This window comes from Streptomyces sp. E11-3, assembly GCF_046540415.1.
Taxonomy (GTDB): domain Bacteria; phylum Actinomycetota; class Actinomycetes; order Streptomycetales; family Streptomycetaceae; genus Streptomyces.
In genome coordinates this window covers 1,006,390-1,051,049 of sequence record NZ_JAZGRL010000001.1, presented here as the reverse complement: position 1 = coordinate 1,051,049, position 44,660 = coordinate 1,006,390, and the positions used below count along the sequence as shown (strand labels likewise).

At 70.8% G+C, this 44,660-nt stretch carries 34 protein-coding genes and 3 pseudogenes; 22 read left to right on the top strand and 15 right to left on the bottom strand.

Annotated features, from left to right (window positions below; all coding sequences use genetic code 11):
- Positions 1-32: 32 nt before the first annotated feature.
- Together urtA and U9R90_RS04660 are read right to left on the bottom strand one after the other, a co-directional pair.
- A complete protein-coding gene (gene urtA, locus U9R90_RS04665; protein WP_411057643.1) occupies positions 33-1,256 on the bottom strand; it encodes an urea ABC transporter substrate-binding protein in 1,224 nt (407 codons plus the stop codon).
- 289 nt (positions 1,257-1,545) lie between these two features.
- A complete protein-coding gene (locus tag U9R90_RS04660; protein WP_411055081.1) occupies positions 1,546-2,658 on the bottom strand; it encodes a substrate-binding domain-containing protein in 1,113 nt (370 codons plus the stop codon).
- A 124-nt stretch (positions 2,659-2,782) separates the two neighbouring features.
- Here U9R90_RS04660 and U9R90_RS04655 point away from each other — a divergent pair, with 124 nt between their 5' ends.
- The gene (locus tag U9R90_RS04655; protein WP_411055080.1) at positions 2,783-3,241 is read left to right on the top strand and encodes a MarR family winged helix-turn-helix transcriptional regulator; all 459 of its coding nucleotides are present in this window, start codon (positions 2,783-2,785) and stop codon (positions 3,239-3,241) included.
- 66 nt (positions 3,242-3,307) lie between these two features.
- Here the strand turns inward: U9R90_RS04655 and U9R90_RS04650 are convergent, their stop codons facing one another.
- The gene (locus tag U9R90_RS04650; RefSeq protein ID WP_411055079.1) at positions 3,308-4,060 is read right to left on the bottom strand and encodes a sirohydrochlorin chelatase; all 753 of its coding nucleotides are present in this window, start codon (positions 4,058-4,060) and stop codon (positions 3,308-3,310) included.
- A complete protein-coding gene (locus U9R90_RS04645) occupies positions 4,057-5,190 on the bottom strand; it encodes a uroporphyrinogen-III synthase (RefSeq protein WP_411055078.1) in 1,134 nt (377 codons plus the stop codon). The genes U9R90_RS04650 and U9R90_RS04645 overlap by 4 nt, the downstream gene beginning before the upstream one ends.
- 192 nt (positions 5,191-5,382) lie before the next feature.
- Between U9R90_RS04645 and U9R90_RS04640 the strand changes: the two genes are divergently transcribed.
- From U9R90_RS04640 to U9R90_RS04620, 5 genes are all read left to right on the top strand, one after another.
- Positions 5,383-7,497: a molybdopterin oxidoreductase family protein gene (locus U9R90_RS04640; RefSeq protein ID WP_411055077.1), complete on the top strand. Its 2,115-nt coding sequence runs from the start codon at positions 5,383-5,385 to the stop codon at positions 7,495-7,497.
- Entirely contained in the window at positions 7,494-8,726 is a 1,233-nt protein-coding gene (locus U9R90_RS04635) for an NAD(P)/FAD-dependent oxidoreductase (RefSeq protein ID WP_411055076.1), read from the top strand. Before U9R90_RS04640 ends, U9R90_RS04635 begins: the two co-directional genes overlap by 4 nt.
- The gene (gene nirB, locus U9R90_RS04630) at positions 8,723-11,281 is read left to right on the top strand and encodes a nitrite reductase large subunit NirB (RefSeq protein ID WP_411055075.1); all 2,559 of its coding nucleotides are present in this window, start codon (positions 8,723-8,725) and stop codon (positions 11,279-11,281) included. The genes U9R90_RS04635 and nirB overlap by 4 nt, the downstream gene beginning before the upstream one ends.
- Positions 11,278-11,733, top strand: coding sequence for a nitrite reductase small subunit NirD (nirD, locus tag U9R90_RS04625; protein WP_411055074.1), 456 nt, complete (start codon positions 11,278-11,280; stop codon positions 11,731-11,733). The genes nirB and nirD overlap by 4 nt, the downstream gene beginning before the upstream one ends.
- Positions 11,734-11,828: 95 nt before the next feature.
- Entirely contained in the window at positions 11,829-13,193 is a 1,365-nt protein-coding gene (locus U9R90_RS04620) for a nitrate/nitrite transporter (protein ID WP_411055073.1), read from the top strand.
- A 26-nt stretch (positions 13,194-13,219) separates the two neighbouring features.
- Here U9R90_RS04620 and U9R90_RS04615 read toward each other — a convergent pair whose 3' ends face one another.
- Both U9R90_RS04615 and U9R90_RS04610 read right to left on the bottom strand, forming a co-directional pair.
- Positions 13,220-13,999, bottom strand: coding sequence for an N-formylglutamate amidohydrolase (locus U9R90_RS04615; protein ID WP_411055072.1), 780 nt, complete (start codon positions 13,997-13,999; stop codon positions 13,220-13,222).
- A gap of 53 nt (positions 14,000-14,052) precedes the next feature.
- Complete coding sequence (locus tag U9R90_RS04610) at positions 14,053-15,834, bottom strand: FAD-dependent oxidoreductase (protein WP_411055071.1); 1,782 nt, start codon at positions 15,832-15,834, stop codon at positions 14,053-14,055.
- A 583-nt stretch (positions 15,835-16,417) separates the two neighbouring features.
- Here U9R90_RS04610 and U9R90_RS04605 point away from each other — a divergent pair.
- Positions 16,418-16,963, top strand: a complete 546-nt coding sequence (locus tag U9R90_RS04605; protein WP_411055070.1) for an NPCBM/NEW2 domain-containing protein — start codon at positions 16,418-16,420, stop codon at positions 16,961-16,963.
- Positions 16,964-17,037: 74 nt separating this feature from the next.
- Here U9R90_RS04605 and U9R90_RS04600 read toward each other — a convergent pair whose 3' ends face one another.
- Complete coding sequence (locus U9R90_RS04600) at positions 17,038-18,114, bottom strand: ATP-dependent DNA ligase (protein WP_411055069.1); 1,077 nt, start codon at positions 18,112-18,114, stop codon at positions 17,038-17,040.
- Between the two features lie 74 nt (positions 18,115-18,188).
- Here U9R90_RS04600 and ligD point away from each other — a divergent pair, with 74 nt between their 5' ends.
- Positions 18,189-19,205 (top strand): non-homologous end-joining DNA ligase, encoded by a 1,017-nt coding sequence (ligD, locus tag U9R90_RS04595; RefSeq protein WP_411055068.1) that lies wholly within the window; start codon positions 18,189-18,191, stop codon positions 19,203-19,205.
- 17 nt (positions 19,206-19,222) lie between these two features.
- Here the strand turns inward: ligD and U9R90_RS04590 are convergent.
- Positions 19,223-19,738, bottom strand: a pseudogene (locus tag U9R90_RS04590) (DUF1080 domain-containing protein); the annotation flags it as partial.
- A 714-nt stretch (positions 19,739-20,452) separates the two neighbouring features.
- On the opposite strand from U9R90_RS04590, the gene U9R90_RS04585 reads away from it, so the two are divergent.
- The 5 genes and pseudogenes from U9R90_RS04585 (at position 20,453) to U9R90_RS04565 (ending at position 23,483) form a co-directional block, all read left to right on the top strand.
- Entirely contained in the window at positions 20,453-21,148 is a 696-nt protein-coding gene (locus U9R90_RS04585) for a hypothetical protein (protein WP_411057790.1), read from the top strand.
- A gap of 70 nt (positions 21,149-21,218) precedes the next feature.
- Positions 21,219-21,872 (top strand): hypothetical protein, encoded by a 654-nt coding sequence (locus tag U9R90_RS04580; RefSeq protein WP_411055067.1) that lies wholly within the window; start codon positions 21,219-21,221, stop codon positions 21,870-21,872.
- 1 nt (position 21,873) lies between these two features.
- Positions 21,874-22,254, top strand: a pseudogene (locus U9R90_RS04575) (multicopper oxidase domain-containing protein); the annotation flags it as partial.
- A gap of 83 nt (positions 22,255-22,337) precedes the next feature.
- Positions 22,338-23,129 (top strand): VOC family protein, encoded by a 792-nt coding sequence (locus tag U9R90_RS04570; RefSeq protein WP_411055066.1) that lies wholly within the window; start codon positions 22,338-22,340, stop codon positions 23,127-23,129.
- 93 nt (positions 23,130-23,222) lie between these two features.
- Positions 23,223-23,483 (top strand): WhiB family transcriptional regulator, encoded by a 261-nt coding sequence (locus tag U9R90_RS04565; protein WP_411055065.1) that lies wholly within the window; start codon positions 23,223-23,225, stop codon positions 23,481-23,483.
- A gap of 68 nt (positions 23,484-23,551) precedes the next feature.
- Here the strand turns inward: U9R90_RS04565 and U9R90_RS04560 are convergent, their stop codons facing one another.
- From U9R90_RS04560 to U9R90_RS04545, 4 genes are all read right to left on the bottom strand, one after another.
- On the bottom strand, positions 23,552-24,529 hold the full coding sequence (locus U9R90_RS04560) for an acyl-ACP desaturase (RefSeq protein ID WP_411055064.1): 978 nt from the start codon (positions 24,527-24,529) through the stop codon (positions 23,552-23,554).
- 132 nt (positions 24,530-24,661) lie between these two features.
- Positions 24,662-25,444, bottom strand: coding sequence for a dimethylargininase (gene ddaH / locus U9R90_RS04555; RefSeq protein ID WP_411055063.1), 783 nt, complete (start codon positions 25,442-25,444; stop codon positions 24,662-24,664).
- 152 nt (positions 25,445-25,596) lie between these two features.
- The gene (locus U9R90_RS04550) at positions 25,597-27,879 is read right to left on the bottom strand and encodes an ATP-binding cassette domain-containing protein (RefSeq protein WP_411055062.1); all 2,283 of its coding nucleotides are present in this window, start codon (positions 27,877-27,879) and stop codon (positions 25,597-25,599) included.
- A 165-nt stretch (positions 27,880-28,044) separates the two neighbouring features.
- Entirely contained in the window at positions 28,045-29,685 is a 1,641-nt protein-coding gene (locus U9R90_RS04545; RefSeq protein WP_411055061.1) for an ABC-F family ATP-binding cassette domain-containing protein, read from the bottom strand.
- Between the two features lie 347 nt (positions 29,686-30,032).
- On the opposite strand from U9R90_RS04545, the gene U9R90_RS04540 reads away from it, so the two are divergent.
- Positions 30,033-30,869, top strand: a complete 837-nt coding sequence (locus tag U9R90_RS04540; RefSeq protein ID WP_411055060.1) for an isocitrate lyase/phosphoenolpyruvate mutase family protein — start codon at positions 30,033-30,035, stop codon at positions 30,867-30,869.
- A gap of 114 nt (positions 30,870-30,983) precedes the next feature.
- On the opposite strand, the gene U9R90_RS04535 is transcribed toward U9R90_RS04540, so the two are convergent.
- Positions 30,984-31,400, bottom strand: a complete 417-nt coding sequence (locus U9R90_RS04535) for an SsgA family sporulation/cell division regulator (protein ID WP_411055059.1) — start codon at positions 31,398-31,400, stop codon at positions 30,984-30,986.
- Between the two features lie 218 nt (positions 31,401-31,618).
- Here U9R90_RS04535 and U9R90_RS04530 point away from each other — a divergent pair, with 218 nt between their 5' ends.
- Positions 31,619-32,713 carry a WD40/YVTN/BNR-like repeat-containing protein gene (locus U9R90_RS04530; RefSeq protein WP_411057642.1) on the top strand — a complete coding sequence of 365 codons (1,095 nt, stop codon included), beginning with the start codon at positions 31,619-31,621 and terminating at the stop codon, positions 32,711-32,713.
- Between the two features lie 122 nt (positions 32,714-32,835).
- The gene (locus U9R90_RS04525) at positions 32,836-33,645 is read left to right on the top strand and encodes a hypothetical protein (protein ID WP_411055058.1); all 810 of its coding nucleotides are present in this window, start codon (positions 32,836-32,838) and stop codon (positions 33,643-33,645) included.
- Between the two features lie 65 nt (positions 33,646-33,710).
- On the opposite strand, the gene U9R90_RS04520 is transcribed toward U9R90_RS04525, so the two are convergent.
- A complete protein-coding gene (locus U9R90_RS04520; RefSeq protein ID WP_411055057.1) occupies positions 33,711-34,010 on the bottom strand; it encodes a YciI family protein in 300 nt (99 codons plus the stop codon).
- A 342-nt stretch (positions 34,011-34,352) separates the two neighbouring features.
- Between U9R90_RS04520 and U9R90_RS04515 the strand changes: the two genes are divergently transcribed.
- The gene (locus U9R90_RS04515) at positions 34,353-36,605 is read left to right on the top strand and encodes a hypothetical protein (protein ID WP_411055056.1); all 2,253 of its coding nucleotides are present in this window, start codon (positions 34,353-34,355) and stop codon (positions 36,603-36,605) included.
- A gap of 81 nt (positions 36,606-36,686) precedes the next feature.
- Here U9R90_RS04515 and U9R90_RS04510 read toward each other — a convergent pair whose 3' ends face one another.
- Positions 36,687-38,552, bottom strand: coding sequence for a hypothetical protein (locus tag U9R90_RS04510; RefSeq protein ID WP_411055055.1), 1,866 nt, complete (start codon positions 38,550-38,552; stop codon positions 36,687-36,689).
- A 198-nt stretch (positions 38,553-38,750) separates the two neighbouring features.
- Between U9R90_RS04510 and U9R90_RS04505 the strand changes: the two genes are divergently transcribed.
- From U9R90_RS04505 to U9R90_RS04485, 5 genes and pseudogenes are all read left to right on the top strand, one after another.
- Positions 38,751-39,458 carry an endonuclease V gene (locus U9R90_RS04505; protein ID WP_411055054.1) on the top strand — a complete coding sequence of 236 codons (708 nt, stop codon included), beginning with the start codon at positions 38,751-38,753 and terminating at the stop codon, positions 39,456-39,458.
- A gap of 176 nt (positions 39,459-39,634) precedes the next feature.
- Positions 39,635-39,874, top strand: a pseudogene (locus tag U9R90_RS04500) (CoA transferase); the annotation flags it as partial.
- Positions 39,871-41,046, top strand: a complete 1,176-nt coding sequence (locus U9R90_RS04495) for an acyl-CoA dehydrogenase family protein (RefSeq protein ID WP_411055053.1) — start codon at positions 39,871-39,873, stop codon at positions 41,044-41,046. The pseudogene U9R90_RS04500 and the gene U9R90_RS04495, both read left to right, overlap by 4 nt.
- A gap of 61 nt (positions 41,047-41,107) precedes the next feature.
- Positions 41,108-42,322, top strand: a complete 1,215-nt coding sequence (locus U9R90_RS04490) for an acetyl-CoA C-acetyltransferase (protein ID WP_411055052.1) — start codon at positions 41,108-41,110, stop codon at positions 42,320-42,322.
- A 44-nt stretch (positions 42,323-42,366) separates the two neighbouring features.
- The gene (locus U9R90_RS04485) at positions 42,367-44,538 is read left to right on the top strand and encodes a 3-hydroxyacyl-CoA dehydrogenase NAD-binding domain-containing protein (protein ID WP_411055051.1); all 2,172 of its coding nucleotides are present in this window, start codon (positions 42,367-42,369) and stop codon (positions 44,536-44,538) included.
- The last annotated feature ends 122 nt before the right edge of the window (positions 44,539-44,660 follow it).

The window sequence follows — 44,660 nt, the reverse complement described above, 5'->3', positions numbered from 1 at the left end:
GCCGGTCCCCGAGCGGGGACCGCCCCCACCGCTCAGGAGAGGCCGGAAGCCCAGTCGTAGCCCTTGAGGAACGGGTCCGGCTTGATCGGCTTCCCGGAGTCCCAGACCTGGGTGATCAGCCCGTCCGCCCCGATCTCGCCGATGCGGGCCGTCTTGTGGATGTGCTGTGTGGGACCGTCGACGGTCACCGTGCCCTCGGGCGCCTCGAACGTGACGCCGTCGGCGGCTGCCTTCACCTTCTCGACGTCGAACGACCCGGCCTTCTCGACCATCGCCTTCCAGAGATAGACGGAGGTGTACGCCGCCTCCATCGGGTCACTGGTCGGCTTGGACTTCCCGTACTTGGCCTTGTAGGCCTTCACGAACTTGGTGTTGGCCGCTCCCTCGGTGGTCTGGTAGTAATTCCAGGAGGTGAGCTGACCCTTCAGATACTGCGCCCCGATGCTCTTGACCTCTTCCTCGGCGATGGAGACCGAAAGCACCGGCATGCTTTTCGCCGTGAGGCCCGCCGACTTGTACTCCTTGAAGAACGCCACATTGCTGTCGCCGTTCAGCGTGTTGAAGACCGCGTCGGCCTTGGCCGCCTTCACTTTGTTGGAGATCGTGCTGAATTCGGTGGACCCGAGCGGTGCGTAGTCCTCGCCCTTAATCGTCATGCCGTTCGCCTTGGCGTACGCCTTGATGATCTTGTTGGCGGTACGCGGGAACACATAGTCACTGCCCACCAGGTAGAGGGACTTCTTGCCCTGGCTCTTCAGGTAGTCCAGCGCCGGGGTGATCTGCTGGTTGGTCGTCGCGCCCGTGTAGAAGATGTACGGCGACTGCTCCAGGCCCTCGTACTGCACGGGATAGAAGAGCGGCGACTTGTTCTTCTCGAAGACCGGCTTGACGGCCTTGCGGCTGGCCGAGGTCCAGCAGCCGAACGTGGCGGCGACCCGGTCCTCCTTGATGAGCTTCTGGGCCTTCTCGGCGAAGGTCGGCCAGTCGGACGCGCCGTCCTCGCTGATCGGCTTGATCTTCTTGCCGAGTACGCCCCCGGAGGCGTTGATCTCCTCAATGGCCAGCTTCACCGAATCGCGTACGGTCACTTCGCTGATCGCCATCGTGCCGGAGAGCGAGTTGAGCAGTCCGACCTTGACGGTGTCCCCCGACGTGTCCGCCTTGACGGCCTTGTCGGATGAGGTACCGGAATCGGTCTTGGCGCCGCATGCGGAGAGCGTGACGGCGGCGGCGAGAGCGGCAACGCAGGCCGCCATACGGCGCCTTGGGGTGCTGGACAACAGAGCCTCCTAGCGCCCGCCAGGGCGCCTGAAAAGGACGAGAGTGTGGCTGTGCAAGGCGCTCACAGCCTCAAATAGGCCTGTTTCCAAGGTGTTTCGCTGGACTTAAGCAGGCGTTGCGTTCTCCGCACCCAGGGCGACAAAAAATGCCGCTGCGCAGGGCAGTGAACATCCATTCACAACTCGCGCACGGCATTGTAGATACTTCCTGCAGGAAGTATCTGGGCGAGGTTGGGGCATGTCAAGGGGAGGCTTAGTCCGAGGTCTAGTCCGAGGCCTTGTCCAGGGTCAGTTCGGCCACCACGTCGAAGTCCATGCCGTCGGCCTCGGCCAGATAGATCCGCTGGCGGACATGGCCCCGGCGCAGCCGCAGCAGACCGCGCGGCCCCTCGTACGACACGGCGTCGGCGGCCGCGCCGATCGCCGACACATCGAGCGTGCCGGCCCGTTCGACGAGGGCGGCGAGCAACAGCACGCCCTCGTAACACGATTCGCCGAGACTCCCCGGCACCGGCGCCTCGATGCCGTACCGGTTCGCGTACTGCCCGTGGAAGTCCAGAGTGTCCTGGTTGGCGAGGGAGGCGAAGAAGCCCGCCGTGCTGAACAGCCCGCCGGTCGCCGCCGGGCCGCTGGCCAGCAGCATGTTCTCGTCCATGAGCGTGCTCAGCCGCAGACAGCGCTGGTCGAGTCCGGCCATGGCGAAGGCGCGGTTGAAGCGCACCGCGTCGCTGCCCACCAGGAGCATCAGCACGGCGTCCGCGTCGGACCGTTCGATCTGCCCGAGCACCGGCGCGAACTCATGGGTGTCCAGCGGCAGATAGGCCTGACCGCAGACCCGGCCCCCGCCCTCGGCCGCGTACCGCCGTGCGGCCAGGGCCGTGCGGCGCGGCCACACGTAGTCGTTTCCCACCACGAACCAGCGGCGCGCGCCTCGCTCGCCCGCGAGCAGCCGCATGGCGGGGCGGAGTTGGTCGTGCGGGGTCTCGCTCGTCAGGAAGACGCCCCGGGTGTTCTCACCGCCCTCGTACAGGGCCGTGTATACATACGGCACCCGGTGGGCGATGCGCGGCGCCAATGCCTGGCGCACCGAGGAGATATGCCATCCGGTGACGCCGTGTACGACCCCCGTCGACACCAGGGCGGACACCTCGTCCGCGACCCGGCGGGGGTCGCCACCGCCGTCGACCGGCAGCAGGCGCAGCTCCCTGCCGAGCACGCCGCCCGCGCGGTTGACCTCCTCGGCGGCGAGCTGTGCGCACAACTCGCAGGCGGGCCCGAAGATTCCGGCCGGTCCGCGCATCGGATAGACGAGCGCCACGCCGAGTGTGGAGTCGTCGACCGTGAACCAGTCGGGGGCGTACGGGCGGGCCGGGAGCATGGCGTCATGCTCCCCTGGAGGCGGTGTGATCTCCAAGAGGTCCGGCGTGATCTCCAAGTGCCCAGTGGGGCGGGCTTCGCTTTGTACGATGGAACCACCGCCCGCCCCAGGAGCGAGGAGTCGGATGTCGCCCCACCCCGTGCGTCAGTCCCATCCCGTGCGCCAGTCCCCAGACCTGCTGTCGCTGCTGACCCGAGCCGAACGGCTGTCCGCCCGCAGACTCCAGTCCGTGCTGGAGACGGCCGACTGCTCGCTGGAGGCCTGGCGCGTGATGAGCGTGCTGTCCGACGGCGAGGGCCATGCCATGGCGGCGGTCGCCGACGCGGCCTTTCTGCCGCCGCCGAGCCTGACCAAACTCGTCGATCAGCTGGTCGACCAGAATGTGGTCCACCGCCGCGTCGACCCGCTCGACCGGCGCCGGATCCTGGCCTATCTCACCCCGCGCGGCATGGCCCGCTGGCGTCGACTGAACGCGGAAATCAGTGCTGCCTGGGCGGAGTTGGCGAGCAGCGACGACGCGCTGCTGTCCGAGCTGCTGGCCCGGTTCATCGCGACCGTCGAGGAGGCCCGGCCGACGGCCTGACGTAACCGTTCCCGGTCGCGAACACCCTCGCCCGGTCTTCAAGGACAGGCTCTCAGAAACAGGCTCTCAGCCGGACCGCGTCCGGTTTCCGTCGCCCACGGCCTCGTCATAGCGGTCCAGGACGAGGCGGGCGAGCGCGTCGTGCTCGGCGAGCGGAGCCGAGGTGTGCCGGGCGCCCGCGCCCGCCGCGCGCCGGGTGAAGAACCCCGGAGCGATCAGGTACGTGGCGAGGGCGACCTGCTCGTGCCCCTGGGCGCGCAGCTCCGCGACGGCCTCGGTCGGGGTCGGCGCGGACGCGCACAGGTACGACGGCACGACGGGCGTGCCCAGGCGCGCGGCCAGTAGCTCGGCCATCCGTACAGTGTCGGCGTTGGCCTGCGGATCGGTGGACCCGGCTGCCGCGAGGACCACCGGGCCGTCCCCCGGCGCCCGCCCCGCCTCGGTGAGCAGGTCGCCGAGCGCGGTGGCGAGCAGCGGGTCGGGCCCCAGCGCGCGAGCGGTACGGGTACGCAGGTGCGGCGCCGTGGCGAGCGCCTCGGGTATGTCCACGCGGATGTGGTAGCCCGTCCCGAGCAGCAGCGGGACGAGTACCGCCTCGCCCGTGAGCCCGGCCAGCGTCTCGGTGAGCGGCGGGTCCACCAGGTCCAGCCAGCCCACCTCGACCCGCAGCCCGGGCCGCAGCTCCCGTATCCGCTCCAGCAGCTCCAGCGTCGCCGCGGCCCCCGCGGGCTCCCGCGTGCCGTGCCCGACGGCGACCAGCGTCGGCGCGGGGCGCGTGGCGGACGACACCACCGCCGTACGCGTACGTGTGCGGCTCATCGGTCGGCGACGTCCACGTTGAGCCGGTAGCCGCGCTTGGGAACCGTACGGATCAGACCCGCGTGCTTGCCCAGCGCCCCCCGCAGCCGGGCCACCGCGGCCTCCACGACATGTTCGTCGGCCCGCTGCCCGGCCCAGGCGCGCCGCAGCAGGTCGGCCCGGCTCAGCACCCACCCGGGGCGCTCGGCCAGCGCGCGCAGCACGGCCGCGGACACCGGGGACAGCCAGATGCTCTCGCCGTCGACCAGCAGGGCGCTGCCCTGCAGGGCCAGCGTCCGGTCACCGGCCGAGAGCTCCTGACGGGCCCGCTCGGGCAGCGTCTCGGCGAGGGTGCGCACCATCGCGCCAAGCCGCCCGCGCTCCGGCCACAGCGGATCCAAGCCGAGTTCCTGCAGCGGACGGGCACAGACCGGCCCGACACAGACCGACAGCACATCGCCGCGCAGCCGGGCCAGCAGCGTGTCGTACTGCCCGGCGGCCCGCGCCGTCTCCAGGAACGCCGTGATCGCCGGGGCGCTCGTGAAGGTCAGCGCGTGCACCTCGCCGCGCGCCGTCAGCTCGGCCAGCCGCCGCACCGCGTCGGGGTCATCGGGCGGCGCCCAGCGGTAGACCGGTACCTCGATCACCTCGGCGCCACGCTCCCGCAGCGCGTTGGTGAAGCCGGGCTGCGGCGCCCCGTGCTCCTGGATCGCGATGCGGCGGCCGCGGATATCGCGGGCGAGCATCCAGGTCAGCAGTTCGTCGATGGCCTCGGAGCCCGGCGAGTACGCCTCGTCGAGCCCGCTGGCGCGTACCGCACCAGTCGCCTTGGGCCCCCGCGAGAGCACCGACGCGCCCTGGCAGGCGCGCGAGAGCTCCGCGCCGTGCCCCCAGCCGTCGGCCGCGCTCATCCAGCCGCGCCAGCCGACCCCGGTGGTGGCCACCACATAGTCGAGCGGCCCGGTCAGGCACCGCTCGGTGGCGCGGCGCAGGGCCGCGTCGTCCTCCAGCGGAATGATCCGCAGCGACGGCGCCTCGATGACCCGGGCGCCCCGGCGAGACAGCAGATTGGAGAGTTCATCGCGTCGCCGCGCCGCCGTCACGCCAATGGTGAAGCCGGTCAGCGGCTGGTCGGGCTTGCGAGGTTCCATGCGTTGAAGGCTCAAGCAGCACCGTTGCCGTGCCATTGCCCGTATGTGACGTGCGGGTTAGCTAAACGCCATCCTTTGTTACAGGAGATGTCGCCGCTCCCACGGGCCCCGAGGTCGAGCGTGAGAACCGTATATCGCGCCCGCAACACAGCGGACCCGGCGACGTAACGGCCGCGCGTGACGATCGGCAGCATGACAACGATCCAAGCGAGCAGCGCGGCAGGTCCAGGCGGGACGGCGGACACCGTCGACACCCACTGCCCGTACTGCTCGCTGCAGTGCGGGATGCGGCTCGGCGGCACCCCGGTCCAGGTACGCGAGCGCCCCGATTTCCCGGTGAACCGTGGAGCACTCTGCGGCAAGGGACAGGCCGCGGCCGCCGTACTCTCACCCGCGACCCGCCTGACCACACCCCTCGTACGCGACGGTGGCGAGCTGCGCGAGGCCTCCTGGGAGGAGGCACTTGAGCGGACCGTCGCCGGGCTGAGCGCGGCCCAGCGCAGCTACGGCCGGGACGCCGCGGGGATCTTCGGCGGCGGCGGATTGACCAACGAAAAGGCGTACCTCCTCGGCAAGTTCGCCCGTGTCGCACTGCGTACGATCAACATCGACTACAACGGCCGATTCTGTATGTCATCCGCGGCTGCCGCGGGCCGCAAGGCCTTCGGTATCGACCGGGGCCTGCCCTTCCCGCTGGAGGACATCCCGCGCAGCGGCTGTGTGATCCTGGTCGGCTCCAACCCGGCCGAGACCATGCCGCCCGCGCTGCGCTACTTCCGCGAGCTGCGCGAGAACGGCGGCAAGCTGATCGTCGTCGATCCGCGCCGCACCCGTACCGCCGACCTCGCCGACCTGCACCTGCAGCCGGTACCCGGCACCGACCTCGCCCTCGCCCTCGGCATGCTCCACCTGGTGATCGCCGACGGACACCGCGACGAGGCGTTCATCGACGCCCGCACCACCGGCTTCGAGCAGGCCAGGGCCGCCGCGATGGCGCACTGGCCGGAGCGCGTCGAGCAGCTGACCGGCGTCCCCGTGGAGCAGCTGACCGCCGCCGTGGCCCTGTTCGCCGAGGCCGAGACCGGCATGGTGCTCACGGCGCGCGGCCCCGAGCAGCAGAGCAAGGGCACCGACACCGTGGGCGCCTGGATCAACCTCTGCCTGGCCACGGGCAAGGCCGGACGCCCCTACTCCGGATACGGCTGCCTGACCGGCCAGGGCAACGGCCAGGGCGGCCGCGAGCACGGCCAGAAGGCCGACCAGCTGCCCGGCTACCGCTCCATCGAGGACCCGGCGGCCCGCGCCCACGTCGCCTCCGTCTGGGGCGTCGACCCCGACGACCTGCCCCGCTCGGGCGTGTCGGCGTACGAGCTCCTGGACGGGCTCGGCCAGGACGGCGGCGTACGGGCCCTGCTCCTGATGGGCTCCAACCCGGTGATCTCCGCGCCGCGCGCCGGCCGTGTCACCGAGCGGCTGCGCGCCCTGGACTTCCTCGCCGTCAGCGATGTGGTGCTCTCCGAGTCCGCCGAGCTCGCCGACGTGGTGTTCCCCTCCACGCAGTGGGCCGAGGAGACCGGCACCACCACCAACCTGGAAGGGAGGGTGATCCTGCGCCGCAAGGCCGTCGACGCCCCCGAAGAGGTACGCAGCGACCTGTACGTGCTGCACGAGCTCGCCGCGCGGCTCGGGGTGGAGAAAGGTTTCCCGGACGACCCGGAAGAGGTCTTCGACGAGCTGCGCCGGGCCTCCGCCGGCGGCGAGGCCGACTACGCGGGGATCAGCTACGCGCGCGTGGCGGCCGAGGACGGGGTGTTCTGGCCCTGCCCCGACGAGCAGCACGCCGGTACGCCCCGGCTCTTCCTGGACCGCTTCGCCACCCCCGACGGACGGGCCAGGTTCGCACCTGTGACGCACCGCCCGTCGGCCGAGGAGCCGGACGCCGACTACCCGCTGTATCTGACCACCGGCCGGGTGGTGTCCCAGTACCAGAGCGGCGCCCAGACCCGCCGCGTCCCCGAACTCAACCGCGCCGCCCCCGGACCGTTCGTCGAACTGCACCCGCACCTGGCCGAGCAGCTCGGGGCGGCCGACGGCGAACTCCTCGCCGTCACCAGCCGCCGCGGCCGGGCCGAGGCACCGGCGCGGGTGACCGACACCATCAGGCCGGACACCGTGTTCATGCCGTTCCACTGGGGCGGCGCCGGACGCGCCAACACGCTCACCAACCCCGCGCTTGACCCGACGTCGAAGATGCCGGAGTTCAAGGTGTGCGCGGTCCGCGTCGAGCGGGCGGAGGCTTCCCGATGACCGCACAGACCGCACAGCCCACGTCGCCCCGCCGCATCGCCGTCGTCGGCGCCGGAATGGCCGCCGCACGCTTCGCCGAGCGGTACACCGCACTCGGCGGGCGCGGCCAGGTCACCCTGTACGGCGCCGAGCCCCGCGCCCCGTACAACCGGGTGCTGCTCGCCGACGTCCTCACCGGCCGCTACGACGCCGAGGCCATCACCCTCCAGTCCGCGACCGCCGAGATCCGCACCGGCAGCGAGGTGACCGACGTCGACCTCGCGGCGCACACCCTGACCACGGCAGGGGGAGACGAGGCGGCCTACGACGACCTGATTCTGGCCACCGGCGCCAACCCGGTCCTGCCCCCGATGCGCGGACTGCGCGCCGCCGACGGTGACCTGCTGCCCGGCGTCCACTCCTTCCGCACGGTCGAGGAGTGCGCCCGGCTCGCCGACGACGCCAAAGGCGCCGAGCGGGCCGTGGTCATCGGCGGCGGCGTGCTCGGCGTGAGCGCCGCCCGCGCGCTGGCCGCGCTCGGGGTCAAGGTGGAGATCGTCCACCAGGCCCCGCAGCTGATCGAGCGGCACCTCGACACCCAGGCGGGCGCCGCCCTGCGCACCGCACTGGCCGGACTCGGCGTCGAGACCTACCCCGACAACCGGGCCCGCGCGCTGCACGGCACCGACCGCGTCACCGGCGTCGAGCTGGCCAGCGGCTACGTCCTGGAGACCGACCTGGTGGTGCTGGCCTGCGGGGTACGGCCCCGCACCGGCCTGGCGCACACCGCGGGCCTGCCCGTACGCCGCGGCATCGAGGTCGACGACACCCTCGCCTGCGCCCCCGGCGTCTACGCGATCGGCGACTGCGCCGAACACCGCTCGACCGTGCACGGACTGGCCGGACCCGCCTGGGAACAGGCCGACGTGCTCGCCGCCCGGCTCTCCGGAGCCGACCCCGAGGCCCGGTACACCGGCTCCCGGCCGCTGTCCCGGCTGACCGCAGGCCCGGTGCAGTACGCCGCCTTCGGCGACGCCGGGGCGGATGGCCCGGGCCTGGACGTACTCCGGCTCGAGGACGCCACCCGCGGCGCCTACAAGAAGCTCGTGCTGCGCGGCGACCGGCTCGTCGGCGGCATCCTCCTGGGCGACCTGGCCACGGTCGGCGCCCTCACCCGGGCCTACCAGCGGGACGAACCGATGCCCGCTGATCCTCTGTATCTGCTCACCACGCAAGGAGTTGCCCCATGACGCCGAAGCCGGCACGCAAGGAGCTGGTCCTGGTCGGCCACGGCATGGTCGGCCAGCGTTTCCTGGAGGCGCTCTTCGAGCAGCCTTCGGCCGCTGCCACCTGGCGGGTCACCGTACTCGCCGAGGAGCCCAGGGCCGCCTACGACCGGGTCCAGCTCAGCTCCTGGTTCAACGGGACATCGGCCGACGAACTCAGCATGTGCACCCAGGAGTTCCTGGACGAGCACGGTATCGAGCTGCGCTGCTCCGAGCCCGCCGCGAAGGTGGACCGGGCGGCCCGCATCGTCACCACCGCGTCGGGCGAGCGGCTGCCGTACGACGCGCTGGTGCTCGCCACCGGCTCGTACCCCTTCGTACCGCCCGTGCCGGGACACGACGCCGACGGCTGCCATGTCTACCGCACCATCGAGGACCTGGAGGGCATCCGCGAGGACGCCAAGGGAGCCCGCGTCGGCGCGGTGGTCGGCGGCGGACTGCTCGGTCTGGAGGCCGCCGGAGCGCTCACCGCGCTGGGCCTGGAGACCCATGTGGTGGAGTTCGCCCCGCGTCTGATGGCCATTCAGGTCGACGACGGCGGCGGCGAGGTACTGCGCCGCAAGATCGAGGACCTGGGTGTGCTGGTGCACACCGGCGCGGGCACCCAGCGCATCGACACCGGCGACGACGGCCGGGTCCGCTCCATGGCGCTGTCCGACGGCAGCGAGGTCGAAACCGACCTCGTGATCTTCTCCGCCGGAGTGCGCCCCCGCGACCAGCTCGCCCGCGACTGCGACCTGCCCGTCGGCGAGCGCGGCGGCATCGTCGTCGACGAGCGCTGCCGCACCGAGGACCCGCATGTGTGGGCCATCGGCGAGTGCGCGCAGACCGTCGACGGACGGGTGTACGGACTGGTCGCACCCGGCTATGCGATGGCCGAGGTCGTGGCCCGCGAACTGGGCGACGGCGAGGGCTCGTTCACCGGCGCCGACACCTCCACCAAGCTCAAGCTGCTCGGCGTGGACGTCGCCAGCTTCGGCGACGCGCACGGCACCGCCGACGGCGCCCTGGACGTGGTCTACGCCAACAGCCGCGCGGGCGTCTACAAGAAGCTGGTCATCTCCGCCGACGGCGCCCTGCTCGGCGGCGTCCTGGTCGGCGACACCGAGTCGTACGCGACCCTCAGGCCGCTCGCCGCCAGCGGCACCCCGCTGCCCGCGCCCCCGGAACAGCTGGTGCTGCCCGCCGGGTCCGGCGCACCGGTCGGGCCGATCGCACTGCCCGACGAGGCCGTGGTCTGCTCCTGCCACAACGTCACCAAGGGCGCCATCAAGGGGGCCGTGCACGAGGACGGCTGCGCCAGCGTCCCCGAGGTCAAGAAGTGCACCAAGGCCGGTACCGGCTGCGGCAGTTGCGTCAAGCTGATGTCCACCATCGTCACCGAGGAGCTGGCCGCCAGCGGCGTCGAGGTCTCCACCGCCCTGTGCGAGCACTTCAACCACACCCGCGCCGAGCTCTACGAGATCATCCAGGTCAAGGGCATCACCGACTTCTCCCGGGTGCTCGCCGAACACGGCACCGGCGAAGGCTGCGACATCTGCAAGCCCACCGTCGCCTCGATCCTCGCCAGCCTCGGCGGCGGACACATCCTGGCGGGCGAGCAGGCGGCCCTCCAGGACACCAACGACCACTTCCTCGCCAACCTCCAGCGCAACGGCTCCTACTCCGTCGTCCCGCGCGTCCCCGGCGGTGAGATCACCCCCGAAGGGCTGATCGTCATCGGCGAGATCGCCCGCGACTTCGGCCTCTACACCAAGATCACCGGCGGCCAGCGCATCGACCTCTTCGGCGCCCGCGTCGACCAGCTCCCGCCGATCTGGAAGCGCCTGGTCGAGGCCGGCTTCGAGTCCGGCCACGCGTACGGCAAGGCACTGCGCACCGTGAAGTCCTGTGTCGGCGAGACCTGGTGCCGCTACGGCGTCCAGGACTCGGTGGGCCTGGCCATCGAACTGGAGTTGCGCTACCGGGGGTTGCGCGCCCCGCACAAGCTCAAGTCCGCGGTCTCCGGCTGCGCCCGCGAATGCGCGGAGGCCCAGAGCAAGGACTTCGGCATCATCGCCACCTCCACCGGCTGGAACCTCTACGTCGGCGGCAACGGCGGCATGACGCCCCGGCACGCGGACCTGCTCGCCGCCGACCTGGACCGCGAGACCCTGATCCGCACCATCGACCGCTTCCTGATGTTCTACATCCGCACCGCCGACCGCCTGGAGCGCACCGCCCCCTGGCTGGAGCGGCTGGAGGGCGGCCTGGACCATCTGCGCGAGGTCGTGATGGACGACTCGCTCGGCATCTGCGACGACCTCGACGAGCTGATGGGCCGTCACATCGAGACGTACGAGGACGAATGGGCCGCGACCCTGGCCGACCCGGACCGGGTACGCCGCTTCGTCTCGTTCGCCAACGCGCCCGGCACCCCCGACCCGACCGTGCGCTTCGCCCCCGAGCGCGACCAGATCCGCCCGGCCAAGCCCGGCGAACTGGTCGCGGGACCCGCACTGGAGGTTCGTACCCGATGAACGCGACGAACACGACGAACACGACTGACATTGCTGACGTGACTGACGTGGCTGAAACGACGACCGTGGAGATCCACGACGGAGCCGACTGGCAGCCCGTCTGCGCCGTGGCCGACCTGATCCCCGGCCGCGGTGTCGCGGTCCTGGTCGGCGGCGAACAGGTCGCGGTCTACCGCGACCGCGCGGGGCACCTTTACGCCATCGACAACCACGACCCGTTCAGCGGCGCCTACGTCCTGTCCCGGGGCATCATCGGCAGCCGCGGCGACGTCCCGATCGTGACCTCGCCCATGTACAAGCAGGCCTTTGACCTGCGCACCGGCACCTGTCTCGACGAGCAGATCCCGGCCCTGCGGGTGTGGCCCGTACGCGCCGCGGACTCCGCCGGCCAGGCCGGCGGGCCCGTGGCCGAAACCTCACAGCCCGCCGCGGCCGGTGTGCGCGAGATGTAGCACCACGGAGCCACCACGGTCGGCGGGGGGAAACCTCCCGCCACCAGGGTGAACACCAACAGAAACCGCTCCTCCGACACCCTGGCAGGTCCCCAATGACCACCGTGGTCGACCCAAAGCCGCAACCTCCCGTACGTACCCGCGACATCGAAGACTGGCGCCCGGAAGACAACGCCTTCTGGGAAGAGGCAGGCGCCAAGATCGCCCGCCGCAACCTCGTCTTCTCGGTGATCTCCGAGCACATCGGCTTCTCCGTCTGGAGCCTGTGGTCGGTGATGCTCCTCTTCCTCGGACCTGAGTACGGGATCGACCCGGCCGGGAAGTTCACCCTCGCCGCCCTGCCGGCGGCGGTCGGAGCGGGGCTGCGGCTCCCGTACACCTTCGCGGTCGCGAAGTTCGGCGGCCGCAACTGGACGGTCTTCAGCGCGGGGCTGCTCCTGGTTCCGACGATCCTCGCCGCGGTCGTGCTCGAACCGGGCGTCAGCTACAGCACGCTGCTCGTGGTGGCCTGTATCGCCGGTGTCGGCGGCGGCAACTTCGCCTCCTCGATGGCGAACATCAACGCCTTCTACCCGCAGCGCCTCAAGGGCTGGGCCCTCGGCATCAACGCGGGCGGCGGCAACCTCGGCGTCCCCGCCGTCCAGCTGCTCGGCCTGCTGGTCCTGGCCACGGCGGGCGCGGCGAACCCGCGTCTGCTGCCGCTGATCTACATCCCGCTGATCGTCCTGGCCGCACTCGGCGCCGCGCTGAAGATGGACAACCTCACCGCGATGCGCAACGACAAGCGCGCGATGCGGGACATCTGCAAGGAGCCGCACACCTGGATCATCTCGGGCCTTTACATCGGCACCTTCGGCTCGTTCATCGGCTTCAGCTTCGCCTTCGGCATGGTGCTCAAGATCCAGTTCAGCGAGCAGTTCGACACTCCGCTGAAGGTCGCCTACCTCACCTTCATCGGCCCGCTGCTCGGCTCGCTGATCCGCCCCGTGGGCGGATGGTTCGCGGACCGCTTCGGCGGCGCGAAGGTGACGCTGTGGAACTTCGCGGCGATGGCCGGTGGCGCCCTGGTGGTGCTGATCGCCGCACTGCAGGAGTCGCTGCCGCTGTACATCGCGGGCTTTGTGTCGCTCTTCGTGCTCACCGGCATCGGCAACGGCTCGGTCTACAAGATGATCCCGGCGATCTTCCGCGCCAAGGCCAAGCTCTCCGTCGGCGGCGGCATCGACGAGAACGAGGCCGAGGAGCGCTCGCGACGGGGTGCATCGGCGCTGATCGGGATCGCCGGATCGGTCGGAGCGTTCGGCGGCGTCCTGGTCAACGTCGCCTTCCGGCAGTCCTTCCTCAGCACCGGGAACGCCAACACCGCGTACCTGGTCTTCTGTCTCGCGTACGTACTGTGCTTCGTGGTGACCTGGGCGGTCTATCTGCGGCCCTCCCCGAAGCGCCTGGCCGGGGTCTAAGGGCAGACACCCCCGAGCACCCTCGCTCAGGACAGCGCACCAACGAGCCGGGCCAGGGCCGCCGCAAGCGGCCCGAGGCCCGGCCCCGCGCGTCCGCCGGGCTCGGCCCTATACAGATCGCGCCGGATCTCGATCATCAGCGCACCGACCCTCGGGTCACGGCCGTAGTGCCGCAGCGGGACATACGTCCCCGCGAACGGGCTGTTGACCGCCGTACCCCCGCACGGAGCGAACGCGCGCTCCGCGTGGCCGAGCAGCTCGGCCGAGGTGTGGAAGGCGTCAGTGCCCAGGCAGATGGGCGGCCGCACCCCGTCGCCGTGCAGCTCGTAGGGGAGCGCCCGGCTGGGATACGAGTGGACGTCGACGAGCACGGCCCGCCCGGTGGCGGCCAGCCGATCCTCGACCGCGTCGGTGACCGCCTGGGCGTACGGCTCGAAGTAGGCGTCGATCAGCGGCTTCGGATCGGTGTCCGCCGGGCGCAGCCGCGCCCGCCGCGAGGTGTGCGTGTAGACCGCGCCCATCCCGACGGCCCGCATCTCCTCCCGCTCGTCGGGAAACCGCTCCGGGTCCACCACCAGCCGCGACAGCCGGTTCACGAACCGCCACGGAGTGACGGCGGCCGCGGCGGCGGCCTGCTCCGCCAGGGTGTCGGTATGGGCGTCGGTGAGCTGGTCCAACTCGTCCTGAAGCGCCGCGTCATCCAGCGAGATTCCGTCGCGTACCGCCTGCGGAATGGCGCGCGCGGCGTGCGGCACATGCAGCAGCACGGGGGATTCCGGCGCGCCGGGCAGCAACTGGAAGTGCACGTAGGGCTCCCGCTCGGGTCGGTGGTCGAGGAGCCCACAGTACGGACAGGCTCTCACCCCAGATCGAACACGTTGCGCAGGCCGAGCCGGTAGCGCGTACGGTCGTGGCGCTTGAAGGCCTCCAGCTCAGGCGGCCGGAACAGCGGGACGACCTTACACCGGGGTGCGCTCGAACCCACCTGGTCCAGCAGGGCGTTGACGGCTTCGCGGGCCGAGGCGTTGGCGCCCTCCATCGTCGCCAGGTCGATGTCCACGGCCACGTAGTCACCGGACAGGAACAGGTTGGGGATCTTCGTCTTCGCGGTCGGCCGGTGGTGCAAGGTGCCGACCGGGTGGATCAGCAGCTCGTCCTCGTTGGTCGGGTTCGGGGTGCCGATGCCGTCGACGCCGGGGTCGAGGAACCACGAGTGCAGCACGCCGTCCCGCAGCACGTTCTTGCCGGTGTCGTTCAGCGCGGCCTTCAGCTGCGCCCACACCTCGCGCGCCACCTCGTCACGGGTGCACTGCTTGGCCGTCTTGCCGTACAGCATCCCGGGCTTGTCCCACTCCGAGATGTCGACCGACAGGCAGTCCCGTACCGTGCCGTCGCCGTAGTCGGCGGGGAAGTCGCGATCCGGCCAGTGCGTCGCCTGGGCGATCGCGGTCAGCGACCAGGGGGAGTCGACGCAGTTGAGGTGCCCGTGCAGGATCGGGGTGCGCTCGGTCAGGTAGTACTGGATGCCGGTCATCCAGTCCGTCTCCAGCTTGTCGCAGCGCGCCAACTGCGGGTCGGCCGCCTTCAGTTCCGCGCTCCAGGTCGGCCGGGCGTGCTCCACCGGCATGGCCTGGACATAGTGGTCGGCGGTGACGGACCGGCGTACGCCGCCCGGGTCCTCGACCCTCACCGATGTGATCCGCCCGTCGCCGAACTTCAGCTCGCGCACGCTCCAGCCGACCTTGAACTCCACACCTAGAGACGTCAGATGCTCCACCCAGGGGTCGATCCAGGCCTCGTTGGTGGGCGCGTTCAGGATCCGGTCCGGCGGGCCGTCCGCACCCCGGCCCAGCGCGTTGAAGACGAAGGCCTCGCCGAGCGTGCCGACCGTACGGGTGCTGGCCTCCTCGGCCTTGGTCGCCACGATGTTCCGCGTCACGCCGATGGCGAGCAGCCGCTGGTAGGTCTCGGACATCTGCCCGGCCCGTACGAAGTCCCACCAGGAGGTGGCCTCCCACTGCCGGTCGCGCCGCTCGTCGCAACTGGTGAGGAAGACCACCGCACGGTTCACGAAGTACGCGACCTCGTGCGCGGGCAGCCCCTTCGCCGCGTCCAGCAGGCCCCGCAGGGCGCGCCGGATCTCGTCGAGGGTGAGCTGGGCGGGCTTGTGGCCCGGCCACGGGATCGGGATACGGAGATCCTCGTACCCGGTGCGCGCCATCATCATTTCCTTGGGCGCGACGAGGTTGTCCCAGACGCCGTTGGCGTTGCCGGGGAAGGGCGTACGGCGCATCGTGTCGGGGAGGTTGTGGTAGATCCCCGGAATGAACCGGAACCCGTGCTCGGCGGGCAGCGGTCTGCGCTCGCCCTTGGCACTGTCCGGTACGTCCATCGAGCGGGCCTTGCCACCGAGTGCGCGGCGTTCGTAGACGGTCACGGCGAAGCCGCGTTCGGCCAGTTCGTGGGCGGCGGTGAGGCCGGCTACGCCGCCGCCGAGTACGGCGACGGTCTGCTGTTCGGCCCCGGCTTGTGCGGCATGCGGTGCCGCTGTCGCGGCGCTCGGCACGCCCAGCGCGGCCGCTCCGCTGGCCGCCGCTGCCCCCGCCACAAATGTGCGTCGCGTACTGCCCGTTCGCCCCATGCCCACCCCTTACCGACGGTAACTGTCGTGTCGGCGCAGGAGCATAGGGGTGCCACGGGCCACCCGGAAGGCACGTGTGCACCAATGGCGCGTTTACGTCGCTGGCTCTCCTCCCCACCCCGCCCCTTCCGCACCTGAGGGCAAGCCCCGGACTTCCTTGATCGCCTTCGGGCAGGTCCAGAGGAACATTGCCGCGCAGCCGAAAGGGACGTCGTCAACCCGGCATCAACGAGGCAACTGGAGAGTAACTCACATTCTGTGCAAGGTAGTTGACCTCTGAGGGTCTGTACTATGTGGCACCACGAGGTTTGTGATCTTTCATAGAAATCTTGAGGTACGCATGCCGCGAAGCGATCACGATGGCACTGGAGTGCGAGGGTCACGCCTTAAGGACGCAGCGATCGGCGCGGCCCTGATCTCGGCCGCCGGAGCAGTGGTTGCCGCATTCATTACCATCATCCCCGCCATGCAGGGCTCCGACGATCCCTCTGACGCCAATAACTCCGCGCCTCCTGCGGCGACCTACCCTCAGTCGACGACTCCTCGGCCACAAGAGAATGAGTCCACTCCAGCGCCCCCGACCGTGACCGCTTCTTCTCCGGACCGGCAGGCGGACGAGCGCCCGGCAGAAGAGGGCGATCCCCCCGCGGACGCTGAGACCGACGGATCGTCCCCCGAGGACCGCGAGGCCCCACGCGTCGCCCCGCAGCAGATGACCCACTACCTGTCAGGACTCGATCCAGTCGGCGGGCTGGGGAACTTCAAGAGCACCGGCGCGTCGAAGATGAACGGCACAACGTACGCGAACAGTGTCCGCTTCCACCCCAGCTACTTCCAGTCGAATCCCCTGAGCGTGACATACAACGTCCCAGCCGGAACGAAATCACTCAAAGCCGACGTGGGCCTCGATGACGAGACACTGGACGGCTATGAGGTGCACTTCGAGGTAAAGCGAAATGATGGTTCTGTCGTCTTCCAGGAAACCCTCCGCGCGGGAGCGGTACATGACGTTGACAAGAAAGTCTCGGGCGTGCGCCGTATCACGATCACGGTCAAAGTGATCGCACGCCCGTCAGATGCGATCAATAACAGGTTCCGCGCCGTCGTAGGTAACGGTAGGTTCGAGTAACCGCACGCTTGAGTAACCGCACATCAAAGGCTCGAGTAGGCACAGATCAAGGGAAGGCGAGATCCGGCGCGCGCTCAGGCACCAGGCGGGCTGGACAGGACCTGGCTCAGGTCGTAGTTGACCGGCTCGTCAAGCTGCGCGTAAGTGCAGCTGGCCGGAGCCCGGTCCGGCCGCCACCGGCGGAACTGCGTCGTGTGGCGGAACCGCGCACCGTTCTCCAGGTGGTCGTACGCCACCTCGGCCACCCGTGAGGGCCGCAACGGCACCCACGACAGATCCTTCTTGCCGGACCACCGGCTCGGCGCCCCCGGCAGCCGCGCCGACTCGTGGGCGGACTCCTCACCCCAGGCCGCCCACGGATGCCCCTCCATGGAGGACATCCGCAGCGGCTCCAGCTGCTCGACCAGCTCGGCGCGGCGCTTCATCGCGAACGCCGCGCAGACCCCGACATGCTGGAGCACGCCCTCGGCGTCGTACAGCCCGAGCAGTAGCGAGCCGACCACGGGCCCGCTCTTGTGGAAGCGGTAGCCCGCGACCACCACATCCGCCGTCCGCTCATGCTTGATCTTGAACATCAGGCGTTCGCCGGGCCGGTACCGCAGGCCGAGCGGCTTGGCGATCACCCCGTCCAGGCCCGCGCCCTCGAACGCCGTGAACCACTCCTGGGCGAGCTCCGGGTCGGTCGTGGCGGGGGCGACATGGACCGGCGCCGACGCCCCGGCCAGCGCCATCACCAGCAGGGCCCGACGGTCCGCGAGCGGGACGTCGAGCAGTGCGTCGTCACCGAGCGCGAGCAGGTCGAAGGCCACGAACGAGGCCGGGGTCCGCTCGGCCAGCAGCTTCACCCGCGATTCGGCGGGATGGATACGCTCGGTGAGCGCGTCGAAGTCGAGGCGCCCGTCGCGGGCGATCACCAGCTCGCCGTCCAGCACGCAGCGCTCCGGCAGCCGCTCCCGCAGCGCCTGGACCAGCTCCGGAAAGTAGCGGGTCAGCGGCTTGCCGGTGCGGCTGCCCAGCTCGATCTCGGGGCCGTCCCGGAACACGATCACCCGGAAGCCGTCCCACTTGGCCTCGTACTGCATACCCGGCGGGATCTTCGCCACGGACTTGGCGAGCATCGGCTTGACGGGCGGCATCACCGGAAGATCCATAAGTCGATTCTGCGACGGGAATCCGACAATCGCCCGATATGCACCCAGTAGGGGATGGGCCTACCGTGGCTCGCATGGGTGGCGCAGCGGTGGAGCTCGAAGCCGGAGGCCGTACCGTCCGGCTGTCGAGCCCGGACAAGGTCTTCTTCCCGGAGCGCGGGTTCACCAAGCTGGACCTGGCGCAGTACTACCTGGCCGTCGGCGACGGGATCCTGCGCGCCCTGCGCGACCGCCCCACGACCCTGGAGCGCTACCCGGACGGCGTCGAGGGCGAGTCCTTCTACCAGAAGCGCGCCCCCAAGAACCTCCCGGACTGGATTCCCACCGCCACGATCTCCTTCCCCAGCGGCCGCACCGCCGACGAGATCTGCCCCACCGAGCTCGCCGCCGTCATCTGGGCCGCCCAGTTCGGCACGCTGACCTTCCACCCCTGGCCGGTACGGAGCGGAGCCCCCGACCATCCGGACGAACTCCGTATCGACCTCGACCCACAGCCCGGCACCGACTTCGCCGACGCCGTCCGCGCCGCCCACGAACTCCGCGCGGTCCTGGACGAGTTCGGCGGCCTGCGCGGCTGGCCCAAGACCTCGGGCGGCCGCGGCCTGCACGTCTTCGTGCCGATCGAGCCCCGCTGGAACTTCGTCGCGGTACGCCGGGCCGTGATCGCCTGCGGCCGTGAGCTGGAGCGCCGGATGCCGGACGCGGTGACCACCGCCTGGTGGAAGGAGGAGCGCGGCGAGCGCATCCTGGTCGACTACAACCAGGCCGCCCGCGACCGCACCATCGCCTCCGCCTACTCCGTGCGCGCACACCCCCGCGCCCCCGTCTCCGCGCCGCTGCGCTGGGACGAGGTCGACACGGTCAAGCCCGAGGACTTCGACCTGGCGACCATGCCGACCCGGTACGCCGAAGTCGGCGACGTACACGCCGACATGGAGGACCACGCGTACAGCCTTGACCAACTGCTCGAACTGGCCGACCGGGACGAGCGGGACCGCGGGCTCGGGGACCTGCCGTACCCGCCCGAGTATCCGAAGATGCCGGGCGAGCCCAAGCGGGTCCAGCCGAGCCGCGCGAAGCACGAGTCCTAGGGTCGCCTCGGGGTGGTCTAGAGCTCCTGGATGCGGATGTCGCGGTACGAGATGACATCCGTGACCCCGTGCACCTGGAGCCCGATGTAGCCGGAGGCGAAGCGGCGCCCGTCCGTGCCCGGGTCGTCGGTCCGTGGCGGAGAGAAGTCCTGCCCTGAGGTGTTGTCGAACTCGTTGATCAGCTCGCCGTTGCGGAAGACCGAGTAGTGCTGGTCCTCCACCCGGATCTCGTAGTCGTTCCAGGTGCCCTTGGGTGTGACGCCCGCACCGCCCAGGCCGACCCGGTCGAAGCCGTACAGCGAGCCGGTCTTGTACATGTCGCCGTCCGGACGGTCCAGGATCTGCACCTCGTGCCCGTACTTGATGGCGACCCACTCCGGACGTGGCTCCTCGGGGTGGCCGTGGACCTGCGGGAAGCGCACGAAAACGCCGGAGTTGGCGTTGCCCGCACCCGGCGCGTCGTCACGCCACTGGAGCTTCAGTGAGAAGTCGTCGTACTTGCGCTCCGGGAACCACAGCATGCCCAGGCCGTCGTTGTTCGGGACTTGTTCTTCGGTGGTCGCAGCCGTATCAGCCGAGCGCCTGGTCCGGGTCGGGCATATTGCGGTCCCGGTAGGGCTGGTTGTTGGCCATGCGGTAGGGCCAGCCGCGGTTGCCGGGCCCGGTGATGGCGGCGAAGATGACGTGCCTGGCCGTCGGTGATCGGTGGGGTGACGGACGGAGCGACGTCCTACACGGTGTCGACTACGAGATTAGGAGCGACGGCACCCGGCACGACCGGAGCCATGCCGAGGCGGGCGGCACCTGGCGGGCGGGCAGCGCCAGGTTGCCAACAACTGGTTTGGTGTCGGCCGTGGTTGGCCAGGGTGTCCCTCGATGGGGTGAACGGGGCCGGTTCCCAAGATCTTGCACGTGCGGGGAACGCATGATGTGGCGGCGGAGTTCGATGCGACCAGGGAGGGGGTTGGCCGGTGGCACGCAGGCGGGGAAAGAAGCGTGAGCTGCGAGCGATCGCTGCCCCGTTCACCGTGGCTGCCCCGTCCGGGGCGAGGATCCGGGACCGGCTGAAGGGTCTGACGGCGGCGGATGTGGCGGTCCTTGCAAGGGTCGGCGAGCACCTGGGCCACCATCAGCGGGCTGATCTCGCCGCACGAGTCCGGATCGGGAGCGTTCCGGCGAAGCAGACCGGGCGCGCCGGGCGGAAGAAGGGACTGACTGCCGTTTCCTCCTCGCGGTGGGCGGGGGCGTTGACCCGCGCGTCAGAGGATCAGTACCAGCTGTCGATGCGCTGCCTGGTGGATGAGCGGGCCGGTCTGCGGCGCCGGATCCGGAAGATCGGGCGGCGGCTGGCGGTGCCGTGCGGCCAGAAGCGCGGCCGGATGCGTGGTTATGTGGACCAAGCCGAGCGCTGGCAGAAGCAGCGCCGTCTGGAGAGTCTTGGATCGCAGCTGGCGGCGGTACAGCGGCAGATCGAGGAGGGGTGTCCGTCGATCGTGGTCGGCGGACGCCGACTGGCCAGGGCCCGTCACCACCTCGCTGAGGCTGGTATCACCGAAGTCGGCTGGCGGGAACGGTGGGACGCTGCTCGTCTGTTCCTGACCGCCGACGGCGAGTCCGGTGCCCCGCACGGCAACTACACGATCACCGTCGACCCCGCCTCGGGAGAGGTGTCGCTCGTGCTCCCGGAACCTTTGCGGTCCCTGGCGAACAGTCCGCGTGGCCGCTACACGCTCTCGTGCACGGTCGCCTTCTCGCACCGGCGGGAGGAATGTCTGGACCGGGTGACCGAGCACCGGGCTGTGCGTTACGACATTGTCCGCGATCCGGCACGCGGCCGCTGGTACCTGGATGCCTCCTGGTCGACCGGCAAGACGGTCCTGCCAGGCCCCCCAGGAGATCCGGGCGTTCGGCGAGAACCTTCTCTCGGTCGACCTCAACGCTGATCATCTGGCCGCCTGTGTCCTCGACCCGCACGGCAACCCGGTCGGCGAACCGCACACGATCCCGCTGGAGGTGACCGGTCCGGCCTCCCAGCGGGACGGGCGCCTGCGCGGCGCGATCACCGAACTGATCGGCATCGCCCAGCAGCACCACTGCGCGGGCATCGCGATCGAGAACCTCGGCTTCGACGACGCCCGCACCACGGGGCGGGAGACCATGGGCCGCGGCAGGCGCGGCAAGCGATTCCGGCGCACCGTGGCCGGCATCCCTACCGCGAAGTTCCGGGAACGCCTGCGAGGTATGGCCTATCACCAGGGCCTGGTCGTGATCGCGGTGGACCCCGCCTACTCCTCGATCTGGGGCGGGAGGTATTGGAAAGCCCCGGTCCAGCAGCAGACCAAGATCACCGTCACCCGGCACCACGGTGCCGCCGTGGCGATCGGCAGGCGTGGCCTGGGACACAGGATCCGGCGTCGGCCAGGTGTGACCGCTCCCGACCAGAGGATCGGGCAGCGGAGAGCTACCGGCCAGACCGCATCCGTTCCCAGGCCACACGGGACCGCGAGCCCACCCAGGACCACAGGCACGCCAAACGGAGGCGACAAGACCTGCTGGAGCCGAGGTGACCAACTCGCGCTGTTCCCCGACCTCGAAGACCATTCGCGAGGTCATCGGATCACCGATCCGATCTATGGCGATCCGGCCAACGCTGGCCAACAACGCTAGGAACGGTACTGGAACTACCACGACCAAGGGCCTCTACGGGCCGCTGATCGTGCGCCGCGCGGGCGACGTACTGCCGGACAAGACCTTCACCATCGTCCTGCCGGACAAGACCTTCACCATCGTCTTCAACGACATGACGACCAACAACCTCGCCCAGGGACCCGACTTCCGGGCCACGATGGGCGACCGCGTCGAGATCGTCATGATCACGCACGGTGAGTACTACCACACGTTCCATCTGCACGGGCACCGCTGGGCGGACAACCGCACCGGCATCCTGACCGGGCCCGACGACCCCACACCGGTCGTCGACAACACCGGAATGCTCCTGGTCGCCAAGCCGGACGGCACGACCCCGGGGCACGAGCCGCACCACCGGTAGGACCCCGTGGAAAGGGCGGTTGTCAGTGCCGGGTGCCAGACTCGTGAGAGGCAGGACAACGGGACCCCGCAAAGGAGCGGACCATGCTCACCACCCGTTTCGTCACCGGCTCCGTCAACTGGACGGATCTCACGACCCCCGGCATCGAGGGGGCGAACACCTTCTACGGCGAGCTCTTCGGCTGGCGGTTCCAGCCGGGCAGCCCCGAATTCGGCGGCTATGGCACCTACGAGCTGGACGGCAAGGCCGTCGCGGGCGGAATGCCGCTGGCCGAGGAGATGGGCCCGCCCCGCTGGGGCATCTTCTTCCAGAGCCCGGACGCGGACGCCACGGCCAAGGCCGTGGCGCAGGCCGGCGGCACGGTCGTGGCCGAACCGATGGACGTCGCCGACCTCGGGCGGATGGCCGTGTTCACGGACCAGGCCGGCGCGGAGTTCGGTGTCTGGCAGCCGGGCACCATGCCGGGCCTGGAGGCGGTCAACACCGCGGGCAGCCTCTGCTGGGCCGAGCTGTACACCACGGATGTCGCCGCGGCCGTCGGTTTCTACGGCGCCGTGCTCGGCCTGCAGGCCTTCGAGGTCACCTTCCCCGGTGGCTCCTACACCACCGTGTACCCGGAGGGGACCACGGCGGACGACATGTTCGGTGGCATCGTCGCCAAGGAGTCCGACCCGGTCGAAGCGGCGGGCGAGGCGTACTGGCTGCCGTACTTCGCGGTCGACGACTGCGATGCGACGGTCGCCACCGCCGAGCGGCTCGGCGGCACGGTACGTATGGAGCCCACGGACATGGAGGACGTCGGCCGCCTCGCGAAGCTGGCCGACCCGCACGGCCTGCGGTTCGCGCTGCTCAAGCCCGTCCCGCCGCAAGGCTGAGCCACGGAAACCGGGCCGCCCCCGGCGCGGCGCGCCGGGGGCGACGTGGGCGTTCAGCGTTCGTTGATCGCTTGTTTCGCGCTGCCCGGCAGCATGACGGACATGCTCAGCGATACCAACGTCGTTCCTGTCCCCGCCTGGCAGTCGGAGGCGCTCTGTGCCCAGACCGGGCCCGAGTTCTTCTTCCCCGAGCCCGGTGGCTCCGTCAGCGAGGCCAAACGCCTCTGCATGGCCTGTGAGGGGCGCACCGCCTGTCTGGAGTACGCCCTCACCCACGACGAGCGCTTCGGCGTCTGGGGCGGCCTCTCGGAGAAGGAGCGCCAGCAGCTGCGGCGCGACCGGCGGCGGGACTGAGTCCTGTCCGACGGGCGGAGTCCTGTCCGGCGGGGCGGAGTCCGCCGGGGCGGACAGGACTCGGCAGGTCAGCTCGCGGCGGCCCGTGCCGCGATGCGGGCCTTGCGGGCCGCGAGCTTCTCGTCGAACTTCGAGGCTTCCGAGTCGAGCCCGCCCATGTACAGGCCGAGCTCCTCCTGCGCTTTGAGGCCCTCCGGGCCGAGCCCGGTGATCTCCAGGACCTTCAGGAAGCGCAGCACCGGCTGCAGCACGTCGTCGTGGTGGATGCGCATGTTGTAGATCTCGCCGATCGCCATCTGCGCGGCGGCCCGCTCGAATCCGGGCATACCGTGCCCCGGCATCCGGAAGTTCACGACGACATCGCGCACCGACTGCATGGTCAGGTCGGGGGCGATCTCGAAGGCCGCGCCGAGCAGGTTGCGGTAGAAGACCATGTGCAGGTTCTCGTCGGTGGCGATGCGCGACAGCATCCGGTCGCAGACGGGGTCGCCCGACTGGTGCCCGGTGTTCCGGTGCGAGATCCGGGTCGCCAGCTCCTGGAAGGCCACGTATGCCACCGAGTGCAGCATCGAGTGCCGGTTGTCGGACTCGAAGCCCTCGCTCATGTGCGCCATCCGGAACTGCTCCAGCTTGTCCGGGTCGACGGCCCGCGAGGCGAGCAGGTAGTCGCGCATCACGATGCCGTGCCGGCCCTCCTCGGCGGTCCAGCGGTGCACCCAGGTACCCCAGGCGCCGTCGCGGCCGAACAGCGAGGCGATCTCGTGGTGGTAACTGGGGAGGTTGTCCTCGGTCAGCAGGTTGACCACCAGGGCGGTCTTGCCGATGTCGGTGACCTTGGACTGTTGCGGGTCCCAGGCCTCGCCGTCCTCGAAGAAGCCCGGGAAGTTCCGGGCGTCCGAGAACGGCACGTACTCGTGCGGCATCCAGTCCTTGGCAACCTTCAAGTGGCGGTTGAGCTCCTTCTCCACCACTTCCTCCAGCGCGTAGAGCAGCCGGGCATCAGTCCAGTTGTCCGAGCTGCCAAGGTGGGGGGAGGTGATCGTCACGGGGGCTCCTGCGGGGACGGGAGAGTGCTACCTACGGGTTCGTAGGTTACGAGACCGTAGGTTAAGCGTCCTGTAAAGGAGATCCCTTACCAGGGGGGTGAGCTGACCGTTTCCTCCTATTTTGTGATGGTGCTACGCGTACAGATCGCGCAGTCGTACCGAGAGGCAGGTCACACATCCTTCGAGTTTTTCGAACTCGCCGATATCCACGGGAACCGGCTCATAGCCGAGATCCGCCAGCAGCTCCGCGGACCGGGGCGCGCTCGCCGCGATCAGCAGCTTGGCGCCGCCCAGCAGCACCACATGCGCCCCCGACTCCTCCGGTACGGCGAGCAGGCGCGGGAACAGCGTGGTCAGCTCCGCGTTCAGGAGCGGCTCGTACCCGATGACCGTGCCGTCCGGCAGTGCGGTCACCGCCGACTTCAGGTGCAGCACCTTGGACACCGGTACGGCGACGACCCGCGCCCCCAGCGGCTCGAAGGCCGCCCGCAGCTGCCGCACACCGTCCGCGTTGGTCCGCCCGCCGCGCCCCACGTACACCGAGTCGCCGATCTTGAGAACATCGCCGCCGTCCAGCGTCCCGGGGGTCCAGACCCAGTTCACCGAGGCGCCGAGCTCGGCCGCCGTGTGCTCCACCGCGATCGTCTCCAGGCGGCGGGACTCCGCGCCGGGCCGGGTGATCAGGGCGACGTTCCGGAACATCACCACCGTGTCCTCGACGAAGACGCCGTCCGGGCAGTCGTCGGCCGGTGCCACCTCGACGGTCTCCCAGCCGTGCTCGCGCAGCGTCGCGGCGTAGGTCTCCCACTGGTCGAGCGCGAGGGCGGGGTCGACGACGGCGCGCTCGACATGGGTGACCAGGCCTTCGGCGAGGCGTGGGCTCGGGCGGCGGATCAGGGCCTTCTTGCTGGGCACGTGGCATGACTCCGTCTCGGGGGCGGTGGTGGCGGACATCATGCAGGGTGCGGCCGGGCCGGGGGAACCCCGCGTCGACCCGCCGCACCACCCCCGGAACCGATCACTCCGATCAGCTCCCGCCGCACCACCCCCGGAACCGATCACTCCGATCAGCTCCCGCCCCCCGTCTCACGCCGCAGAAAGCGCGCCGTGAACGAGTCCGGAGCGCCGAGCAGCTCGGCCGGCGTGCCCTCGAAGACGACCCGGCCGCCATGCCTGCCCCCCTCCGGACCCAGGTCGATGATCCAGTCCGCGCGCCTGACCACGTCCAGGTTGTGCTCGACCACGATCACCGTGTTCCCCGCGTCGACCAGCCGGTCCAGCAGCGCCACCAGACCGTCGACGTCCGCCATGTGCAGCCCGGTCGTCGGCTCGTCGAGCACATAGACCGCGCCCGTACGGTGCAGCCGCATGGCCAGTTTGATGCGCTGCCGCTCGCCGCCCGACAGCGAGCTGAGCGGCTGCCCCAGGGTGAGATAGGTGAGCCCCACATCGCGCAGCGCGCGCAGTCGGCGCCGTACCGCCCGGTCGTCGAACTCCGCGAAGAACTCCAGGGCGTGATCGGCCGTCAGCTCCAGCACGTCCGCGATGGAACGGCCGCCCACCGTGAGCGCCAGCACCTCGTCCTTGAACCGGCGCCCCTCGCACACCTGGCAGGTCGTGGTCACCGGGTCCATGAACGCCAGGTCGCTGTAGCTGATGCCCCGCCCCTGACACGCCTCGCACGCACCCTGCGAGTTGAAGCTGAACAGCCCCGGCCGGGTGCCGGTCCGCTGCGCGAACAGCTTGCGCAGCGGGTCCATGATCCCGAGATACGTCGCCGGGGTCGAGCGCGCCGAGATCCCGATGGGCGACTGGTCCACGACCACGGCATCCGGATGCGCCGCCGTGAACGCCCCGGACACCAGCGTGGACTTGCCGGAACCCGCGACCCCGGTCACCGCGGTGAGCACCCCGGTCGGGAAGCGCACACTCACCTCGCGCAGGTTGTGCAGCCGCGCATCCTTGACCCACAGCCCACCCGTCGGCTCCCGCGGCTCCTTCTTGACACCCGAAGTCCTGCGCAGGCAGCGGCCGGTGAGCGTGTCCGCGGCGCGCAGCTCCCGCGGTGTCCCCTCGAAGACGATCTCCCCGCCGTGCGTCCCGGCGCCGGGGCCCATGTCGACCACATGGTCGGCGATGGCGATCACATCCGGGTCGTGCTCGACGACCAGCACTGTGTTGCCCTTGTCGCGCAGCCGCAGCAGCAGATCGTTCAACCGCCCCACATCGCGCGGGTGCAGGCCGACGCTGGGCTCGTCGAAGATATACGTCATGCCGGTGAGGCTGCTGCCCAGGTGGCGCACCATCTTCAGCCGCTGCCCCTCACCCCCCGACAGGGACGGGGTCGGCCGGTCCAGGCTGAGATAGCCGAGCCCGATGGCCTCGATCCGCTCCAGGGCGGTGACGGCCGCCGCGGCGATCGGCCCGGCCACCGGGTCCGCGATCCGCGCCAGCGCCGGGATCAGCTCGGTGACCTCCAGCGCCGCACAGTCGGCGATGCTGAGCCCGTCGATACGGGAGGCCAGGGCCGCGGCGTTGAGCCGCGCCCCCTCGCACTCGGGGCAGTCGCCTTCGGTGATGAAGCGCTGCACCAGGTCCCGGGTGCGCTGGCTGAGCGCGCCGATGTCGCGCTTGACGTACAGCCGCTCGAAGCGGTCGGCGAGGCCCTCGTAGTCGTTCTCCACCTCGAAGGTGGTGCCCTTGACCCGTACCTTGCCGCCCTTGCCGCGCAGCAGGAACTCCCGCTCGGCCGCCGTGAACTCACCGACCGGCCGATGGGCGTCCAGGTCGGGGCTGTTGAGGTAGGTCTGGCCGTGGAAGGTGCCCACGGCGAACGGCGGGAAGAGGATCGCGCCGTCCGCGAGCGACCTGGCCGGGTCCAGGATGCGCTCGTAGTCCGGACGCACCGTCCGCCCGAGCCCGTCGCAGCGCGGGCACATCCCTGACGGGTCGTTGAAGGAGTACGCGGTGGCCGGGCCCGCGCTCGGTGTCCCGTACCGCGAGAACAGCACCCGGATCACCGAGAAGATGTCCGTCATGGTGGCCACGGTGGAGCGCGAGTGGCCGCCGATCGGCCGCTGGTCGACGACGATCGCGGGCGAGAGGTCCTCCAGGGCGTCCGCGTGCGGCCGCTCGTACTTGGGCAGCCGGTTGCGGACGAACCAGGTGAAGGTCTCGTTCAGCTGACGCTGCGACTCGACCGCGATCGTGTCGAAGACGACCGACGACTTTCCCGACCCCGACACCCCCGTGAAGACCGTGAGGCGGCCTTTGGGGATGCGGAGGTCGACGCCCTTGAGGTTGTTCTCGCGGGCACCGGTGATGACGATCTGCTCGGGAAGGAAGGACATACCCGCGACGCTAGAGCCGATACCCGACAGCTTCTGTCCGGATTTCCCGGCTCTTTGGCCAGGTGCGTTCTTTGCTCAGCCGCGCTCCTGGCTCAGGTGAGCTCCTGGTTCAGCCGCGCTCCTGGCCTGGTTCGGGTGCACTCCTCGTTCAGATGCGCTCCTCGTTCAGTTCGTCGCCATCGCCTCGCGCACCCCCTCCGCAGTCGTGTCCCTGAGCTCGCCGTCCAGCAGCAGCCAGCGGGTGATGCCGATCGACTCCAGGAACGGCAGGTCATGGCTGGCCACGATCAGCGCCCCCTCGTACGACTCCAGCGCCGAGGTCAGCTGCTTGACGCTGGCCATGTCCAGGTTGTTGGTCGGCTCGTCCAGCATGAGCAGCTGCGGCGCCGGCTCCGCGAGCAGCAGCGCCGCGAGCGCCGCCCGGAACCGCTCGCCGCCCGACAGGGTCGCCGTCACCTGGTCGGCCCGCGCCCCCTTGAACAGGAAGCGGGCCAGCCGTGCCCGGATCCGGTTGTTGGTGGCGTCGGGCGCGGACCGTGCCACGTTCTCGGCGACGGTCCGCTCCCCGTCCAGGACGTCGAGCCGCTGGGGCAGGAAGCGCAGCGGTACGTGTGGCACCGCCTCGCCCTCCTCCGGTTCGAGCTCCCCGCTGATCGTCCGCAGCAGCGTGGTCTTGCCCGCGCCGTTCCGCCCGACCAGCGCGATCCGCTCCGGGCCACGCAACTCGAACTCGCCCTGGACACGGGCCCCGTAGCGGAGTCGAAGCCCGCTGAGGGTGAGCACCGAGCGGCCTGGCGGCACCGCGGTGTACGGCAGGTCGACGCGGATCTCGTCGTCGTCCCGGACGGCATCGACCGCTTCGTCGAGCCGCTCCTTGGCCTCGGTGAGCTTCTCCTCGTGCAGGATGCGGTGCTTGCCCGCCGACTCCTGGGCGGTGCGCTTGCGCATCCTCATCACCGCCCGTGGCTCGCGCTTCGTGTCGAACATCTTCTGCCCATAGCGCACCCGCCGGGCCAACTTGACGTGCGCCTCGGTCAGTTCGCGCTTCTGCCGCTTGAAGTCGGCCTCGGCGACCCGGACCATGCGCTCCGCGGCCTCCTGCTCGGTGCCCAGCACCTCCTCGTACGCGGAGAAGTTGCCCCCGTACCAGGTGATCCGGCCCTCGCGCAGATCGGCGATCTGGTCGACCAGGTCCAGGAGTTCCCGGTCGTGACTGATCACGATCAGCACGCCCGACCAGGCGTCCACAGCGCTGTACAGCCGCTGCCTGGCGTACAGGTCCAGGTTGTTGGTCGGCTCGTCGAGCAGCAGTACGTCGGGTCGGCGCAGCAGCAGTGCGGCCAGCCTGAGCAGCACGGACTCGCCGCCCGACACTTCGCCGATGGTGCGGTCGAGTCCGATGTGGCCGAGCCCGAGCTGGTCCAGGGTCGCCACGGCGCGCTCCTCGACATCCCAGTCGTCGCCCACCGCGGTGAAGTTCTCCTCACTGACGTCGCCCGCCTCGATGGCGTGCAGCGCGGCGCGGCTCGCGGCGATTCCGAGCGCCTCGTCGACCCGTAGCTCCGTGTCGAGCGTGACGTTCTGCGGCAGATAGCCGACCTCGCCCGCGAGTCGCACCACGCCGTCGGCCGGGGTGAGTTCACCGGCGATCAACTTCAACAGGGTGGACTTCCCCGACCCGTTGACGCCGATCAGTCCGGTCCGGCCCGGACCGAAGGCCACTTGGAGGCCGTCGAAGACCTTGGTGCCGTCCGGCCAGGCGAAGTCGAGCGAGGTGCAGGTGATGGACGGGGGAACGGTAGACATACAGGCCTCCGGCGCGCGCTGGGGAATGGTCAAGGGGCAACGCGGGATGAGACACCGGGGCGCGGCGACGACAGAGGGCGGCGGTAGAAGAGAGAAGACCCGCTCCGCTGCAGGACGGCTCGACAGCCGAGGTCGCACACGACGCGCAAAGGCCACAGGATCACTTCACTGCGGTGCGCGGTGTCTCAAGACCTCAGACGAGCAACGTCCTACTCCTATCGGCGGCAACAGGTACGCGTACACCGTAGGGCGAAGCCGCTCGCGCGGGCAACCGGTTATTTCCGGCCCGCCATACGTGTCGGATTCTTGCCAGACCCGCCCCTGGCGGCGCTGCTTGGCTGGCCCGTATGACGAACCTCAAGGACCAGGCCCGCACCCTCCACGCCCTGCACACACCCGGCCGCCCGCTGGTGCTGCCCAACGCCTGGGACGCCGCGAGCGCCCGCATCGTCGCGGAAGCCGGTGCCGCCGCGGTGGCCACCACGAGTGCGGGCGTCGCCTGGGACCTCGGCGCGGCGGACGGCGACCACCTCACCCGGGACCGGGCGATCCGAGCAGTGCAGCGGATCGTGGCGGCCGTGGACGTCCCGGTGACCGCCGACATCGAGAGCGGCTACGGGGCGGGGCCCGACGAGGTGGCCGAGACGGTCCGCGCGGTGCTCGCGGCCGGGGCCGTCGGCGTCAACATCGAGGACGCGCTCCACGAGGGCGACACACCGCTGCGCGCCGTACCCGACCAGGCCGAGCGGATCGCGGCGGCCCGTGCGGCGGCGGACGCCGTGGGGGTGCCGCTGTTCATCAACGCCAGGATCGACACGTATCTGCGCGGCGTCGGCGCGGAGGACGCCCGCGTCGCGCTCACCCTGGAGCGGGCGGCGGCCTTCCGCGCGGCGGGGGCCGATGGGATCTTCGTGCCGGGTGTGGTGGACCCGGACCGGGTCAAGGAGCTCGTCGCCGGGATCGACGGACCGCTGAACGTGCTGGTCGGGCCTGGCGCGCCGCCGGTCGCCGAACTGGCCGCCCTCGGTGTCGCCCGGATCAGCGCGGGGTCGAGCATCGCCCAGGCCGCACACGCCCTGGTCCGCAGGGCGGCGCGCGAACTGCTGGCCGCCGGCGGTTACCAGCAGCTGACCGACGGGCTCGACTACGGCGAGCTCAACTCGCTGCTGGGTGAGGTGCGTTGAGGCCCGTACGCGCTGGCTGAGTCCCGTACGTCCTGGCTGAACCTCGTACGCCCTGGCTGAGCTCCACGCGCGCGACAGCGGACCTCAGCATGCCTCGGCAGGCCTCGGCAGGCATCAGCAAGCGTCGCGCATGAGCTCCGCCAGGTCCTCGTCCATGTCCAGGAGCAGGTGCTCGTGCCCCAGCGGCACGAGCACCGCGGTGCTTTCCAGGAAGCAGCGCAGCTCGGCGGTCCGCACATGGACCACCGCCGTGCCCTCGGGCGCGTGGAACTCCAGCACGGTCCGGTCATAGCCGTACGGCCGCACCCGTACGTCGCCGTCGCCCGCCGCGCTGTCGACGCCGAGGGTGAGCAGCTCGCGGGCGAACGCCCAGGACACCTCGACACCCTCCAGGGTCGCCGGAGCGGGGAACGCCATCCGAACGGCGAACGGATCGCGGGAGTCGTAGTGCAGCGTCGCGGGGATGGTTGGCATCCGCGGTGCGGCAGCGACAAGGCGGGCCTCGACGGCTTGCTCGATGACAGTGGTCAACGCCTGCTCCCTTACGACAGCTGGTTCGTACGGCACGGCCGGGAACCTGAAACGGCCTGGTTGCCTGCTTAGACGGCGGAATGAAGGGTTCCGTGCACGCCGAGCGAGGTGAGCTGTGTCACCGAGACCGGGACAGGCACCCTGGACGGTGCCGGGTGCGTGGACTAGCTTGCCCGCCCATGAGGGGACTGGGGAAGACGAGACGTATGCGGCGCATGATGGCCATCGGTGTGTGCGGGGCGGCACTCGCCGCCGCCTTGGCCGCACCCGCGCAGGCCGACGCGCCATCCGGTACGGCCGACGGTGTCCGCGACGGCGCGCAGGCGCGGACCGGGTGGCCCGGCTGGCAGCTCACCCACACCGGCACCGACGTCCGCTTCCGCGGCCTCGCAGCCGTCAGCCGCTCCACCGCCTGGGCCGCGGGCTCCCAGGGCACCGTGCTGCGCACCACCGACGGCGGCCGCAGCTGGCAGGACGTGTCACCGCCTGGCGCCGCCGACGAGAAGCTGGAGTTCCGCGACATCGAGGCCTTCGACCGGCGCCGCGCGGTGGTGCTGGCGATCGGCGAGGGCGAGGCGTCCCGGATGCTGCGCACCGAGGACGGCGGAGCGACCTGGACCGAGACCTTCCGCAACACCGAGCCGCAGGCGTTCTACGACTGCGTCACCTTCTTCGACCGTCGGCACGGGCTCGCCATGAGCGACCCGGTGGACGGCAGGTTCCGCATCCTGTCCACCGTCGACGGCGGCCGCTCCTGGACGGTGCTGCCCGACGACGGTATGCCCCCGGCCCTGGAGGGCGAGGCCGGGTTCGCGGCGAGCGGCCAGTGCCTGGTCAGCTCGGGCCCCAAGGACGTCTGGCTGACCACCGGCGGCGGCTCCCACGCGCGCGTGCTGCACTCCGCCGACCGCGGACTGACCTGGACGGCGGTGGACACACCGATCCCGGCCGGAGAACCCGCGCGCGGCGTCTTCGCGGTGGCCTTCCAGGGCCGTACGCACGGCATCGCGGTCGGCGGCGACTACCGCACCGGCGAGGCGTCACCCCAGGCCGCGGCCCGCAGCACCGACGGCGGCCGCAGCTGGACACCGTCCGCCGAGCCACCGCCCGCCTACCGCTCGGGCGTCACCTGGCTACCGCACAGCCGCAAGGCCGCCCTGGCGGTCGGCCCCACCGGCACCGACCTGACCACCGACGGCGGCCGCACCTGGCGGACGGTCGACACCGGCTCGTACGACACCGTCGACTGCACCCGGGACCGGGCCTGCTGGGCCTCGGGCGAGCAGGGCCGGATCGCCAGGCTGCGGTACTGACCACCCACCGCGCGGTGTGGAGAACCCCTCCCGCGCACTCCCCAGCCGCGGCCCGCGTTGGCATAATCGCCCGCGGACGCCGCGGTGGGCAGAGCAGGCAACGAGTCGGGAAGCAGGGGGAGATGGCGGCGACAGGGTTCTCCATCGAGCTGGACGGCAGCGGCGGGGCACACGCCGGTCGCTGGCCCGAAGGCAGCTGCTTGATGGTGCTGCCCGACAGCGAGCACCGCGCGGAACGGGCGGCGGCGCACATCGAGCTGGTGGAGCCGGGCAACGTGCTCGCCCCCGCCCCACCGCGGGCGTGCGCCACGGAATCCGGCACGGGCCTCGCCGCAAACCGCCCCGCCGCCACGCGCGCGTCCGCCCGGCCGGTGACCGTGGCCGAGGTCGAGGCACGGATGCGGACCCTCGCCCGTACCGGCGAGATGCACCCGCTGTTCGTCCTGCGCGACCCCGACAAGCGGACCCTGTGCTCCGTACATCCCGAACCGCTTCCCAAGGGCGAACCCCGCTGGTTCACCGTCCTGGACGAGCACCACGAGGAACTGGCCCGCATCCACCGCGGGCGCCCGAACCGCTACCGGCGCTACCGCTGGCGGATCGAGTTCGCCGACGGGCGGACGCCGCTGGTCGGCTACAAGGGCGGCTGGCCGGACTGGCTCGGCTTCGTACTGCTGCTGCCGCTGTGGGGGCTGTTCTTCGCCGTGTCGATACTCGTCGCGCTGGTCACGCTCAGCGAAGGCGTCGGGCTCCAGGTGTGGGGCTGCCCCAAGCACATCACCTGGCGCCCGCGCGGCGCCTGGCCGTTCACGGGGGCGGGCCTGGAGTTCCGCCACATGAGCGCGGGTTACCGGTGGCACGACGACCGGCTGGACCGCCGCATCGCCTACGCGCAGGCGGCGGTCCACCAGTTCGCCCAGCTCAAGGGCTGAAGCGTCAGGGAGCTCGGGGAGCTGAGTGCGCTCAGGGAGCTCCATGGCGCTTCGAGGGCTGAGGCTCAGGCCCGAGGCTGCTCCTTGTACGCGGCGAGCCCCGGCGCCGTCTTCGTCGCGATGAACTCCGTGACGCGGTACGCGCACACCCCCGCCACGGCGAACGGGTCCGCCGCGGCGATCTCCTCGATCCGCGCGCGGTCCTCACCGACCGCGAGGATGACTCCGCCGTCCCGCGGGTTCTTGCGCCCCGAGGCGAGGAACACACCGGCCGCGTACTGCTCGTCGAGCCAGGCGATGTGCGCGGCCATCTCCTTCTCGACGTCGGCCAGGGGTGCGGTGTAGGTCAGCTCAAGTACGAACATGATCGTGAGGCTACCCGCAGCGCTGTCCGTCCGCCGAGCGGCGGGTCCCGTCGCGAATCCGTTACGTTCCACTCCCAGGAAATTCTCATCTGTGTGGGGCACATTGGGAGCATGTCTTTCCTCGTTCCCGTATGTCCGAACTGCGGTCGGGTGCGCTGCATCTGCCCGACCAGGTCGGCCGTCGCGGCCACCGCCGAGTCTTTCGCCGACCCGGCTCCCGAGCACGCCAGGACCGGCCAACACCCCCCGCACACTGGCCGGAATACGGCAGCGTGGACGGCGTAGGCCTGGAAGACTGCGGGCGGCAGCCGTGATCAGACGCGGACGGGGGTGTGCTGCCGGGTGCACTCGGTCTCCAACAGCATGTCGGGCGGCAGCGCCCACACACTGGTCCAGGCGCAGTACGCCACGCTCTACCAACAGGCCCAGATCAGACCGCCACGCATCCCCCGCATGCAGCCCGCCCCACCAGACGGATTCGTCGACCGTGAGCAGGTACGCGCGCGTCTGCACGCACTCGCCGACGGCCTCGCGGCACGCACCTCACCGCTCGTCGTGGCGGTCACCGGGCCGCCTGGCGTCGGCAAGACGGGTGTGGTCCTGCACTGGGTCGCCGAGAGATCCGCGGAATTCCCCGGCGGTGTGTTCTACGCGGACATGAGCCCGCGCGGGGACCTCGACCCGAGCGACACGGCCGGCGTGCTGGAGACGTTCATCGGGCTCCTGGACATCCCACGCGACGAACTGCCCGCGGGCATCCCGGCGTTGGGCGGCTACTTCCGCTCGCTCACCTCCGACGCGCCCTGCCTGGTCGTCCTGGACGGCGTGGTCAACACCGGACAGGTCCCACCACTGCTGCCAGGACACCCCGCGAGCCTGGTCCTGGTCACCAGCCGCCAACTGCTCGGCGGCCTACGGGTCGCCCTCGGCTCCACCAGACCGGCGTACGTACCCGTGGAGGGCCTGGACGACGCCGCGTGCGCGGAACTGTTCCGGTACGCCGCCGACACCACGGGCCCCGAACAACCGGGGCAGGACGAGCTGTTGCGCGCCGTGATCCCGGCCTTCGGCGGACTGCCGGTCGCCGCGCGCATCGCGGGGGCCTGCGCGGCCGATCCGCTGGACGGCGGACTGGACGCGTTCGTACGGCAGTTGACCGGGCGCGGCTCGCTGCTTGAGGCGCTGTCGATGTCCGACGAGCAGTCCGTGGACGGCGCATCCGAGGTGTTCGGCGTGTTCCAGGTCTCCTACCGCGCACTGGACGAGCCAGCGGCACGGGTGTTCCGCGCGCTCGGTCTCAACCCCACCCCCGAGTTCGCGGACGCCCTGGTCGACGAACTCGCCGGAGGCGCCGAGCCAGGCGCCCGGATCAGGCGCACGCTGCTGGACGGCAGCCTCATCGAACGACCGCGCCCCGGGCGCTGCCGGATGAACCGCCTGGTGCACGAGTACGCGGGTGCGCTGGCCCGCTCGGCGTCTGCGTCGGCCACATCACTCTCGTCGGCCTCGTCGGCCTCGTCGGGCTTGTCGGCTTCGTCGGGCGAGGGCGCTGAGGGCGCGGACGAAGCCGCCACGGTCACCCTGACCCTGGCCGACTGGTATCTGCGGCGCGCCGCCGCTGCCGAGCACCTGGTGTCCAAACGCTGGCGCATCGGCCCGCTGTTCGCCGAACCCGACCTGCTCGACACGGTGTTCGCCTCGGAGGAGGAGGCCCTGGACGCCGTGGAGGCGGACCGTGAGAACGCCGCCGCCGTGGTCGGCCTCGCCCTGCGGGACCAGCGGTACGGCCAGGTCTGCGAGCAGGCCGAGGCGTTGCGCGGGGTCTTCTTCCGCCGCAAGCACCACACCCTGTGGGTCCAGGTGTGCGGGTGGGCGGTGCAGGCCGCCGTGAAGCGCATGGAGCTGCCCGAGCCGCCCGCTGACGCCCTCCTGGTGTCGGCCCGTATGCACTACGAACTGGCCTTCGCGCACTTCGACCGCGGCGGCGCCGACGACCTGGTGTCGGCCGCCCGGCACTACGAGGCGGCACGTGAGGCGGCTCGGCGCGCGCGGCACCCGCGCACCGAGTCGACGGCTCTGGAGGGCCTGGGCATGGTCGCGCTCAAGCAGGGCCGTCCCGACGAGGCCGCGGACCTGTTCGGCCAGGCGCTGGACGCACTCGGCGACCTCGACCACCCGCGTGGGCGGGCCCTGCTCACCTATCACCGGGGCCGGGCCGCGAGCGCCGCGGGCCGCCACGACGAGGCCGCGGACCGCCTCACAGCCGCCCGCCGCGAGTTCGCCGCACTCGCCACCCCCGACCGCTACAACGAAGCCCGCGCCCTGACCCGCCACGCGGAGTCCGCCCTGGCCGCGGGCAACCCCGACCAGGCGGCCGCCCTGCTGACCGAGGCGCTGGACCTGTTCCAGGGCCGCGGCGCCCCCAAGGAAGAAGCGGACGCGCGCCTCGTACGGGGAGACGCCTACGCGGCGCTGGCGGACGGTGAACAAGCCCGCACGGACTGGCAGTCGGCGCTGGACGTGTACGCCGAGCTCGGCAGCCTGCGCGCCGCCGAGGCCCGCGCGAGGCTGGTCGGCCCCACGCGGGAGGGATAGCCGGCCGATCCGTACGCCGACTGCACAAGGGCCTGCGGGCCCCGCGGGCCCGCACGGCTGATCCGTAGGGCAGGCCCAGGCTCAGTGGTCGATTCGGAGGTCTGGGCCGGGGGACTTCGGGTCGGGCTCCCGCGTCGTCCGGCGCAGGAACAGTACGCCCAAGGGCAGCTCGTCGCCCGCGCGTACGGCGACCTCGCCCTCCCAGCCGTTCCCGGAGCGGGCCAGGCAGGCGCCGATTACCGCGGCGGCGACCGCGGGGGTCGCCCACCACGGGCGAGTGGTCCAGCGGGCGTGGTGCCCGGTGCCGTCGCGCAGGCGCAGGCGGCAGGCCGCGCGTGAGGTGGGTTCGACGACGACCGAGCAGCCCGCGTGGCGCCCGAACAGGTCGCCGGGTCGTGAGCCGCGGGATACGACGACGTCGGCCACGTTCGCCCAGCGGGGATCCGGCTCGCCCTCGTCGACGACGACCTGCGCGTCGCGCAGGTGCGCCTGGTTGCCCGTCGTCTGCGGCTCGGCGGGGTAGCGGCGTACCGAGACCGTGACGCGGCCCGTCGAATCGTGACCGGTCACACGGGCCTCGGCGAACACCGGCTGCTCCAACGGCGATCGCCGCGCGTCGGCCGGAGGCGGGGGCAGCCGCACCGGGCGCGGGACGACGGGACGCGGTGGCTCGTCCAGGTCGAGCGTCCGGTAGCAGAGCCGTCTGAGGCGGGCGAGCGCCTGGCCGGGGCGCGAGGTGACCAGCTGTGAAATCCCGGTCAGGTCGGGGCTGCCCGGCTGGTCGCGCAGAGCGGCCGCGAGCTGCCCGGCCAGCGGCGCGGACGACCGGACGCGGGGCAGCAGCGCGCCGAGCCGCGCCATCGGGGACCCGGCGGCGACGCTCCCGTCGTCGAACGCGGCCAGCAGCCCCGGCAGGCCACGCCCCGCCGCGTACAGGGTCAACGAGCCGTGGTCGCCCAGGAAGGCGTCGGCCGCGCAGAGTGCGGCCTTCCAGGTGTCGGACGCCGGTTCGGGCAGGATCAGACCGGCCCGTACGTGGGGCTCCAGCCAGGACCGGATCTGCCAACCGCCGTGCCCGTACCAGGCGTTGGGGTGCACGGCGGCGACGACACGGAACTCGTCGCGGGGGAGTTCGGCGAGCGCCCGGCCCACGACGTCGGCCGCGCCGCCGAGCAGGGACCGCCGTCCCCAAGTGGAGGTCAGCAGCAGCAGTTTCTGGCCGGGCCGCAGGCCGAACGAGGCGCGGTACTCGCTCCGGAACGGAAGAGACGCCTGGATCTCGTCCATGCAAGGGTCGCCGACGACATGGGACAGCGGCACGGCCTGTGGGCAGCCCTGCCGCAGCCGTTCCCGCTGCTCGTCATGCGAGAGGACGATGGCGGACGGCACCAACTCACCGTCGTGCACCAGCCATTCAGCAGTCAGCCCAAAGGCTCCTGGCTCCTGGCTCCTGGCTCCTGGCTCCTGGCTCCCGGCTCCCGGCTCCCGGCTCCCGGCTCCCGGCTCCCGGCTCCCGGCTCCCGGCTCCCGGCTCCCGGCTCCTGGCTCCTGGCTCCTGGCTCCTGGCTCCTGGCTCCCGGCTCCCGGCTCCCGGCTCCCGGCTCCCGGCTCCCGGCTCCCGGCTCCCGGCTCCCGCTGCAGTGTCTTATTGTATCCAGCGCCGTGCGGAGTCCCAATGATCGGTGCGGAGATATCCTGCAGATCTCCACCGCGACTCGCGCTCACCGCCAGGTCGAACGCGTAACTCCTGGCCTCCTCCCACGAGATGAACGGCAGCTCCCGCGCGCCGACGAACTCCTCGATACCGGGCTCGAACGGCGAGGACCCGGTACAGGTGAACAGCACCTGCACCCGCGGATCCCCGTCGAACACGGTGAGCAGGTCAAGCAGCCGGGTCGCCGACGTCACGTTGTGGATGACGCCCAGGACCGTGCGCGCGGGGACCACCGTGCGCCACCGGTCCGGCATTCCGGGCGCAGCGGGATGCGCCCGCCGTCCCGGTATCCCCGCCACCAAGCCCCCGCTCTCCGCACTCCGTGTTCTTCCGTACTCCGGTGATCGATCCGCCACCGTAGACGCACCCTACGCAGCCCCGCGCGCCACGCGAAAGCACGCCCAGACCGCGCCAAGTACCCTCAACACACCATGCCCACCGCACACACCCGCACCGAACGGCCCACCACCGAAGCCGAAGCCCGAGCGATCCAGGACGAACTGCGCGCCCGCGTCATCCTGGACGAGTCCGGCCCACCACCCGGCACCGGCCATGTCACCGGAGTCGACGTCGCCTACGACGACGAGCGCGACCTCGTGGCCGCGGCCGCCGTCGTCCTGGACGCGGCGACCCTCAAGGTCGTCGAGGAGGCCACCGCGACCGGGCGGATCACCTTCCCGTACGTCCCCGGGCTGCTCGCCTTCCGGGAGATCCCCACCGTGCTCGACGCCCTGAAGTCCCTCCGGGCCGACCCGGGACTCGTCGTCTGCGACGGCTACGGCCGCGCCCACCCGCGCCGCTTCGGCCTGGCCACGCACCTCGGTGTACTCACCGGCCTGCCGACGATCGGCGTCGCCAAGAACCCCTTCACCTTCGCCTACGAGGAGCCGGGCGCCTCGCGCGGCTCCACCTCACCCCTGCTGGACGGCACGGAGGAGGTGGGCCGCGCGGTGCGCACCCAGGACGGGGTGAAGCCGGTGTTCGTGTCGGTCGGCCACCGGGTGACCCTGGACCGGGCCGTGGCCCACACCCTCCGGCTCGCGCCCCGCTACCGGCTCCCGGAGACCACCCGCCACGCGGACGCCCTGTGCCGCAGCGCCCTGCGCACGGCGACCGACAGGCTCAGAGCCTGTCTTTGAACCCTCGCCTGCGCAGCGACGCCCGGCACGCACTCTCGCCGCACGGCGCCGCAGGACAGGTGGCTCCTTCCCCAAGCTCTCGGCTTCTCCCCCACTCTCGGCTCCGCTCGAGCGGGAGGTGCCCCCCTGAGCAGGGGAGACCCCATTCATGACCTGCGACGCCGCACGCCGAGNACGCGTGCGTGGCGCCCGTCCTGTCCCTGGGCGAGGCCCCCGCCCATCCGCATCTCGCCGCCCGCGCCACCTTCACCGACCACGGCGGCATCACCCAGCCCGCCCCGGCCCCGCGCTTCTCGGCGACCCCCACCGCCGTACGCACACCCCCCGCACAGCCAGGCGCCGACACCGAAGCGGTGGCCCGCGACTGGGACGTACCGGAACTGGCGAAGACGCCACAGGAGGCTCCGCACACATGACGTCACAGACGCCACAGACGCCCTCGGGCCTGCAGCGCCAGCTCTACTCCGCCGACCACGAGGCCTTCCGCGAGACCGTGCGCACCTTCCTCACCAAGGAGGTGCTGCCGCACTACGAGCAGTGGGAGAAGGACGGCATCGTCTCCCGCGAGGCCTGGCTCGCGGCCGGAAAGCAGGGCCTGCTCGGGCTCGCCGTGCCCGAGGAGTACGGCGGCGGCGGGAACGACGACTTCCGCTACAGCGCCGTCCTGGCCGAGGAATTCACCCGCGCGGGAGCCGCCGGGCTCGCGGTCGGGCTGCACAACGACATCATCGGCCCGTACCTCACCACGCTGGGCACCGAGGAGCAGAAGCGGCGCTGGCTGCCCGGCTTCTGCACCGGCGAGACCATCACCGCCATCGCCATGACCGAGCCGGGCGCGGGCTCCGACCTCCAGGGCATCCGTACCACCGCCGAGGACAAAGGCGACCACTGGCTGCTGAACGGCTCCAAGACCTTCATCTCCAACGGCATTCTCGCCGACCTGGTGATCGTGGTCGCCAAGACCACCCCCGACGGCGGCGCCAAGGGCCTCTCCCTACTGGTCGTCGAGCGCGGCATGGAAGGCTTCGAGCGTGGCCGCAACCTCGACAAGATCGGCCAGAAGGCCCAGGACACCGCCGAGCTGTTCTTCACCGACGTACGCGTCCCCAAGGAGAACCTCCTCGGCGAGCTGGACGGCGCCTTCATCCACCTCATGACCCACCTCGCCCAGGAGCGGATGGGCATCGCCGTCGCCGGGATCTCCGCCGCCGAGCACCTCCTGGAGATCACCATGCGGTACGTCCAGGAGCGCGAGGCGTTCGGACGGCCGCTGGCCAAGCTGCAGCACATCCGGTTCGAGATCGCCGAGATGGCCACCGAGTGCGCCGTCACGCGCGCGTTCCTTGACCGCTGCATCGTCGACCACGCCAAGGGCGAACTCGACGCCGTCCACGCGTCGATGGCCAAGTGGTGGGCCACCGAACTGCAGAAACGCGTAGCCGACCGCTGCCTGCAACTGCACGGCGGCTACGGCTACATGACCGAATACCCCGTCGCCAAGGCCTTCACCGACGGCCGTATCCAGACCATCTACGGCGGGACGACCGAGATCATGAAGGAGATCATCGGCCGCTCCCTGCTGCCCTGACCAGCGCTTTCGCCCACCAGCCCGACCCACCCTCATCCCGCACCCTGAAAGGCTGCCGACCTTGAGCACCGAAGCGTACGTGTACGACGCGATCCGCACCCCGCGCGGGCGCGGCAAGGCCAATGGGGCCCTGCACGGAACGAAGCCGATCGACCTGGTCGTCGGCCTGATCCACGAGCTCCAAGGCCGCTTCCCCGCCCTGGACCCGGCCGCCATCGACGACATCGTGCTCGGCGTCGTCGGCCCGGTCGGCGACCAGGGCTCCGACATCGCCCGGATCGCGGCGATCGCCGCCGGGCTGCCCGACACCGTGGCGGGCGTCCAGGAGAACCGCTTCTGTGCCTCGGGCCTGGAAGCGGTCAACCTGGCCGCGATGAAGGTCCGTTCGGGCTGGGAGGACCTGGTGCTCGCGGGCGGCGTCGAGTCGATGTCGCGGGTGCCGATGGCGTCCGACGGCGGCGCCTGGTTCGCGGACCCGATGACCAACTACGACACCGGCTTCGTCCCGCAGGGCATCGGCGCCGACCTCATCGCCACCATCGAGGGCTTCTCGCGGCGCGACGTCGACGAGTACGCCGCCCTGTCGCAGGAGCGCGCCGCGACAGCCTGGAAGGAAGGCCGCTTCGCGAAGTCGGTCGTCCCGGTCAAGGATCGCAGCGGACTGGTCGTCCTCGACCACGACGAGCACCTGCGGCCCGGCACCACCGCCGACTCGCTGGCCAAGCTCAAGCCGTCCTTCGCCGACATCGGCGAGCTCGGCGGCTTCGACGCGGTCGCGCTGCAGAAGTACCACTGGGTGGAGAAGATCGACCACGTCCACCACGCGGGCAACTCCTCCGGCATCGTGGACGGCGCGTCGCTGGTCGCCATCGGCACCAAGGCGGTCGGCGAGCGGTACGGCCTCACGCCGCGCGCCCGGATCGTCTCCGCCGCGGTCTCCGGCTCCGAGCCCACCATCATGCTCACCGGGCCCGCCCCCGCGACCCGCAAGGCCCTCGCGAAGGCCGGACTGACCATCGACGACATCGACCTGGTCGAGATCAACGAGGCGTTCGCGGGCGTCGTCCTGCGCTTCGCCAGGGACATGGACCTCTCCCTGGACAAGGTCAACGTCAACGGCGGCGCCATCGCGCTCGGCCACCCGCTGGGCGCCACCGGCGCGATGATCCTCGGCACCCTGGTCGACGAGCTGGAGCGGCAGGACAAGCGGTACGGCCTCGCCACGCTCTGCGTCGGCGGCGGCATGGGCATCGCCACCGTCATCGAGCGTCTCTGACCTGTCTCGCCCCCACCCTTACGGATTTCACGGAGAACCCAAGCATGAGCGAGTCCACCACCATCCGCTGGGAACAGGACGAGACCGGCGTCGTCACCCTCGTCCTGGACGACCCCAACCAGTCCGCGAACACCATGAACCAGGCCTTCAAGGACTCCATCGCCGCCATCGCCGACCGCGTCGAGGCCGAGAAGGAGTCCATCCGGGGCATCATCTACACCTCCGCGAAGAAGACCTTCTTCGCGGGCGGCGACCTCAAGGAAATGATCCAGGTCGGCCCGGAGAACGCCCAGCAGGCCTTCGAGACCGGCACCGGCATCAAGAACTCCCTGCGCCGCATCGAGACCCTCGGCAAGCCGGTCGTCGCCGCCATCAACGGCGCGGCGCTCGGCGGCGGTTACGAGATCGCGCTGGCCAGCCACCACCGCGTCGCACTCGACGCACCCGGCTCCAAGATCGGCCTGCCCGAGGTCACCCTCGGCCTGCTCCCCGCGGGCGGCGGCGTCGCCCGCACCGTACGGCTGATGGGCATCACCGACGCACTGCTCAAGGTGCTGCTCCAGGGCACCCAGTACAACCCGCAGCGCGCCCTGGAGAACGGCCTGATCCACGAAGTGGCCGCCACCGAGGCGGAGATGCTCGCCCAGGCGCGCGCCTTCATCGACGCCAACCCCGAGTCCCAGCAGCCCTGGGACGTTCCGGGCTACAGGATCCCCGGCGGCACCCCGGCGCACCCCAAGTTCGCCGCGAACCTCCCGGCCTTCCCCGCCAACCTCAAGAAGCAGACCGCGGGCGCCCCCTACCCTGCCCCGCGCAACATCCTCGCCGCGGCCGTCGAGGGCTCCCAGGTCGACTTCGAGACGGCACTGACCATCGAGGCCCGGTACTTCACCGAGCTGGTCACCGGCCAGATCTCCAAGAACATGATCCAGGCCTTCTTCTTCGACCTCCAGGCCGTCAACTCCGGCGCCAACCGTCCCAAGGACATCGCGCCCCGGAAGGTACGGAAGGTCGCCGTGCTCGGCGCCGGGATGATGGGCGCGGGCATCGCCTACGCCTGCGCGCGCGGTGGGATGGAGGTCGTACTCAAGGACGTGTCGGCGGAAGCCGCCGCCAAGGGCAAGGGCTACTCCGAGCAGCTCTGCGCCAAGGCCGTGTCCCGTGGCCGTACCACCCAGGCCAAGGCCGACGCGCTGCTCGCCCAGATCACGCCCACCGCCGACCCGGGGGACCTCGCGGGCTGCGACGCCGTGATCGAGGCGGTCTTCGAGGACCCGGCGCTCAAGCACAAGGTGTTCCAGGAGATCCAGGACGTCATCGAGCCCGACGCCCTGCTCTGCTCCAACACCTCAACGCTGCCCATCAGCCAGCTCGCCGAGGGCGTCTCGCGTCCGGTGGACTTCATCGGCCTGCACTTCTTCTCGCCCGTCGACAAGATGCCGCTGGTCGAGATCATCAAGGGCGAGCGGACCGGCGACGAGGCCCTGGCCCGCGCCTTCGACCTGGTCCGCCAGATCAACAAGACCCCGATCGTCGTCAACGACTCGCGCGGCTTCTTCACCTCGCGCGTCATCGGGCACTTCATCAACGAGGGCGTCGCGATGGTCGGCGAGGGCATCGAGCCCGCGTCCGTGGAGCAGGCCGCGGCCCAGGCCGGTTACCCGGCCAAGGTGCTCTCCCTGATGGACGAGCTCACCCTCACCCTCCCGCGCAAGATCCGCAACGAGACCCGGCGGGCCATCGAAGAAGAGGGCGGCAGCTATCCGTCGCACCCGGCCGAGGGCGTCATCGACCGCATGGTCGACGAGTTCGGGCGGACCGGACGCAGCGGCGGCGCGGGCTTCTACGACTACGTGGACGGCAAGCGCGCCGGACTCTGGCCGGGCCTGCGCGAGCACTTCACGCGTGAGGGCGCCGAGATCCCGTTCCAGGACATGCAGGAGCGCATGCTCTTCTCGGAGGCGCTGGACACCGTACGGCTCCTGGAGGAGGGCGTGCTGACGTCGGTCGCCGACGCCAACATCGGCTCCATCTTCGGCATCGGCTTCCCCGGCTGGACGGGCGGCGTCCTGCAGTACATCAACGGGTACGAGGGCGGGCTGCCCGGTTTCGTGGCCCGCGCCCGGGAACTCGCAGACCGGTACGGGGACCGCTTCGCGCCGCCCGCGTTGCTGGTGGAGAAGGCGTCGAAGGGCGAGACCTTCAAGGACGCCTGACGTCTGACCCGCGGTGGGGGGGGGGGGGGGGGGGCCGGCCCCCCCCCCCCCCCCCCCCCCCCCCCCCCCCCCCCCCCCCCCCCCCCCCCCCAACCCACAAAACCAACAAAAACACACAAAAA

Bases quoted from the DNA above. Each gene is read 5' to 3' on its own strand.
- U9R90_RS04635 (WP_411055076.1), top strand. From the start codon at position 7,494: ATGACCGCACAGACCGCACAGCCCACGTCGCCCCGCCGCATCGCCGTC.
- U9R90_RS04485 (WP_411055051.1), top strand. From the start codon at position 42,367: ATGAGCGAGTCCACCACCATCCGCTGGGAACAGGACGAGACCGGCGTC.
- U9R90_RS04495 (WP_411055053.1), top strand. From the start codon at position 39,871: ATGACGTCACAGACGCCACAGACGCCCTCGGGCCTGCAGCGCCAGCTC.
- U9R90_RS04645 (WP_411055078.1), bottom strand. From the start codon at position 5,190: ATGGAACCTCGCAAGCCCGACCAGCCGCTGACCGGCTTCACCATTGGC.
- U9R90_RS04540 (WP_411055060.1), top strand. From the start codon at position 30,033: ATGACGAACCTCAAGGACCAGGCCCGCACCCTCCACGCCCTGCACACA.
- U9R90_RS04610 (WP_411055071.1), bottom strand. From the start codon at position 15,834: ATGGGGCGAACGGGCAGTACGCGACGCACATTTGTGGCGGGGGCAGCG.
- ligD (WP_411055068.1), top strand. From the start codon at position 18,189: ATGGGTGGCGCAGCGGTGGAGCTCGAAGCCGGAGGCCGTACCGTCCGG.
- U9R90_RS04655 (WP_411055080.1), top strand. From the start codon at position 2,783: ATGTCGCCCCACCCCGTGCGTCAGTCCCATCCCGTGCGCCAGTCCCCA.
- U9R90_RS04525 (WP_411055058.1), top strand. From the start codon at position 32,836: ATGGCGGCGACAGGGTTCTCCATCGAGCTGGACGGCAGCGGCGGGGCA.
- U9R90_RS04620 (WP_411055073.1), top strand. From the start codon at position 11,829: ATGACCACCGTGGTCGACCCAAAGCCGCAACCTCCCGTACGTACCCGC.
- U9R90_RS04550 (WP_411055062.1), bottom strand. From the start codon at position 27,879: ATGTCCTTCCTTCCCGAGCAGATCGTCATCACCGGTGCCCGCGAGAAC.
- urtA (WP_411057643.1), bottom strand. From the start codon at position 1,256: ATGGCGGCCTGCGTTGCCGCTCTCGCCGCCGCCGTCACGCTCTCCGCA.
- U9R90_RS04545 (WP_411055061.1), bottom strand. From the start codon at position 29,685: ATGTCTACCGTTCCCCCGTCCATCACCTGCACCTCGCTCGACTTCGCC.
- U9R90_RS04570 (WP_411055066.1), top strand. From the start codon at position 22,338: ATGCTCACCACCCGTTTCGTCACCGGCTCCGTCAACTGGACGGATCTC.
- U9R90_RS04640 (WP_411055077.1), top strand. From the start codon at position 5,383: ATGACAACGATCCAAGCGAGCAGCGCGGCAGGTCCAGGCGGGACGGCG.
- U9R90_RS04530 (WP_411057642.1), top strand. From the start codon at position 31,619: ATGGCCATCGGTGTGTGCGGGGCGGCACTCGCCGCCGCCTTGGCCGCA.
- nirB (WP_411055075.1), top strand. From the start codon at position 8,723: ATGACGCCGAAGCCGGCACGCAAGGAGCTGGTCCTGGTCGGCCACGGC.
- U9R90_RS04505 (WP_411055054.1), top strand. From the start codon at position 38,751: ATGCCCACCGCACACACCCGCACCGAACGGCCCACCACCGAAGCCGAA.
- U9R90_RS04650 (WP_411055079.1), bottom strand. From the start codon at position 4,060: ATGAGCCGCACACGTACGCGTACGGCGGTGGTGTCGTCCGCCACGCGC.
- U9R90_RS04565 (WP_411055065.1), top strand. From the start codon at position 23,223: ATGACGGACATGCTCAGCGATACCAACGTCGTTCCTGTCCCCGCCTGG.
- U9R90_RS04600 (WP_411055069.1), bottom strand. From the start codon at position 18,114: ATGGATCTTCCGGTGATGCCGCCCGTCAAGCCGATGCTCGCCAAGTCC.
- nirD (WP_411055074.1), top strand. From the start codon at position 11,278: ATGAACGCGACGAACACGACGAACACGACTGACATTGCTGACGTGACT.
- U9R90_RS04520 (WP_411055057.1), bottom strand. From the start codon at position 34,010: ATGTTCGTACTTGAGCTGACCTACACCGCACCCCTGGCCGACGTCGAG.
- U9R90_RS04660 (WP_411055081.1), bottom strand. From the start codon at position 2,658: ATGCTCCCGGCCCGCCCGTACGCCCCCGACTGGTTCACGGTCGACGAC.